At 60.4% G+C, this 54,545-nt stretch carries 60 protein-coding genes and 1 pseudogene (1 of these 61 running past the window's edge); 35 read left to right on the top strand and 26 right to left on the bottom strand.

The genetic code is table 11. The features are described 5' to 3' along the window. The 5 genes in view from ACM110_RS27840 to ACM110_RS27820 are tightly spaced (at most 26 nt apart) and all read left to right on the top strand, a layout consistent with a single transcriptional unit that may run on beyond the window. On the top strand, positions 1 to 123 hold the final stretch of the coding sequence (locus tag ACM110_RS27840) for a branched-chain amino acid ABC transporter permease (RefSeq protein WP_338586150.1). 759 nt of this gene lie to the left of the window's left edge; 123 of the gene's 882 nt are visible here — the last part of the coding sequence; its start codon lies off the left edge, out of view; its stop codon occupies positions 121 to 123. A gap of 4 nt (positions 124 to 127) precedes the next feature. After that, the gene (locus tag ACM110_RS27835) at positions 128 to 1,177 is read left to right on the top strand and encodes a branched-chain amino acid ABC transporter permease (RefSeq protein WP_416130290.1); all 1,050 of its coding nucleotides are present in this window, start codon (positions 128 to 130) and stop codon (positions 1,175 to 1,177) included. 26 nt (positions 1,178 to 1,203) lie between these two features. Then, positions 1,204 to 2,544, top strand: a complete 1,341-nt coding sequence (locus tag ACM110_RS27830; protein ID WP_416130289.1) for an ABC transporter substrate-binding protein — start codon at positions 1,204 to 1,206, stop codon at positions 2,542 to 2,544. Between the two features lie 3 nt (positions 2,545 to 2,547). Next, positions 2,548 to 3,315: an ABC transporter ATP-binding protein gene (locus ACM110_RS27825; protein ID WP_416130288.1), complete on the top strand. Its 768-nt coding sequence runs from the start codon at positions 2,548 to 2,550 to the stop codon at positions 3,313 to 3,315. A 14-nt stretch (positions 3,316 to 3,329) separates the two neighbouring features. Then, on the top strand, positions 3,330 to 4,769 hold the full coding sequence (locus tag ACM110_RS27820) for an FAD/NAD(P)-binding protein (RefSeq protein WP_416130287.1): 1,440 nt from the start codon (positions 3,330 to 3,332) through the stop codon (positions 4,767 to 4,769). Positions 4,770 to 4,956: 187 nt separating this feature from the next. On the opposite strand, the gene ACM110_RS27815 is transcribed toward ACM110_RS27820, so the two are convergent. The 4 genes from ACM110_RS27815 to ACM110_RS27800 form a co-directional block, all read right to left on the bottom strand. Beyond that, on the bottom strand, positions 4,957 to 5,181 hold the full coding sequence (locus tag ACM110_RS27815) for a hypothetical protein (RefSeq protein WP_416130286.1): 225 nt from the start codon (positions 5,179 to 5,181) through the stop codon (positions 4,957 to 4,959). Positions 5,182 to 5,287: 106 nt separating this feature from the next. Continuing rightward, positions 5,288 to 6,022, bottom strand: a complete 735-nt coding sequence (locus tag ACM110_RS27810; RefSeq protein ID WP_416130285.1) for a substrate-binding periplasmic protein — start codon at positions 6,020 to 6,022, stop codon at positions 5,288 to 5,290. Positions 6,023 to 6,281: 259 nt separating this feature from the next. Further along, a complete protein-coding gene (locus ACM110_RS27805; protein WP_416130284.1) occupies positions 6,282 to 6,659 on the bottom strand; it encodes a hypothetical protein in 378 nt (125 codons plus the stop codon). Positions 6,660 to 6,829: 170 nt separating this feature from the next. Continuing rightward, positions 6,830 to 7,570 (bottom strand): response regulator, encoded by a 741-nt coding sequence (locus tag ACM110_RS27800; RefSeq protein WP_416130283.1) that lies wholly within the window; start codon positions 7,568 to 7,570, stop codon positions 6,830 to 6,832. 182 nt (positions 7,571 to 7,752) lie between these two features. On the opposite strand from ACM110_RS27800, the gene ACM110_RS27795 reads away from it, so the two are divergent. Next, positions 7,753 to 9,750: a peptidase U32 family protein gene (locus ACM110_RS27795; RefSeq protein WP_416130282.1), complete on the top strand. Its 1,998-nt coding sequence runs from the start codon at positions 7,753 to 7,755 to the stop codon at positions 9,748 to 9,750. Between the two features lie 230 nt (positions 9,751 to 9,980). Beyond that, positions 9,981 to 10,853 carry a mechanosensitive ion channel family protein gene (locus ACM110_RS27790; RefSeq protein WP_338586160.1) on the top strand — a complete coding sequence of 291 codons (873 nt, stop codon included), beginning with the start codon at positions 9,981 to 9,983 and terminating at the stop codon, positions 10,851 to 10,853. A gap of 12 nt (positions 10,854 to 10,865) precedes the next feature. On the opposite strand, the gene ACM110_RS27785 is transcribed toward ACM110_RS27790, so the two are convergent. Beyond that, complete coding sequence (locus ACM110_RS27785) at positions 10,866 to 11,270, bottom strand: RidA family protein (RefSeq protein ID WP_416130281.1); 405 nt, start codon at positions 11,268 to 11,270, stop codon at positions 10,866 to 10,868. A 141-nt stretch (positions 11,271 to 11,411) separates the two neighbouring features. On the opposite strand from ACM110_RS27785, the gene ACM110_RS27780 reads away from it, so the two are divergent. After that, on the top strand, positions 11,412 to 12,338 hold the full coding sequence (locus ACM110_RS27780) for a LysR substrate-binding domain-containing protein (protein WP_416130280.1): 927 nt from the start codon (positions 11,412 to 11,414) through the stop codon (positions 12,336 to 12,338). Positions 12,339 to 12,428: 90 nt separating this feature from the next. Here ACM110_RS27780 and ACM110_RS27775 read toward each other — a convergent pair whose 3' ends face one another. Together ACM110_RS27775 and ACM110_RS27770 are read right to left on the bottom strand one after the other, a co-directional pair. Next, positions 12,429 to 12,905: a hemerythrin domain-containing protein gene (locus ACM110_RS27775; protein ID WP_416130279.1), complete on the bottom strand. Its 477-nt coding sequence runs from the start codon at positions 12,903 to 12,905 to the stop codon at positions 12,429 to 12,431. Positions 12,906 to 12,977: 72 nt separating this feature from the next. Next, a complete protein-coding gene (locus ACM110_RS27770) occupies positions 12,978 to 13,280 on the bottom strand; it encodes a hypothetical protein (RefSeq protein WP_416130278.1) in 303 nt (100 codons plus the stop codon). Positions 13,281 to 13,466: 186 nt separating this feature from the next. Between ACM110_RS27770 and ACM110_RS27765 the strand changes: the two genes are divergently transcribed. The 4 genes from ACM110_RS27765 to ACM110_RS27750 are packed head-to-tail and all read left to right on the top strand — an operon-like array spanning position 13,467 to position 17,223. Next, the gene (locus ACM110_RS27765; RefSeq protein ID WP_416130277.1) at positions 13,467 to 13,706 is read left to right on the top strand and encodes a hypothetical protein; all 240 of its coding nucleotides are present in this window, start codon (positions 13,467 to 13,469) and stop codon (positions 13,704 to 13,706) included. 13 nt (positions 13,707 to 13,719) lie between these two features. Further along, positions 13,720 to 15,099, top strand: a complete 1,380-nt coding sequence (locus ACM110_RS27760; protein ID WP_416130276.1) for an iron-containing redox enzyme family protein — start codon at positions 13,720 to 13,722, stop codon at positions 15,097 to 15,099. A 44-nt stretch (positions 15,100 to 15,143) separates the two neighbouring features. Next, positions 15,144 to 16,088 carry a methyltransferase gene (locus ACM110_RS27755; RefSeq protein WP_416130275.1) on the top strand — a complete coding sequence of 315 codons (945 nt, stop codon included), beginning with the start codon at positions 15,144 to 15,146 and terminating at the stop codon, positions 16,086 to 16,088. A gap of 13 nt (positions 16,089 to 16,101) precedes the next feature. Beyond that, positions 16,102 to 17,223: a carboxylate-amine ligase gene (locus tag ACM110_RS27750; RefSeq protein WP_416130274.1), complete on the top strand. Its 1,122-nt coding sequence runs from the start codon at positions 16,102 to 16,104 to the stop codon at positions 17,221 to 17,223. A 4-nt stretch (positions 17,224 to 17,227) separates the two neighbouring features. Here ACM110_RS27750 and ACM110_RS27745 read toward each other — a convergent pair whose 3' ends face one another. The 3 genes from ACM110_RS27745 to ACM110_RS27735 form a co-directional block, all read right to left on the bottom strand. Continuing rightward, complete coding sequence (locus ACM110_RS27745; protein WP_416130273.1) at positions 17,228 to 17,392, bottom strand: hypothetical protein; 165 nt, start codon at positions 17,390 to 17,392, stop codon at positions 17,228 to 17,230. An 85-nt stretch (positions 17,393 to 17,477) separates the two neighbouring features. Beyond that, entirely contained in the window at positions 17,478 to 18,068 is a 591-nt protein-coding gene (locus ACM110_RS27740; RefSeq protein ID WP_416130272.1) for a DUF2238 domain-containing protein, read from the bottom strand. Between the two features lie 62 nt (positions 18,069 to 18,130). Further along, positions 18,131 to 18,715, bottom strand: coding sequence for a hypothetical protein (locus ACM110_RS27735; RefSeq protein ID WP_416130271.1), 585 nt, complete (start codon positions 18,713 to 18,715; stop codon positions 18,131 to 18,133). A gap of 304 nt (positions 18,716 to 19,019) precedes the next feature. Here ACM110_RS27735 and ACM110_RS27730 point away from each other — a divergent pair, with 304 nt between their 5' ends. Together ACM110_RS27730 and ACM110_RS27725 are read left to right on the top strand one after the other, a co-directional pair. After that, the gene (locus ACM110_RS27730) at positions 19,020 to 19,436 is read left to right on the top strand and encodes an organic hydroperoxide resistance protein (protein ID WP_338581615.1); all 417 of its coding nucleotides are present in this window, start codon (positions 19,020 to 19,022) and stop codon (positions 19,434 to 19,436) included. Positions 19,437 to 20,153: 717 nt separating this feature from the next. Further along, positions 20,154 to 20,801: a hypothetical protein gene (locus ACM110_RS27725; protein WP_416130270.1), complete on the top strand. Its 648-nt coding sequence runs from the start codon at positions 20,154 to 20,156 to the stop codon at positions 20,799 to 20,801. A gap of 65 nt (positions 20,802 to 20,866) precedes the next feature. On the opposite strand, the gene ACM110_RS27720 is transcribed toward ACM110_RS27725, so the two are convergent. The 3 genes from ACM110_RS27720 to ACM110_RS27710 are packed head-to-tail and all read right to left on the bottom strand — an operon-like array spanning position 20,867 to position 23,641. Beyond that, entirely contained in the window at positions 20,867 to 21,466 is a 600-nt protein-coding gene (locus ACM110_RS27720) for a TIGR00730 family Rossman fold protein (RefSeq protein WP_416130269.1), read from the bottom strand. A 22-nt stretch (positions 21,467 to 21,488) separates the two neighbouring features. Continuing rightward, entirely contained in the window at positions 21,489 to 22,214 is a 726-nt protein-coding gene (locus ACM110_RS27715) for an FMN-dependent NADH-azoreductase (RefSeq protein ID WP_416130268.1), read from the bottom strand. Positions 22,215 to 22,222: 8 nt separating this feature from the next. Beyond that, entirely contained in the window at positions 22,223 to 23,641 is a 1,419-nt protein-coding gene (locus ACM110_RS27710; RefSeq protein WP_416130267.1) for a PLP-dependent aminotransferase family protein, read from the bottom strand. A 208-nt stretch (positions 23,642 to 23,849) separates the two neighbouring features. Here ACM110_RS27710 and ACM110_RS27705 point away from each other — a divergent pair, with 208 nt between their 5' ends. From ACM110_RS27705 to ACM110_RS27665, 9 genes and pseudogenes are all read left to right on the top strand, one after another. Beyond that, entirely contained in the window at positions 23,850 to 24,305 is a 456-nt protein-coding gene (locus ACM110_RS27705; RefSeq protein WP_416130266.1) for a carboxymuconolactone decarboxylase family protein, read from the top strand. 60 nt (positions 24,306 to 24,365) lie between these two features. After that, complete coding sequence (locus ACM110_RS27700) at positions 24,366 to 24,686, top strand: DMT family transporter (protein ID WP_416130265.1); 321 nt, start codon at positions 24,366 to 24,368, stop codon at positions 24,684 to 24,686. A 152-nt stretch (positions 24,687 to 24,838) separates the two neighbouring features. Beyond that, positions 24,839 to 25,750 carry a LysR substrate-binding domain-containing protein gene (locus tag ACM110_RS27695; protein ID WP_416130264.1) on the top strand — a complete coding sequence of 304 codons (912 nt, stop codon included), beginning with the start codon at positions 24,839 to 24,841 and terminating at the stop codon, positions 25,748 to 25,750. A gap of 244 nt (positions 25,751 to 25,994) precedes the next feature. Continuing rightward, on the top strand, positions 25,995 to 27,182 hold the full coding sequence (locus ACM110_RS27690) for an aromatic ring-hydroxylating oxygenase subunit alpha (RefSeq protein ID WP_416130263.1): 1,188 nt from the start codon (positions 25,995 to 25,997) through the stop codon (positions 27,180 to 27,182). A gap of 11 nt (positions 27,183 to 27,193) precedes the next feature. Continuing rightward, positions 27,194 to 28,639, top strand: coding sequence for an aldehyde dehydrogenase family protein (locus tag ACM110_RS27685; RefSeq protein WP_416130262.1), 1,446 nt, complete (start codon positions 27,194 to 27,196; stop codon positions 28,637 to 28,639). A gap of 5 nt (positions 28,640 to 28,644) precedes the next feature. Further along, positions 28,645 to 28,809 (top strand): annotated as a pseudogene (locus ACM110_RS27680) (rubredoxin); the annotation flags it as partial. After that, positions 28,798 to 30,042, top strand: a complete 1,245-nt coding sequence (locus ACM110_RS27675) for an FAD-dependent oxidoreductase (protein WP_416130311.1) — start codon at positions 28,798 to 28,800, stop codon at positions 30,040 to 30,042. The pseudogene ACM110_RS27680 and the gene ACM110_RS27675, both read left to right, overlap by 12 nt. A gap of 10 nt (positions 30,043 to 30,052) precedes the next feature. Next, complete coding sequence (locus ACM110_RS27670; RefSeq protein ID WP_416130261.1) at positions 30,053 to 31,381, top strand: NAD(P)/FAD-dependent oxidoreductase; 1,329 nt, start codon at positions 30,053 to 30,055, stop codon at positions 31,379 to 31,381. Continuing rightward, a complete protein-coding gene (locus tag ACM110_RS27665) occupies positions 31,378 to 31,749 on the top strand; it encodes an ethanolamine utilization protein EutQ (protein WP_416130260.1) in 372 nt (123 codons plus the stop codon). The genes ACM110_RS27670 and ACM110_RS27665 overlap by 4 nt, the downstream gene beginning before the upstream one ends. Here the strand turns inward: ACM110_RS27665 and ACM110_RS27660 are convergent. Continuing rightward, entirely contained in the window at positions 31,734 to 32,039 is a 306-nt protein-coding gene (locus ACM110_RS27660) for a hypothetical protein (protein WP_416130259.1), read from the bottom strand. The two genes, ACM110_RS27665 and ACM110_RS27660, sit on opposite strands and share 16 nt — an antisense overlap. Here ACM110_RS27660 and ACM110_RS27655 point away from each other — a divergent pair. Continuing rightward, positions 32,038 to 33,024, top strand: coding sequence for an MFS transporter (locus tag ACM110_RS27655; RefSeq protein WP_416130258.1), 987 nt, complete (start codon positions 32,038 to 32,040; stop codon positions 33,022 to 33,024). The genes ACM110_RS27660 and ACM110_RS27655 overlap by 2 nt on opposite strands. 74 nt (positions 33,025 to 33,098) lie before the next feature. On the opposite strand, the gene ACM110_RS27650 is transcribed toward ACM110_RS27655, so the two are convergent. Then, positions 33,099 to 33,410, bottom strand: a complete 312-nt coding sequence (locus ACM110_RS27650; RefSeq protein WP_416130313.1) for a hypothetical protein — start codon at positions 33,408 to 33,410, stop codon at positions 33,099 to 33,101. Here ACM110_RS27650 and ACM110_RS27645 point away from each other — a divergent pair. Both ACM110_RS27645 and ACM110_RS27640 read left to right on the top strand, forming a co-directional pair. After that, complete coding sequence (locus tag ACM110_RS27645; RefSeq protein ID WP_416130310.1) at positions 33,295 to 34,920, top strand: BCCT family transporter; 1,626 nt, start codon at positions 33,295 to 33,297, stop codon at positions 34,918 to 34,920. The two genes, ACM110_RS27650 and ACM110_RS27645, sit on opposite strands and share 116 nt — an antisense overlap. 465 nt (positions 34,921 to 35,385) lie before the next feature. Next, the gene (locus ACM110_RS27640) at positions 35,386 to 35,658 is read left to right on the top strand and encodes a DUF2790 domain-containing protein (RefSeq protein WP_191630508.1); all 273 of its coding nucleotides are present in this window, start codon (positions 35,386 to 35,388) and stop codon (positions 35,656 to 35,658) included. Between the two features lie 53 nt (positions 35,659 to 35,711). Here the strand turns inward: ACM110_RS27640 and ACM110_RS27635 are convergent, their stop codons facing one another. From ACM110_RS27635 to ACM110_RS27615, 5 genes are read right to left on the bottom strand one after another with little or no spacing between them, the layout of a single operon-like run. Continuing rightward, a complete protein-coding gene (locus ACM110_RS27635; RefSeq protein ID WP_416130257.1) occupies positions 35,712 to 36,659 on the bottom strand; it encodes a LysR family transcriptional regulator in 948 nt (315 codons plus the stop codon). A gap of 60 nt (positions 36,660 to 36,719) precedes the next feature. Continuing rightward, positions 36,720 to 37,670, bottom strand: a complete 951-nt coding sequence (locus ACM110_RS27630) for an aldo/keto reductase (RefSeq protein ID WP_338581596.1) — start codon at positions 37,668 to 37,670, stop codon at positions 36,720 to 36,722. 31 nt (positions 37,671 to 37,701) lie between these two features. Then, positions 37,702 to 39,156, bottom strand: coding sequence for an efflux transporter outer membrane subunit (locus tag ACM110_RS27625; RefSeq protein WP_416130256.1), 1,455 nt, complete (start codon positions 39,154 to 39,156; stop codon positions 37,702 to 37,704). Between the two features lie 19 nt (positions 39,157 to 39,175). Then, positions 39,176 to 40,675 (bottom strand): DHA2 family efflux MFS transporter permease subunit, encoded by a 1,500-nt coding sequence (locus tag ACM110_RS27620; RefSeq protein ID WP_416130255.1) that lies wholly within the window; start codon positions 40,673 to 40,675, stop codon positions 39,176 to 39,178. Then, positions 40,675 to 41,793: an HlyD family secretion protein gene (locus ACM110_RS27615; protein ID WP_416130254.1), complete on the bottom strand. Its 1,119-nt coding sequence runs from the start codon at positions 41,791 to 41,793 to the stop codon at positions 40,675 to 40,677. Before ACM110_RS27615 ends, ACM110_RS27620 begins: the two co-directional genes overlap by 1 nt. 251 nt (positions 41,794 to 42,044) lie before the next feature. Between ACM110_RS27615 and ACM110_RS27610 the strand changes: the two genes are divergently transcribed. Together ACM110_RS27610 and mug are read left to right on the top strand one after the other, a co-directional pair. Then, complete coding sequence (locus ACM110_RS27610; RefSeq protein WP_416130253.1) at positions 42,045 to 42,671, top strand: TetR/AcrR family transcriptional regulator; 627 nt, start codon at positions 42,045 to 42,047, stop codon at positions 42,669 to 42,671. Further along, on the top strand, positions 42,664 to 43,179 hold the full coding sequence (gene mug, locus ACM110_RS27605) for a G/U mismatch-specific DNA glycosylase (protein WP_416130252.1): 516 nt from the start codon (positions 42,664 to 42,666) through the stop codon (positions 43,177 to 43,179). Before ACM110_RS27610 ends, mug begins: the two co-directional genes overlap by 8 nt. On the opposite strand, the gene ACM110_RS27600 is transcribed toward mug, so the two are convergent. From ACM110_RS27600 to ACM110_RS27575, 6 genes are all read right to left on the bottom strand, one after another. Next, positions 43,173 to 43,694, bottom strand: a complete 522-nt coding sequence (locus ACM110_RS27600; protein ID WP_416130251.1) for a cytochrome C — start codon at positions 43,692 to 43,694, stop codon at positions 43,173 to 43,175. The genes mug and ACM110_RS27600 overlap by 7 nt on opposite strands. Before the next feature lie 151 nt (positions 43,695 to 43,845). Further along, positions 43,846 to 44,367 carry a methylamine dehydrogenase light chain gene (locus ACM110_RS27595; protein ID WP_027620621.1) on the bottom strand — a complete coding sequence of 174 codons (522 nt, stop codon included), beginning with the start codon at positions 44,365 to 44,367 and terminating at the stop codon, positions 43,846 to 43,848. Positions 44,368 to 44,385: 18 nt separating this feature from the next. Then, positions 44,386 to 45,006: a methylamine dehydrogenase accessory protein MauD gene (mauD, locus tag ACM110_RS27590; protein ID WP_416130250.1), complete on the bottom strand. Its 621-nt coding sequence runs from the start codon at positions 45,004 to 45,006 to the stop codon at positions 44,386 to 44,388. A gap of 5 nt (positions 45,007 to 45,011) precedes the next feature. Next, positions 45,012 to 45,551, bottom strand: coding sequence for a MauE/DoxX family redox-associated membrane protein (locus ACM110_RS27585; protein WP_416130249.1), 540 nt, complete (start codon positions 45,549 to 45,551; stop codon positions 45,012 to 45,014). 13 nt (positions 45,552 to 45,564) lie between these two features. Further along, the gene (locus ACM110_RS27580) at positions 45,565 to 46,713 is read right to left on the bottom strand and encodes an amine dehydrogenase large subunit (protein ID WP_416130248.1); all 1,149 of its coding nucleotides are present in this window, start codon (positions 46,711 to 46,713) and stop codon (positions 45,565 to 45,567) included. 225 nt (positions 46,714 to 46,938) lie between these two features. Then, positions 46,939 to 48,420, bottom strand: coding sequence for a sensor histidine kinase (locus tag ACM110_RS27575; RefSeq protein WP_416130247.1), 1,482 nt, complete (start codon positions 48,418 to 48,420; stop codon positions 46,939 to 46,941). A 323-nt stretch (positions 48,421 to 48,743) separates the two neighbouring features. Between ACM110_RS27575 and ACM110_RS27570 the strand changes: the two genes are divergently transcribed. Genes ACM110_RS27570 through ACM110_RS27540 form a run of 7 tightly spaced genes read left to right on the top strand, consistent with a single transcriptional unit; the run spans position 48,744 to position 54,475 of the window. Next, positions 48,744 to 49,907, top strand: coding sequence for an acyl-CoA dehydrogenase family protein (locus ACM110_RS27570; protein WP_416130246.1), 1,164 nt, complete (start codon positions 48,744 to 48,746; stop codon positions 49,905 to 49,907). A gap of 31 nt (positions 49,908 to 49,938) precedes the next feature. Further along, complete coding sequence (locus ACM110_RS27565) at positions 49,939 to 50,310, top strand: hypothetical protein (RefSeq protein ID WP_046040355.1); 372 nt, start codon at positions 49,939 to 49,941, stop codon at positions 50,308 to 50,310. 3 nt (positions 50,311 to 50,313) lie between these two features. Then, on the top strand, positions 50,314 to 50,799 hold the full coding sequence (locus ACM110_RS27560) for a nuclear transport factor 2 family protein (RefSeq protein ID WP_416130245.1): 486 nt from the start codon (positions 50,314 to 50,316) through the stop codon (positions 50,797 to 50,799). Further along, complete coding sequence (locus tag ACM110_RS27555; protein ID WP_416130244.1) at positions 50,796 to 51,920, top strand: amidase; 1,125 nt, start codon at positions 50,796 to 50,798, stop codon at positions 51,918 to 51,920. The genes ACM110_RS27560 and ACM110_RS27555 overlap by 4 nt, the downstream gene beginning before the upstream one ends. A gap of 23 nt (positions 51,921 to 51,943) precedes the next feature. Further along, positions 51,944 to 53,227, top strand: coding sequence for an aromatic ring-hydroxylating oxygenase subunit alpha (locus ACM110_RS27550; protein WP_416130243.1), 1,284 nt, complete (start codon positions 51,944 to 51,946; stop codon positions 53,225 to 53,227). Then, positions 53,224 to 53,724: an aromatic-ring-hydroxylating dioxygenase subunit beta gene (locus tag ACM110_RS27545; RefSeq protein ID WP_416130242.1), complete on the top strand. Its 501-nt coding sequence runs from the start codon at positions 53,224 to 53,226 to the stop codon at positions 53,722 to 53,724. The genes ACM110_RS27550 and ACM110_RS27545 overlap by 4 nt, the downstream gene beginning before the upstream one ends. 10 nt (positions 53,725 to 53,734) lie before the next feature. Beyond that, positions 53,735 to 54,475, top strand: a complete 741-nt coding sequence (locus ACM110_RS27540; RefSeq protein ID WP_338581575.1) for an SDR family NAD(P)-dependent oxidoreductase — start codon at positions 53,735 to 53,737, stop codon at positions 54,473 to 54,475. The last annotated feature ends 70 nt before the right edge of the window (positions 54,476 to 54,545 follow it).

The following is a 54,545-nucleotide window of genomic DNA, read 5'->3' as shown; positions in this document are numbered from 1 at the left end:
GTTTACATCGGCCCGCTGATTGGCGGCGGCATCACGCCGTGGTTCGCCTATGTCCTGGCCTTGGCCTTCCTGTACATCCGTCCCGCCGGCCTGTTCGGCGAGCGCGCCATCGAGCGAGTCTGAGCCCATGTCGATTTCCCTTGTTCGCGAAACCGCGCCGGCAGTGTTGCTCCAGCGTCGCGTGCCGTTCGGCCTGTTGGGCCTGCTGTTGATCGCTTTTGTCGTCGTGCCGCTGACCGGCAATGACTATTGGCTGAACGCCATTTTGATTCCATTCCTGGTGCTGTCCCTCGCCGGATTGGGCCTCAACCTGCTCACCGGCTACACCGGCCAGACGTCGGTGGGCGCGGCCGGGTTCATGGCGGTCGGTGCGTTTGCCACTTACGGTTTTTTGCTGCGCGTGCCCGAGTTGGGATTGCCGGTGGCGCTGCTCGGCGGAGGCTTGATCAGTGCGCTGGTGGGCTTCGTGTTCGGCCTGCCGAGCTCGCGGATCAAAGGCTTTTACCTGATGGTCACCACGCTGGCGGCGCAGTTCTTCCTTGAGTGGCTGTTCGTCAAGTTTCCCTGGTTCTACAACTACGGCTCGTCCGGGACCATTTCAGCGCCGAAACTGGCGCTGTTCGGCCATGACCTGAACACGCCGCTGGGCCGTTATCTGCTGACCCTGAGCACCGTGTTGCTGTTGACCTGGGTCGCGGTGAACCTGGTGAAAAGCCAGGTCGGGCGCAACTGGATGGCGATCCGCGACATGGACACCGCCGCCGCCGTCATCGGCATTCCAGTGGCACGCTACAAGCACCTGGCGTTTGCCGTCAGTTCGTTCTATCTGGGCATCGCCGGCGCCTTGTGGGCCTTCGCCTATCTGGGCACCGCCAGTGCCAGCAGCTTCGATATCAATCGATCGTTCCAGATCCTGTTCATCATCATTATCGGTGGCATGGGCAGCATCGCCGGCAACTTTGTCGGCGCGGCGTTCATCAGCCTGTTGCCGATCCTGCTCAGTCACGCCGGGCAAGCCTTGCTCGGTGGCGCGGTGGACGCCGGGCAGTTGCAGAACCTGCAAAAAATCATCTTCGGCGTGCTGATCATCCTGTTCCTGATCAAGGAACCTGAAGGCTTGATCCGCCTGCTGGGCAACTTTCGTGAGCGGCTGAGCCACTGGCCGCTGCGCTTCTGAATCCTCCAACTGATTAGAGAGACAACATGCGTGCATCCTTGAAACGTTCGCTGCTTGGCGCCGCGTTGGCGCTGGCAGTTTTCGGCAGTGCAGTACCGTTGGTCCAGGCATCGCCGGACCAGCAGTTTTTCCCGTTGGCCACTTACCGGGTCGGCGCCTATGCCTCCAGCGGTGTGCAGGTGTGGGCGGGAATGATCGACTACCTGAACTACATCAACGAAGTGGAGGGCGGGATCAACGGCGTGAAACTGGTCTGGCAGGAATGCGAGACCGAGTGGACGGCGGAGAAGGGCATCGAGTGCTATGAGCGCTTCAAGAACGGCCTGGATGGCGCGCCGGTCGCGGTCTATCAACCCAACGGCGCACCGGCGGCGTATGCCCTGAGCGAGCGCGCGGAAGTCGACAAGATCCCGCTGATCACCCTCGGTTACGGCCGCACCGAAGCCACCGACGGTACGGTGTTTCCGTACAACTTCCCGGTGATGCTGACCTTCTACAGCGAGGCGTCGAGCCTGATCAACTACATCGCCCAGCGCGAAGGCGGCTTCGACAAACTCAAGGGCAAGAAGATTGCCACGGTCTACCACGACTCGGCGTATGGCCGCGAAACCCTCGGCCCGCTGAAACTGTTGGCGGAGAAATACGGGTTCGAGAACATCCAGATTCCGGTGGCTGATCCGGGCAACGAGCAATCGGCGCAATGGCGGCAGATCCGCCAGGTCAACCCGGACTGGGTATTCCTGCGTACCTGGGGCGTGTCGACGCCGGTGGCGGTGAAGACCGCTGCACGTTTCGGCTTCCCGGTGGACCATATCGTCGGCGACATCTGGGCCAGTTCCAGCGAAGACGTCTTGCCCGCCGGTGCTGCCGCCAAGGGCTATCTGGCGCTGACGCCATACCCGGCCGGCACCGATTTCGAGATTCACCAACGCCTCAAGCAGTACATCCTCGACAAGGGCAAGAGTGACCTCAAGGACCTGAAGAATTTCGGCAGCGTCTACTACAACTCCGGATTGGTGAACGCGGCGGTCGCGGTGGAAGCGATCCGCACCGCCCAGGGCAAATTCGGCAAACGCCCGCTCAACGGCGAAGAGGGGCGCTGGGGGCTGGAGCATTTGAACATCGACGACGCGCGGCTCAAGGACATGGGCTACTTCGGCCTGATGCAAAACCTCAAGTTGTCTTGCAAGGACCATGAAGGCGGCGGTTCGGCGCGGGTCCAGCAGTGGGATGGCGCCAACTGGACGCTGATCAGCGACTGGATCGCCGCTGACCGCGCCTTGCTGCGACCGTTGATCGACGAAAAGTCTGCCGCCTTCGCCAAGGAAAAAGGCCTGACCCCACGCACCTGCACCGCAGAGGAATAAGCCATGAGCCACGCCGTCAGCGACATTGCTGCCAATGATTTGTTGCAGGTCAACGACATCGAGGTGATCTACGACGGTGCGATTCTGGCCGTGGCCGGGGTGTCGCTGACGGTGCCCAAGGGCGGCATCGTCGCGTTGCTCGGTGCCAACGGTGCCGGTAAAAGCACCACGCTCAAGGCGATTTCCGGGCTGGTGCGCGCCGAGCGGGCCGAGGTCAGTCGCGGCAACATCGAATTTCTGGGGCGCGATACCGCAGGCGTCGATCCGAGCCTGCGGGTGCGTCAGGGCATGGTGCATGTGCTGGAAGGGCGGCACGTGTTCGGGCAACTGACGGTGGAGGACAACCTGCGCAGCGGCGGGTTTGTCCGGGGCTTGAGCCGGCAGGACATGGCTCGCGATCTGGAGCGCATCTACGCCTGGTTTCCACGCCTGAAAACCAAGCGCAAGACCCAGGCCGGCCTGACATCCGGTGGCGAGCAGCAAATGGTTGCCATCGGCCGGGCCTTGATGACCCGTCCGACTTTAGTCCTGTTGGACGAACCTTCCATGGGCCTGGCGCCTATTATCGTCCAGGAGATTTTCGAGATCGTCGCCCAGCTCAATCGTGAGGCGCAGGTGAGCTTCCTGATTGCCGAACAAAACATTAATGTGGCGCTCAAGTACGCCGCCACGGCTTATGTGCTCGATACCGGCCGGGTGGTGTTGTCCGGCAGCGCCGATGAGTTGCTGGCCCGGGGCGATCTGCATGATTTCTATCTAGGCAAACATTGATCAGTGAGAACGGCATGAGTGAAACCCAAAGCGGACAGGCGACCGACGCCATCCGTCACGCGGACATCCTGATCGTCGGCGGCGGCCTCAGCGGCGCGATGCTGGCGGCGCAACTTCTGCGCCTGCCGGGCCGGCGCCACGTGCTGGTGATCGAACCGCGCGCCGAACTGGGTCGGGGCGAGGCCTACAGCGCCGTGGAGCTGGGTCATACGCTCAACGGCAACGCGGCGCGCATGAGCGTCGATCCGGACAACGCCGATGACCTGACTCAATGGCTGACCGAATACATTGCCGCGGGCGGCTGGCCGGAGTCGGATGAGCAGCATGTGCCGATCAGCGAACTGTTCCCGCCGAGGGGGATTTTCGGTTTGTACGTGCAACAGCGTCTGGCCGAGGCGCAGGCGGTGGGCGCGGTGCACGGTTCGACGGTCGAGCATGTGCGGGCCGAGGTGGTCGATTTGCAAAGCGATGCGCAATCGGTGCGGATGACCTTGAGCGATGGCCTGCGTTTGCATGGCGAATTTGCCGTGCTGGCCACCGGGATGTTCCCCGCCGCGCGCACGCCGCAGACCGAATCCAGTGGCTTGAACGCAGCGGCGCTTGATCCGTGGGATGTGGCCGCGATGCAGCAACTTGATCCGCAATCGACGGTTTTGATCATCGGCTCCGGGCTGACCATGGTCGATGCCGTGGTCTCGCTGGAACAGGCCGGGCATCGCGGACCGATCGAAGTGTTTTCCCGACATGGCTTGCTGCCCCATGTACGGCGGCAACCGCCGGCCTGGGTGGATTTCCTCGCTGAAGACCACGGCATTCGCACGCCTCGTGAACTGGTACGCGAACTTCGTCGGCATTGCCGCGACGCCATCGCCCAAGGCATTGACTGGCAGGCGCCGCTGGACACGGTGCGGGCGCATATCGGTCGCTTGTGGAATCAGGCCAGCGATGTGCAGCGTCGGCAGTTTGTGCGGCATATTCGGCCATGGTGGGAGAGCCATCACCACCGCTCGCCACCGTTGAGCGCCGAGTTGGTGGAGCGTTTGCACGGGGAAGGGCGGTTGCGCATTCAGGCTGCGTCGTTCAAGGGGCTTGAGCCTTCGGTGAGCGGCGAGGTCAGTATCCGCATTCGACGTCGCGGCGACGCACAAACCACCGTCGTCAGTGGTGCGGCGCTGATCAACTCCAGCGGCATCGAATACGACTGGCGCCGGGTGGCACGACCGCTGCCACAACAATTGCTGGCGCGTGGGCTGATCCGGCCGGGGCCGTTGGCGCTGGGGATCGCCGCCGAGGCGGACGGTGCGGTGCTGGATGCCGACGGTCGGACCGCAATCCGTTTGTTCGCCATGGGCCCGCCGTTGCGCGGGATGTGGTGGGAAAGTACGGCGGTGACGGATGTGGCCAGTCAGGCCAAGGCTTTGGCGGCGCGATTGGCAACACCTCGACCTTCGTAGCAGCTGCCGAGCCTGTGAGGCTGCGTCCGGCTGCGAAGCAGTCGTAGACCTGTCATCGAGTTGTCTGGTTTTACGACCGCTGCGCGCTCGAACGCAGCCTCGCAGGCTCGGCAGCTGCTACGGCGTCAAATGCAAGAAACCCCGCTTTTGGCGGGGTTTCTTGTTTCAAGCAGCCCAAGGCCGTTGATCAATAACGCTGATATTTGGAACCGAACTCAGGGCGGTTTTCCGCGACGTAGAGTTTTTCTTTCTGGCTGTCCTGACGGTCGATGCCGACGGTGTTGACGTTCAGGGTTGCCGGTTGGCTGGATTTGGCAGCGGCAACGATTGGCGTAGTGGCGTGCGGTGCGGCGATGGCGGAAGTTGCACCGAGAACCGAAAGGGCGAATCCAAGACCGATGATGCTTTTCATGATGTTGCTCCAGAGCGTGGTGAGAAGATGGGTCCACTGTAGTGCTGGAGCGCTTTGATGAAAAAACACCCTTGCGCATAGTCGTTATCGAGAATGGTGATGGTATTCAGCGGGGCGGACTGTCGCTGAGCCAGCGTTGTTTGATCTGGTCCAGACGCCCGTCGCGGGTCATCTCGTCCAGCGCCTGCTGCCAGCGCGCGACCTGGCGCTTATCGGTTTGCAGCGAGAAGGCGATGTAGCCGGCTTGCTGCATCAGCGGCATCTGGTAGAGCAACTGGCTGGGCGCCAACCCTTCTTCCCGGGCCATCGTGGCGATGGACAGGGTGTCGGCCACGACGAAGTCGGTTCGGCCCATGCGTGCCAGGCGCATCATCTGCTCGGACGAAGCGACGCCATACAGGTTGGTCAGGCCCTGCGTCTGCAAATAGCTGTAGACCAGCCATTTGCGCGGCACGACGATCCGCGCCAGGCTGCCGGCCTCCAGCAAACTGTGGACAGGTGGCCGACTGCTGTCGGCGGAGTACAGCGCGGTTTCCACATCCAGCAACGGCCCGACCCACTGGTACTGGGCATCGCGTTCGACGGTGCGCAATACGGTAAACACCCCGATGCCCGGTTCGGTGTTGGCCACGCGCAAGGCACGCAACAACGGCAGTTGCTGCAGGTCCACGTGGTCGCCGGTACGTTCGGCCAGCGCTTGCACCACATCCACGCCGAATCCCACCAGTTGGCCACCTTGCTCGAAATGCAGGGGAGGGTGGTTGTCGGTGAGCAGGGTCAGGTTGGCCGCGAGCGTATTCAGACTCAGGAAAAACAGCAGGCAACCGGCGAAGCGCTTCATGAATCGTCCTTGATGAAGTGAGGCGCCGATCTTAGTACGGGCATAGTGCCACTGTCCCGGACTATCTCCGGGGCTTTTGTGTCAGATATCGGGATTTATTGGGGTTGCGAAGTTTAGCGGAACAAGAGGCGGACGCAAAAAACTGTGGGAGCGGGCTTGCTCGCGAAGGCTGCACAGTCAGAATATTCGGTGACTGACACTGCGCTTTCGCGAGCAAGCCCGCTCCCACACTGGAACTGTGTTGTAAGGAAGATCGCGATCAGTAGCGCTGATATTTCGAACCGAACTCGGCGCGGTTTTCGGCGACAATTACACCGCCGCGCACTGCGTTACTCGGGATCGAGGCAACACGCTCACGCAGCTCCTGCAAACGATCGGCGCCGCCTTCAGCAACACGATTCTGGATCAGTCGATCGGAACCGCCTTCAGCGACGCGGTTCTCGATCAGGCGATCAGAGCCACCCTCGGCGACGCGATTTTGCTGCAAACGGTCCGAACCGCCTTCGGCCAGCAAGGCCTGGATCGGGCTTTGCGAGGCAACGCTCGCGGTGTTGGCCGATGCCAGGTTCGACAAGCCAAGACCACCCACCAGGGCGAGGCCGAGTGCCAGGGACGAAACTTTCGAGAAGTTGAACATGGGTAATTCTCCGTGCGCTTAAGTGTGAGTGGTCAGTAGCTGCTGCTATCTGGTGGTCACAGTTAAACGCCGGGGTGTATCGCTGATGTGTGCCTGCAACGCTCGAAATCGGCTTTTGCGTATCCAGCCGGGGTTTCTATACAAACAGATACAAAACCCCGGAAAAACCCTCAGGCCTGCGCGTCGAGCATTTCCACCGGATAGGAGAACACGTAGCCCTCGCTGCGCACGGTCTTGATGTAGGTCGACTCCCGCGAGTCGTCCTTGAGCCGTTGACGCAGGCGGCTGACCAGCAAGTCGATGGAACGGTCGAACAGATCGGCGTCGCGGCCTTGGGTCAGGTTGAGCAATTGGTCGCGGCTCAGTACCCGTTGCGGATGATCGAGAAACACCCGCAACAGTCGATATTCGGCGCCGCTGAGGGCTACCAGCGTGTCGTCTTCGTCCAGCAAGTGACGGGCGGTCGTGTCCAGGCGCCAGCGGCCGAAACCGAGCAGGCGGCCGGTTTCGGTGACCAGCAGGTTGGGCGGCAGCATCCGCGTGCGGCGCAGCACGGCGTTGATCCGCGCCAGCAGTTCGCGGGCGGCGAAGGGTTTGGTCAGGTAGTCGTCGGCGCCCATTTCCAGGCCGAGAATGCGGTCGGTTTCGTCGTTGCGTGCGGTGAGCATCAGGATCGGCGTGGCTTTGTGCTTGCCCGAGCGCAATTCGCGGCATAGCACCAGGCCGTCATCGCCGGGCAGCATGATGTCGAGCACGATCAGGTCGACCTGGTTGGTTTCGAGAAAATTGCGCATGTGCCGGCCGTCGGCGACCATGGTGGTGCGCAAGCCGTTCTTTTTCAGGTAGTTGCCCACCAGTTCGCGAATTTCGCGATCGTCATCGACGATCAGGATGTGATTGACGTGGTCCATGGCTCGATCCTTTTGTTATTCGCGTTTTGCACATTCTAGGGGCCGGCGAGGAATTTTGTTCGTTGGTTTTTTGCCGGGCCTGCCGGCTACCGCGCTGCCACCCGGCAGCGTATGGGTGCCGGTCAGGCCATTCGCCGCTACAATGCGCACCTCGACCGTGACAGCCTGACTAAAAAAATATTATGTACCTGCCCAAACATCACCTGGAATTGCTCAGCCCTGCCCGCGATGTCGCCATCGCCCGCGAGGCCATCCTGCATGGCGCCGACGCCGTGTACCTCGGCGGCCCGAGCTTCGGCGCCCGCCACAACGCCTGCAACGAAGTCAGCGATATCGCCCAATTGGTCGAGTTCGCCCATCGTTACCACGCGCGGGTGTTCACCACCATCAACACCATCCTGCACGACAACGAACTGGAGCCGGCGCGCAAGCTGATCCACGAACTGTACGATGCCGGTGTCGATGCGCTGATCGTCCAGGACCTGGGCGTGATGGAACTGGACATTCCACCGATCGAGCTGCACGCCAGCACCCAGACCGACATCCGCACCCTGGCGCGGGCGAAGTTCCTCGATCAGGCCGGTTTCTCGCAGCTGGTGTTGGCTCGCGAACTGAACCTGCAAGAAATTCGCGCCATCGCCGACGAAACCGACGCGGCGATCGAATTCTTCATCCATGGCGCGCTGTGCGTGGCGTTCTCCGGCCAGTGCAACATTTCCCACGCGCAGACCGGGCGCAGTGCGAACCGTGGCGACTGTTCCCAGGCCTGCCGTTTGCCGTACACCCTCAAGGATGAAAAAGGTGGCGTGATCGCCTACGAAAAACACCTGCTGTCGATGAAGGACAACAACCAGAGCGCCAACATCCGCGCCCTGGTGGAAGCCGGCGTGCGCTCGTTCAAGATCGAAGGCCGCTACAAGGACATGGGCTATGTGAAGAACATCACGGCCTACTACCGCCAGCGCCTCGATGAGGTGCTCGAAGACCGTCCGGACCTGGCCCGTGCGTCCAGCGGCCGCACCGCGCATTTCTTCGTGCCCGACCCGGACAAGACCTTCCACCGTGGCAGCACCGACTATTTCGTCAGCGAACGCAAGATCGACATCGGTGCGTTCGATTCGCCGACGTTCACCGGCCTGCCGGTCGGCGTGGTGGAGAAAGTCGGCAAGCGCGACTTGCTGGTGGTCACCCAAGAGCCGTTGTCGAACGGCGACGGCCTCAATGTGCTGGTCAAGCGCGACGTGGTGGGCTGGCGTACCAACATCGCCGAGCCCAAGGGTGAGTTCGAGGAAGACGGCGAGAAGCGTTATCGCTATCGCGTCGAACCCAACGAGATGCCGGAAGGGCTGCACAAACTGCGGCCCAACCATCCACTGAACCGCAACCTCGACCACAACTGGCAGCAGGCCTTGCAGAAGACCTCCGCCGAGCGTCGTATAGGTCTTTCCTGGGTGGTTCGTTTGCGCGAGGAACGCCTGGAGCTGACCGCCACCAGCGAGGAGGGCGTCAACGCCAGTGTCGCGCTGGAAGGACCGTTCGGTCTGGCCAACAAGCCGGAGCAGGCGCTGGAGCAACTGCGCGACCTGCTCGGTCAACTGGGCACCACCGAATACCACGCCACCGACACCCGGCTGGATGCGCCGCAGGCGTACTTCATTCCCAACTCGCAGCTCAAGGCCTTGCGCCGCGAAGTGATTGAAGCGCTGACTGCAGCCCGCCTGCTGGCTCACCCACGGGGTGGCCGCAAGGCCGAGACCAATCCGCCACCGGTGTATCCAGAGTCGCACCTGTCGTTCCTGGCCAACGTCTACAACCAGAAGGCCCGCGATTTCTATCACCGTCACGGGGTCAAGCTGATCGACGCGGCGTACGAGGCCCACGAGGAACCGGGCGAAGTGCCGGTGATGATCACCAAGCATTGCCTGCGCTTCTCTTTCAACCTGTGCCCGAAACAGGCCAAGGGCGTTACCGGCGTGCGTACCAAGGTTGCGCCCATGCAATTGATCCACGGCGATGAAGTGCTGACGCTGAAGTTCGACTGCAAGCCTTGTGAAATGCACATCATCGGCAAGATGAAAGGCCACATCCTTGGCCTGCCACAACCGGGCAGCGTGCAGCCGGTGGTCGGCTACATCAGCCCCGATGACCTGCTAAAAACCATTCCCCGCGGCCCGCACTGAGGCCACAAAGTCCGGTATTCGGGCACACCGCAAAACCTGTAGGAGCTGCCGCAGGCTGCGATCTTTTGAACTTGCTCTTTGTATAAAAGCAAGATCAAGAGATCGCAGCCTCGTTTCACTCGACAGCTCCTACAGGTAGTTCCCCCATATTCGGGTGGGGGCACCGGACTGGCAGCCCGCGAAGGCTGTGCTAGCGTCTTGAGGTCAATCCTCATTTGCGAGCTTCTGCCATGGACGAGACCATCGTTAATGTAACCACCGAGAAGTTCAACGCACTTATTGCAGTCGTGCAGGCCTACGGTGTCGCTTTTGCAGTCAAGATTCTGGGTGCCATTGCCTTCTGGATCATCGGTCGTTGGCTGATCGGCTTTGCCGTCGGTGTCGTGCAGAAGTCTCTGGGCAAGCAGAAAGTCGACCCCACCGTGCTGCGTTACGTCGGCTCGGTCATAACTGTCACGCTCAATATCATCCTGGTGATCGCCATCCTCGGTTACCTCGGCATGCAGACCACCACCTTCGCGGCGCTGCTCGCGGCGGTCGGCCTGGCCATCGGCATGGCCTGGTCGGGGCTGCTGGCCAATCTGGCGGCCGGTGCGTTCATTATCGTGCTGCGCCCGTTCAAGGTCGGTGACTTCATCTGTGCCGGCGGGGTGACGGGTACGGTCACCGAAATCGGCCTGTTCGCCACCGCAATCAACACCCCGGACAACGTGCTGACCCTGGTCGGCAACAACAAGATCTTCAGCGACAACATCCAGAATTTCACCCACAACCCGTTCCGCCGCGTCGAACTCAAGGCGCAACTGTCTGGCGCGACCGACTGGAAAGCGGCGGCGGCATTGCTCAAGGAAAAAATCGCCGCCATTCCCAACGTGCTCGAAACCCCTGCGGTAGACGTTGAGATTCTCGAGTTCAACCTGGTTGGCCCGGTGTTGGCGGTGCGTCCTTACTGCCATAACGAAAATTACTGGCAGGTGTATTTCGACACCAACCGCGTCATCAAGGATGCCCTTGGCGAGGCAGGGTTCCCGGCGCCAATGCCGGCGCAAACCGTGATCTTCCAGCAGGGCGCCGCGTTGCCCGGCGCGCTGGCGAAGGAGTGAGCGGAAATCGACTCAGCTTCCGGAGTTTTCCGGAAGCCTGGCGATCACCTTGATCTCGAACTCAAACCCATAGAGCCAGGTGACGCCGACGGCGGTAACCGTCGGAAACGGCGCCTGGCCCCAGAACTCTGACACGACCTTCCAGATTCTCTCGAATTTCGCTTCGGGATCGACGATGAACACGGTGACGTCCACCACATCGTCGAAGCTGCAACCGGCTGCGTCCAGAATCCCGTTCAGATTGCTGAACGCCCGCCGAACCTGAGCATCGAGTTCCGGCTCGGGCGAGCCGTCCTCGGTACTGCCCACTTGCCCCGACACAAACAAAAAGCCATTGGAACGGATCGCCGGCGAATAGCGATTACGCTCGTAGAGCGCCTGGCGGCCGGGTGGGAAAACAACATCACGCTGGGTCATAACTACCTCCATCAAGGGGCCTGACCGGCCCGCAATTAACGATGCAGCGACTTTAGAGGGCCGGGGCTTGCCCGATAAACGAGCAACTGCAACCATCACTGTTTGTAAAAACCAAATAATCCGCTAGCGATTGAGGCAGGTATGGACCGTTTCGATGCGATGCAGGCCTTCGCCCGAGTGGTGGAGGCGGGCAGCTTCACCAAGGCCGCCGAGACGCTGCACATGAGCAAGACCAGCGTCACCCAACTGGTGCAGCAACTGGAGGCGCGGTTGCGGGTGAAACTGCTAAACCGCACCACACGCAAGGTCAACGTCACCGCCGACGGCGCCGTCTACTACGAGCGCGTAGTGCGACTGTTGGCTGACCTGGACGATGCCGAGACCAGCCTGTCGAGTGCATCGACCGTGCCCAGGGGGCGACTGCGGGTTGATGTGCCCAGTCCGCTGGCGAGCATGGTTCTGATGCCGGCGTTGCCGGAGTTTCATGCGCGATACCCGGACATCCAGATCGACATGGGCGTTAGCGATCGCATCGTCGATCTGATCGATGAGAACGTCGATTGCGTGGTGCGCGGCGGCGAGTTGACCGATCAATCACTGATGGCCCGGCGAGTCGGTGATCTGCAGTTGGGCGTGTTTGCCGCGCCGAGCTATCTGCAACGTCTCGGCACGCCATTGCATCCACGGGAGCTGGAAGACTCCGAGCATCGCATCGTGGGTTTCCTGTGGGCGCGCACCGGCAAAGCCGTGCCTTATGCCATGCGTAACGCTGGCGAAAGTGTCGAGATCAAAGGACGCTATGTGCTGGCTGTGGACGATGGCAACGCCTACGTCGCCGCCGGCCTGGCCGGCATGGGCGTTCTCTGGTTGCCCGACTACATGTCCAGGCCTTATCTGGCGCGCGGTGAATTGGTGCCACTGTTTAAAGGCTGGAGCCTCGATCCAATGCCGTTGTTCGTGGCGTTCCCACCTAACCGGCATATCAGCCGCAAGGTGCGGGTATTCATCGATTGGGTGACCGAGCTGATGGCGCAGCATGCGCCTCTGATGGATCCGCGTGGTTCATGACTCGCCAACCGTAGGCTGAACCGAAAAACCCGCGAAGGATATCGCGGGTTTTCATTTTCAGGGGCCGTAAAGCCTGATCGACCTGCGTCATCAGGCAGCCATGTTCCCGCCACTCAGCTCTTTTTTCAAAGACGCTTTCATCGACTCCATTTGCTTGCCCAGTTCGTCCAGTTCTGCTTTGCCCAACAACTTCCTGGCCTGAGGAAACATCTCGGTTTCCTCCTCTTCAATGTGATGTTCAAGCAGCTCCTTGACCACTTTTGCGCGCCCGGAAAACTCGACACTGGCCGGGTCTGTCGTCTTCAAGTCAGGCAGTACCAGCGAGTCGACTGTGCGGTGTTCTTCCTTCGCCTCGTAGTACATTTTTTCCTGTTCCTTGCCGCCTGCTTTTTTGTAGGCGGGATAGAGGATTTCTTCTTCGAGCCGGGTGTGAATCATGATTTCCATTTCGAGCTTGCCCACCAATTCGGTGCGTTTTTTTACCGCGCGTTCAGTGGACTCATTCAATTGCGTCAGGATGCCTTTCACGCGTTCATGGTCGGCTTTCAGGATGTCGATGGCGTTCATTCTCTTGCCTCTACTGTCACGGGAAGTGTTGGGTTGGCTACTTCATTTCGCTGTTCAGCTGGTTACTCAACTTCAAGTGCCGCTTCCGCCTTTGCCTTCGCCACCACCTTTGGAACCACCAGCAGGAGCGGGGCCGTTGTCGGTGGTGCCGGAGTCAGCGCCTTGCGACATCGAGCCGGTTTTGCCATCGATCCCTTTCGTCGAAGTGCCGGCATCCGTACCCGTGCCAATGCCGTTCGATTCATCAGTCTGAGGTTGTGCGGTGCCGGGAGGAAGGGCTGAGCCCTCGGTGGTTTTTTCTGCCGCCAGTGCGCCTAACGAACCGGTGGACAACAGGCCGGCGAGGGTCAGCGCCAATAGTTTGTTGTTGATCATTTGAGTCTTCCTTGTCGAGTGGATGTACCCATTGGAAGAACCGGCGAAACGGAAAGTGCAGCGCAGCGGACGAACGGCGCGAAGGCTCTCGTACACCGCTCGTCATCTCGAAGGCACGCTCACAGGTTGGCTACTTCAAATGAATACGGCCCGGAAAACCCGGACCTTTTTGTTGTAGAGGTGGGTATGGCTAGCGATTCGACTTACCAGGACAAGCTGCAACGTCAGGACCAGACACAAGGTTCTGTGCCTTCCAAACCGGAGCCCGATGGACCGCTGACCGACCCCAACGATCCGGGCAAATACGATCCGCTGACACGCCCTGATCCGGATGCTTCCCAACGTCCGGAGGATTGGGACGATCCATCGGGCAGGGATGTTCCGGAGGCTGATGAGCAAACACCACTGTCCGACGACAGACGATAAAAGGAGCCTGCCCATGACGGTATTCAACACGTGTTCCGGGTCGGCTTCGTTGGTAGCCGGTGTCAGTAATGACGGCGGCTATCGCGAACTGTATGGCGAGCTGTACAGCAGCGGCAGCGAGGCCGCGCAACGTGCAGAAGCCTTCCTGCGCGAGCAACTGGCCGGTGCAGCCGAGCTCCCTTGCGACCTGCCCGACACGCCTGAGCAATTACCGTCATGGGCTGAAAAACATTGCGCCGATGTGGCGCGCGACTATGCAAGTTATCTCGCCGAGCGTCAGCACGGAGCAGGGCGCCGCTATTTTACGAACAAGGCCCACGCGCTGTATTTCCTGCAACGCGTGGCGCCGACCAAAGAGGTCGACGGCGCATGGCTTGAAGGTGTCCTTGAACACTGGCGCGACCATCGCTTCGATGGCCTGCTGACGACCTATCTGGAAGAGTTGGGCAAGGGTGATCCCCGGCAGAACCATGTGCGGATCTACCGCACGTTGCTGGCCGAACATGACTGTGACGATCAGCAAGGTCTGGATGATGAGCACTTTTTGCAGGGCGCTATTCAACTGGCGCTGGGACGTTGCGGCACTGACTTCATGCCGGAAGTGATCGGCTACAACCTTGGCTACGAACAACTGCCCTTGCACCTGTTGATCAGCGCCTATGAACTGCGTGAGCTGGGCATCGATCCTTATTACTTCACCCTGCACGTGACCATCGATAACGTCAGCAGCGGTCATGGGCGCAAGGCGGTTCAGTCGCTGCTTGAGTTGATGCCGCTGGATGAGGGCCGGGGGGAATTCTATCGCCGTGTTGCGTCCGGCTATCGCCTCAACGACCTGGGGCTCGGCTCGACAGCGGTGATTCAAGGCTTCGAACTGCAACGGGAAGTCATCGCGATGCTCGAACGCAAGCGCGTCTTCGGCCAGCACATGCATTCCGACTACTGCCGGCTGGAAGGGAAAACCGTCAATCAGTGGTTGTCGTCGCCGGGGCATGTCGCGGATTTTCTCGCGGCGATGGAACGCAAGGGCTGGATCAAGCGACATCGCTCGCCTGATGAAAGTCGATTCTGGCAGTTGATCGAGGGCAGTACGGCGGCGATGTTTGGTGTGTTCAGCGGTTACGAGAAACAGCTGATCCACGACTGGATCGCCGGTGACTGGCAAGCGCCGAAGCAGCGTCCGGCACTGCATCGCGATCACGACAGCGCAGGCGTCGATTCGAGTACGCCGGATGATCCGGAGCTCGAGTCGTTGCGGAACAGCCTCGACAATCAGGCACCGCACCAACAGCTTGAAGCGCTGAAGCCCTGGCTGTCGGCACAACGGCACCATCGCCCGGCCGGACTGTTTGCCACGCGCCGCTTTATCGAATTGCGTGCCCGTTTGCGCTGAATTCATTTGCACTGACCTCTTTGCACTGACTTAAGGAGCGCCCCATGTCAGTACAACAAATCGCCGATCGGGCCTTGCTGGATTTGGGCAAGCGTCTGCGCGCCGAGCACTATCGTTTTGTCACGCCAACCCCACTGACCCACCAGACATACCTTCAGCGCTTTGCCACACCGCTGGCAAAGGATTGGCGCGATGTGTTCGGTTGGTCGATGCCGTTCGACCACACGCTGTTTGCGGTTGATGAACTCGCGGTGCTGGAGCGGGCAGGCATTGTCGAAAGGGACGGCGCGATGTGGCGCAGCACGGTGCGTTGGTCGAGCCTTGAAGGCTTGCTGTTCGCGCACTCGGCGTACCCGACGACGCAAAGCGACTCCGTATTCTTCGGCCCTGACAGTTATCGCTTTGCGCAATTGATCGAAGCGCATCTGCAACAGCGCTTCGAACCGATACGGCGTGTGGTAGATATCGGTTGCGGTGCCGGGGTCGGGGCTTTGGTCGTGGCTCGCGCTCGGCATGACGCCCAGGTACTTGCGGTGGATATCAACCCGAAGGCACTGCGGCTGTCAGCGGTGAATGCCGAGCTGGCCGGTGCCAACAATGTATCGGTTTACCACAGCGATATCCTCGGCAGCGTCGAAGGCCAGTTCGATCTGATCATCGCCAATCCTCCTTATATGAACGATGGCCAACAGCGAGCCTACCGCCACGGTGGAGGTGCGTTAGGCGAAGCGTTATCGCTGCGCATCGTGCGCGAGTCGTTGCCGCGCCTGGACAGCGGCGGCAGCCTGGTGCTCTACACCGGTGTGGCGATGGTGGCGGGGCAGGACCCTTTTCTCGACGCCGTGCTGCCAATGCTGACCGGCGATGCCTTCGGCTGGACCTACCGCGAGCTGGACCCTGACGTGTTCGGCGAAGAGTTGCTCAAGCCCGGATATGAACGTGCCGAACGGATTGCAGTGGTGGCGCTCACCGTAACCCGGCGGCACTGACGGGGTGCCCATCATGAACATGGCACCCAGATTCGGCATTGAAGAGGAATACTTCCTGACGGACCTGACCACCCGGCAATTGCTCGCGCAACCGGACGCCGATCTGCTGCGCGATTGCCGCGAGGCTGTCGGCCCGGGTTTCGCGTATGAAATGTTCCAGGGCCAGATCGAAGTCGCTTCGCCGGTGTTCGCCACGACAGAGGAAGCCGCCGAATTTCTTGGCGGTGTTCGTTCGCGGTTGAACCACACGTTGGCATTGCACGATTCAGGTCTGCTTTGCGCCGGCACGCATCCACTGGCGCGCTGGCGTGATCAGCGCACCACAGCCTTGCCGCACTTTGAACAGCTGTTTGCCGAATACCAGACGGTGGCGCAACGCAGTGTCCTGTGTGGCCTGCACGTGCACGTGGAAATCCCGCCCGGCATCGACCGGATTGCCGTGATGAACGAAGTGGCACCCTGGCTGCCGCTGCTGCTTTTGCTCAGTTGTTCCTCGCCATTCTGGGAGGGTGCCGAGAGTGGATTCATGAGCTATCGCCAGGTCGTCTGCGACGGCTGGCCACGCATGGGCGTCCCCGAATACTTTGCAAACGAAGACGAATATCAGCGCTACCTGACGGTGTTGCGCGACGTCGGCGTGATTGAAAAGGACGGCAATGGTTGGTGGGGGCTGCGGCCGGCCAGTCGCTACCCGACTCTCGAATTACGCATGACCGATGCCTGTCCTCGTCTCGCCGACACGCTGCTGCTGGCCAGTCTGTTCCGGGTGATCACGGCCTTCGCCATTGCTTGCGACAAACCCGGTGTAGGCTACGACGCCACGACACGCTGGCTGCTGGCGGAAAACCGCTGGCAGGCCAAGCGTCATGGCCTTCAGGGGCGTTTTGTCACCGATGCCCGCGATGGCGTGATCAGCGCAGCGCAGTGGCTTGATCAGGCCCGCGCACTGCTGGCACCTACCGCGCAACGTATCGGCGAAGCCCGGGTGTTCGATCAGGCCGAGGCGCTGTTGCTCGGCGGCAACAGTGCCTGCCGTCAATTGGCTTGCCATTCCCGCGCGATGGCCAAAGGCGCGGACCCGCAGCAGTGTCTGTATCAAGTGGTGGATCATTTGCTGCAGGAAAGCCGTGGCTAGGGATTCAATTGCCGTCGGCGACCTTGCGCTCGATTTCGTCGATCTTGCGGGTCAATTCATCGGCTTCAGGCTCATCGTCCGAGGGCGAGGACGCGGGCAGGGTTTCATCCGCACGTTCGGCATTGCGGCGTTTTTCGCTATCGGCAGGCTTAACACGGTCGTTGTTCATGGTGCGTACCTCCAGTGTCTTCACATTGGAGAGCGCCACATGGGGCGAGTTCGAGATTTTTGCCGTTGTTCTGCTGATCGGTCGGTCAGCGGCCGAACCTCAAAATCACGCGCAATGCCAGGCAGATGAGTGCGCCGAGAAACGCCAGGGCCATGTCTTTCTGCGCGTCCCAGATATCCTTTTGGGTGGCCACAAAGGCCTCGGCCTGATCATCGCCCAGGTATTCGCCGCCGATCCATTCGACCAATTCGTACAGAGCCGAGGACGCGAGCACCAAACTCAACGCCAGGAACGCCAACCAGCCGCCGCGCAAGGGTGTCTGCCGACAGAGCATTTCCCGCAACGGGATCACCACGAGCAGGCCATAGCTGAAGTGCACCAGCCGATCATATTGGTTGCGCTTCCAGCCCAGCGCGTCGTTCAGCGAGTGATCGGTGAGGGCGCGAGCCCATTGCTCATAAGGCACCTTGGCATAAGTGAAGTGCGCGCCGAGTTCGTGGATACCGAGCAGCAGCAGGACCGCCAGATAAGCCTGCCAGGACAGGCGCCGATGTCGCAGGCCAGCCGTCAAACCGAGGATGACGATAATGGGCACCACATTTTCCAGCAGCCAGTCGACGGGATCCGTTGGTGCAATGCCGGACGCAATCACCGTCGCAACCGCCGCTGCCAGCATGACCGCCGCCTGTTTCGGCGAGGCCGCTGTTGCGAGAGTCTGTTCAGCGGCGGCCGGCCTGTTCAAAGCGTGGTGTAACCAAAGTAAAGGAAGGCCACGGCAGCGGCGAGGGTAAAAGCGCCCAAGGCTTTGGTTGTCGCACGGCTGGTGTGCAGGGAACCGGTCGAGCGCTGCAAATGCGTGCCTGAATACACGGTACGGGTAAAGAAGCCGTCCATGGTTGCCCGGTAGGTGAAGCGCAGCCCCAATAAGATGAACAGGACGATCAGGCCGATGGCTGACGCGCGCAGGATGACCGGGTCAATCAAGGGCGGGGGGAGTTCTTCGGCGCAGGCTGGGCTGTCGATTTCGGCGATGCTGATGCGACCCTGATTCATCGACGCCAGCGAGGAACTCTTGAGGTACGTCTCCTGTTGCTCCAGGTCCAGTGCCTGATACTTCCAGAGGGTTGCCGAACCTTCCCGGCAATAGGTAAAACCAGCAGGGTTGGCGGCGACGATAATACAGGCGTCGTTGATCCCGCTTTTTTTCAGGGTTTCCGTGGCTGACCGGGTGAAGTCCAGTTCAAGTACAGGAATAACTCCATTGGCAAAAGCCCCGGCCGAAACCATCAAGCTCCCCAGGAAGCACATGGTTGAAATATTCAAGGTTGAATGTCCTTGTTTTTATCGGCCTTTTTGTTTGAACCGGCGAGTACTTTGCCCGCCGTGGATTGAGCTTAGTTCGCCAAACGGGATCGTGATGCGCAAAAGTGCACAAGGCGAACTGCGTCACCTTTTGCACGACCGCTGTCGGCTGGCGCAGATCCATGGAAGCGCAAGACATGGCCTTTGTCGGATCAGGCAGCTTGTTGAGCTGCGCCGTCTATATTGAATGACTGGTATCCGGCCTGAAGGCCGCTTTCTGATTCACCTGAAATGGCATAAACCTCAATTCAATCAGGAGATCATCATGACCCAGCTCGACAAAGTTCTGTACACCGCCAAAACCCACACCACGGGTGGCCGGGACGGCGCATCCAAAAGCGATGACGGCATTCTCGATGTCAAACTGTCGTCCCCTGGCGCTGGCGGCGGAGGCACCAATCCGGAGCAATTGTTCGCCGCCGGCTGGTCTGCCTGTTTCATCGGCGCGATGGGCGTTGCGGCCAAGGAGATGAAGGTGGCGCTGCCCAAGGATGTGGCTGTCGATACCGAAGTCGATCTGGGCACCAATGAAGGTGGCTACCTTTTGCAGGCGCGGCTGAATGTGAGTCTGCCGGGACTGGATCGCGAAACCGCACAGAAGCTGGTCGACACCGGCCACAAGTACTGCCCGTACTCCAAAGCCACTCGCAACAATATCAACGTCACCTTGAAGTTGGTCTGAACTGAAATGAAAAGGTCTTGGCGAACGATTTCCCGGAAGCAGCGTCGCCAAGACCTGATACTTACAAAGATAACGACCAAGAGTGTCAGACGCTCTTTGGCTTAAACTTTCTCACTTGATATCTAATGATTAACTAAGAGTGCGCGCGAATTTTTCTCTTCTCGGGCTCTGTCCGGTCAAGCTCGAGCATGATGAATAGTCTGACTGTTTTAGTTGTGAGGGCATAAATGACATGTGATCGCTATTGATCATGTTTTTTTGCTTGTGCAGCAACTAGTGGATCCAATTGACAATACCGGAGGTCATGTAACTACAGCAGCTCAGTTGGACCGGGCCTTGACGAGGAAGTTAATGGCCAAATGTCGAGGTTGGCGGCTCTCCAGCCAGCGACCGCTTGTCGGTGGTCTGGCTAAAAAATGAACATTCCGTGGCTGCAGGCCTCAGATCCTGCAGCATGTCATCCTTGGCCTGCTGCTGTAATCGCAAAAAGAAGTGGAACCCGAACCTCAATTGCAGTGAATGCAAATGGGGATTTTTTACCTGAAATTCAAGAGGTGGTAACTAAGCTGTCATCAATTTCCTAATCGGACCAATAGGGCTTCAAATAATAAACCCTGGGTTTGATTTTCTTGTATGAGCAAGGTCGTTCGGGGCTGTTTTAATAAATACCCTGTTGATTGGCCGATCTGTACTGTCGAATAAGGTGGAGAGAATCCCGTGGCGATAAATACAATTATGAGCCTGATCGAACATAAAGAATTCATGGAGTTTTTACGGCTGGGTGTTGTTTACGTGCATTTGGTCGCCTGTTGCGTGGCGATTGGTTTAGTGTTGACCAGTGATATTGCAATGGTCAGGGATTTATTGAAACGCAAGGCATTCACTGCACATGATCATGCGCACATGGAAAGCCTGCAGCGGTCTGTGGTCCTGGCATTGATCTGTCTATGGGTGACAGGCACCGCCATCATCGGTATCGATTACCTGGGCAAAGGCACGGAATACTTCATGAATCCGAAGCTTCACGCCAAGGTGATCATTGTCGTGCTGCTGACCTACAACGGCGTTTTGCTGCATCACCTGGTATTGCCGGCCTTGCAGAAGGCTGGCTCCTTGCTCGAACTCGGTTTCAGTGCCCGCATGTTGGCTCTGTTTTGTGGCTCGCTGTCGGCGGTGTCCTGGATGTATGCCGCCATGCTCGGTGTTGGTCGACCACTGGCCTGGAAATACTCTCTCTCCGAACTGCTGATGGCGTACCCGGTACTGATCGTGTTGGGCTTCTTGACGATGCTGGCATTGACTCAGCGCGCCAAGCGCCAGAACAGCCTCATCGCACCGCAATGGGTAAACGCCGGCGCGCATTGATGCTGATGTAAAAAAAGGTCCTGGCGACAGATTTTGGGAGCAACATCGCCAGGACCTGAAAGCGTTCAAATCAGGGGAGGGGCGATCCATTTCGTCACGGTCGGTGCCTGCCACCGTTCTAGCGCATCGATCAGCGCTGCCGGATCGGTATCGAACACCAGCATCTCGCTGTGTTCAGTCTTCATGAAACCTTCACTCACCGCATGATTGAGCAGGCTGCGCACCGGCTCGAAAAAACCGCCGATGTTAAGGCACGCGACGCCTTTTTGGTGTTCGCCCAGCTGCGTCAGCGTCGCCACTTCAAACAATTCTTCAAAGGTTCCCAGGCCACCGGGCAGGGCAATGAACGCGTCCGCGCACTCGCTCATGCGGGTCTTGCGGGTGCGCATGTCGGGCGTCACTTCATGTCGGGTCAGTCCTGGGTGCAGGTGCCCGAGGTCGCACAACAGGCGAGTGATGATGCCAACCACTTCACCGCCCTCGGCGAGCACGGTGTCGGCCATCACGCCCATCAAGCCTTTGTCTGTGCCGCCATACACCAAACGCAAACCACGCCTGGCGATTTCCCGGCCCAAGGCGCGGGCGCCTTCGACATAGGCCGGGTTGAAGCCGTAGTTGGAGCCGGAAAACACGGCAATGCTGCGCAGGGGAGAAGCGGTAGTCATGGAATTGTTCCTGGGGTTCGATTCAGGCAGGCACTGCTGCAAGGCTGGAAAAATACAAGGCAGTTTCCCGCTCGGCTTTTGCCCGGATGGTATTCACAACATCCGGTTTTTGACCGGTGCCTTCCACCGAAAAAAACCTCACATCGAGCAAGCCGATACTCGCCAGCACGGCTTTCAGCCAGGGCCGCAAAAAGTCCGGTTGCTGGGCATTGACGCCGGTAAAGGTGCCGCCAGAAGCGACAGCGATAAACACCGGCCGGTCGCGCAGGGCGCCGACCTTGCCTTCAGAAGTGATACGAAAGGTCCGGTCGGCCTGGATCACATGGTCGAGCCAGGCCTTCAGCGCCGAGGGCACCATCAGGTTATGCATGGGCGTGGCGATCACCACGCAGTCGGCGCTTTCCAGTTCGCGAATCAATTGTTCGGATTGCAGCAGCGCGCCTGTGGCGATTGCCGGGTTGGACGGGTCGCGCCGTTTGCTCACGGCTTCGGCGTAGTCGGCGTCGATATGCGCAAGCCCCGTGACGCCGCGCTCGGTAATGATGAAGTCGCTGCCGGGGCGGCTGTCGATCAGGTGATTGATGAGGGATTGCGAGAGTCGATAACTCTCGGAGGATGTCCCTCGCGGGCTGCAGATCACGCGCAGTATTTTCATGGGCCCTTCGACATGTGTGGAGACAGGATCTGCATGATGTCGTCGCTTGGACCAGTGACAAAGAGCCAAGAATTGGTTGCGTGTGTGGGCCATGTGCTGGGTCAGAGCAGCGTCAGGATTTTTTGCCCAAGCCGTTCGGCACTGGCTTGCGAGTCGATGTTGGCGAAGCCGAGCATCAGCCCGCAATGGGTTACGGGACCGATGCAACACTCGCTCAAGGCTTCGGCGTAGATCCCAGCTTGCAGCAGACGCTCGACCAGCGCACGGTCTGATTGTGGCCGGGTCAATCGCAGGATCAGGTGCATGCCACCGGGTTGGGCATCGATGTGGATGTGTTCACCCAAGGCATTGCTCAGGCCTTTGACTGCCGCTACCCGGCGTTCGCCGTAGAGTTTGCGCATGCGTTGGATATGCCGGGCGAAATGGCCCTCGCTGACAAAGGTCGCAACGATGGCCTGGGTCAGTTCCGGGACACCGCCGAGGAAGGTCTGGGCGACTTGTTCGAAGCGTTCGACCTGCGCCGACGGCACCACCAGATACGCAATGCGGATGCCGGGAAACAGCACTTTGCTGAAGGTGCCGGCGTAAAGCACACGACCCTCGCGATCCAGACTCTTGAGCGCCGGCAGTGGACGGCTGACGTAGCGGTACTCGCCGTCGTAGTCGTCCTCGATGATCCACGCTTGCTCCCGACTCGCCCACTCCAACAGCTGCAAGCGTCGCGGCAACGACAGCGACATGCACAACGGGCTCTGATGGGCCGGCGTGACCACGGCGGCGCGCGCGCCGGATGAGTCGTTCACGGCTTGCGCGACTTGCATGCCGTCCTGGTCCACCGCAACGGGTTGCACGCCGATCTGCAAATATTCCAGCACCTGGCGGGTAGGGGAGTAACCGGGGTTCTCGACGAGCACGCGGTCGCCCGGTTGCAGCAAGGCGTGCACGATCAGCGTCAGGGTGTTTCGGTAGCCCGAAGTGACGAATACCTGCGAAGGCTGGCAACTGATGCCGCGCGCCACTTGCAGGTAGCTGGCAATCGCACTGCGCAGGGATTCCAGGCCATGCGCCGAGGGGTTGGCCATCTCCGCAACCCCCGTTGCACGCACGCAGCGAGCACCGATCTGCGCCCAGATTTTGCGCGGAAATTCGTCCAGCGCGGGCAAAGCCATCTGAAAGGGCAGGACCGGCGACTTTTGCCGGAGCGAGGCGCTGGAGGCTGGACTCAAGGCGCGCTCTTCTCGGCTGTGGATTGTCCCGATATTGAGCCCTGCCGCTACCACCGTGCCGGCCTGGCCGCGAGACTGAAGGTAACCTTCGGCGGTCAGCAACGAGTACGCGGTATCGACGGTTCCCCGCGCTAGCCCCAGCTCTTTTGCCAGCGCCCGGGCCGCGGGAATGCGTTCGCCCGGCGCGAGTACACCGTCGGTGATCGCACCGCGAAACCGCCAGTAGATCTGCCTGTAGATCGGTTCCGTGGAGCCGGGGTCGAGGGGTGAAAAGCTATTGACGGTTTTGCTCATGCTCTGGCTCTGAAGGCAACAGCGTCGCCGACTTAAACAATAATCCTACAAGTCTCATGACCTGCTTCAAAGGTCCATGAATCGCTTGTTCGACTGGGCCATGACGGCACAAACATGGCCCATGACACTAACCAAAACATGGCTCTTCAAGCATAGGCCAAGCTGCCCCACGATGCAGTCCTCCAAACAGCAAACCCGAGGATTCATCATGACTCAACGTATCAACTACTCCAGCGCTTCTCCTGAAGGTTATAAGGCCTTCGGCAATGTGTACGGCTATCTGCTCAAGAGCGGTTTGCCCACCGAGTTGATCGACCTGGTTTACCTGCGGGTCTCGCTCATCAATGGCTGTGCGTTTTGCATCGACATGCATTCTCGCGACCTGCTCAACCTCGGTGTCGCGACAGAAAAACTGGTGCTGGTGCCGGTGTGGCACGACGCCGGGAATGTCTTCACCCCGCGTGAACGCATTGCGCTGGCCTGGGCGGAAAGTGTCACTCGCGTAGCCGAAACTGGCGTTCCCGATGCCGTCTATGAGGCCGCTGCCGCTGAGTTCAGCGAAAAGGAACTGGCGGATCTCACTTACGCCATCAGCTTGATGAACGCTTTCAACCGACTTGGCGTGGCATTCCGCTCGAAACCGGCAGCCGCCGAAAAAGCCTGATCCCACTCTCTCTCGCCGGGCTTCGAGGCCCGGCGAGTCCTTTCAAAGGAGCAATGACATATGGCCTGGGCACTGCTGGGTATCGCTGGCATTCTGGAAATCGCTTTCGCCTTCTACATGAAGGGCTCCGAAGGTTTCACTCGACTGGTCCCCGGCGTCTTGACCGTGGTCACCGGCCTGTCGAGCGTCATTCTGCTGTCACTGTCGCTGCGCACGTTGCCGGTGGGCACGGCCTACGCGGTGTGGACCGGCATCGGCGCGGCGGGGACGGCGATTGTCGGCATGGCCTTGCTGGGCGACTCAACGTCGCTGCCGCGGATACTCTGTATCGTGGTGATCCTGGCAGGCGTGATTGGACTCAAGCTGGTCTCGGGAAATTGAGGCTGAACCTCAGCGTTCCTCTGGAAATCCATTGTGGGAGCGGGCTTGCTCCTACAGGTAATCCGTGTCGGTCCGGAACCCCGCTGTCCACCTCCTGCAACAGGGGCTAATATGCCGCGATAAAACCACAATAACGACGTGACCGGCCTTGTATGAAAATCCACCCATTACCGCCACTCAACAGTCTGGTCGCGTTTGAAGCGGCGGCACGTCATTTGAGTTTCACGCTGGCTGCGCAAGAGTTGAACGTGACGCAAGGTGCAATCAGTCGACAGGTTCGGCTGCTTGAAGATTATCTGGGCAAGGTGCTGTTCGAACGCACCACCCGCACGATTCATCTCAGCCCGGCGGCCAGTCAGTACTACGAAACGGTGCGTGCGTCGTTGATGCAAGTCGCGCAAGCCACTGGCGAGATTCGTCATTGGCAGGGCGCCGAGCAGGTGACGGTCGCCACCAGTACCGCGATGGCTTCGCTGTGGCTGTTGCCGAAAGTGACCGAGTTTCAACGGGAGAACGAAGAGATCGACCTGCGGATCATCGCCCATGATCAGGTCAAGGATTTCTCCCGCCTCGATTGCGACCTGGCGTTGTATTACTGCAAGACACCGCCCCGCGACATGCAGGTCACGCCGTTGTTTTCCGAAGAGGTTTATCCGGTTTGCAGCCCCGCTTACCTTGCCAAGTATCCAGCCTTGAACAAGCCCGAGGACCTGGCAGCCTGCACCTGGCTGTTTCTCGATGACCCGCAACGCGACTGGATTGGCTGGTCGGAGTGGTTCCAGAGCCAGGGCCTGAAGAATGTCGAGCCAAAACGCCGGATCAATATCAACAGCTACTCGATGCTGATCCAGTCGGCCATCAGCGGGCAGGGTATTGCGCTGGCCTGGTCCAATCTTGTCGATGACCACCTGCAGAGCGGCGCGCTGATCCGTCCGCTCGATACCGTGTTGAGAACCGATGCGCAGTTTTGTTTGCTTGAGCCGTTGTTCCGTGGCGGCATGCGCCAGAGCGTCAAACGCTTTCGCAGCTGGTTGATGAATCAACTTCCGACACCGCCCCTGTAGGAGCTGTCGAGTGCAACGAGGCTGCGATCTTTTGTTTTGTTAAAAAGCAAAATCAAAAGATCGCAGCCTGCGGCAGCTCCTACAGGGGAACCACGGTGCTGTCATATTCATGATCAAAAGTCATTAATCCCTCCCGAAATATCGTTTGTCGAGACACTCCCTGTTTTCCCAAACTTGCCGCCAGCGGACCCGGGCCAATGTGCCCGCCGATCATCCAAACCGTGCCCAGCAGGGGAAAACAATAATGACCACCCTCCAACAAATTCCAGTGCATCACCTTGAAACCGTCCTCAATCCGATCCATGAAGCCACCGGCCTGAGCAACGAGTTCTACACCGAGCAACGTTACTTCGAACTCGAACGCGATCAGGTCATGGGTAAAACCTGGGCCTGCGTCGGCTTCGCCAGCGATCTGGGCAAGGCCGGCTCGGTCAAGCCAATCGATTTCATGGGCCTGCCGTTGCTGTTGATGCGCAACCGCGAAGGCCTGGTGCAAGTGTTCCATAACGTCTGCAGCCACCGCGGCATGAAACTGGTGGAAGAGGCCGGCGAAGTGCAGGGCGTGATTCGCTGCCCGTACCACTCCTGGACCTACGACCTCAACGGTGGCTTGCGTGGCACGCCTCACGTTGGCGGCATCGATCAACACAAAGACGACCGCTTCGCCTGTGAAAAGCATGGCTTGAAAGCCATCCGCAGCGCGATCTGGATGGACATGGTGTTCATCAACCTGTCCGGCGATGCGCAGCCGCTCGAAGACATGCTGGCGCCATTGACCAAACGCTGGACCCAGTTCCTCGGTGACGACGGCATGAGCCTGATGCGCCGTCGTCCGGGCCATGACGCGACCACGCTGGACATCAACTGCAACTGGAAACTGGCCGTCGAGAACTACTGCGAGGCCTACCACTTGCCGTGGGTACACCCAAGCCTGAATTCGTACTCGCGTCTGGAAGATCACTACAACATCATTTTTGACGAACACTTCGCCGGTCAGGGCAGCTACGCCTACAACCTGTCGGACGTCGCCGGTACGCACCTGCCGAAATTCCCGGGCTGGCCGCTGGACCGCTTGCGCAACGCCGAATACGTCGCGTTTTTCCCGAACGTTCTGCTTGGCATCCAGGCTGACCATGCCTTCGCCATGCAACTGGAGCCGGTTGCACCGGGCCGTACCATCGAGCACCTGCGCCTGTTCTATGTCGGTGATGAAGCCGCGAGCAGCGAAGAATTCAGCGCTTGCCGCGATGCGATTCTGGAGTCCTGGAAAGTGGTGTTCGCCGAAGACATCAGCTCCGTGGAAGGCATGCAGAAGGGTCGTCATTCCCCAGGCTACAAGGGCGGCGCGTTCTCGCCGGAAATGGACATCCCGACGCACTTCTTCCACCAGTGGGCTGCACGTCAGTTGCTCGCCATCACGCCGTCTGCCTGAGGAGAGGTCCCATGTATCCGATAGCCTCTCACTGGCTCAACTACATCGACGGGCAATGGAGCGACAGCGTCCAGCGCCTGACGGTGAACAACCCCGGCACCGCCGAACCGCTGGCGACCATCGCCCAGGCCACCGTGGCCGATGCCGAGCGTGCATTGCTGGCGGCGCGTCGCTGCGCCGACAGCGGCGAGTTGACCCGCGTGCGCCCGGCGCAGCGAGTCACCTGGTTGCTGCGCATCGCCGAAGAAATCCGTGCGGTGGCGGACGAAGGCGCCTGGGTGCTATGCCAGGAAAACGGCAAGCGCCTGAGCGATGCCAAGGACGAGTTCATCGAGGCGGCGCGCTACTTCGAGTATTACGCCGGCATGGCGGACAAGATCGAGGGCACCTCGATTCCGCTGGGCAACGGTTACATGGACTTCACCCTGTACGACCCGATGGGCGTTTCGGCCCAGATCGTGCCGTGGAATTTCCCGGTGTCGATCTGCGCCCGTTCGCTGGCACCGGCACTGGCAGCCGGCAACGCGGTGTTGATCAAATCCCCCGAGCTGTCCCCGCTGGGCATGTGCGTTCTGATCCGCGCCATCGCCAAGGCTGGCTTGCCCGATGGCGCGGTCAACCTGATTTGTGGCCGTGGTCGCGAAGTCGGTGCGTATCTGGTCAGCCACCGTGCTGTCGATCAGATCGTGTTCACCGGCTCCGTACCGACGGGTCAGTCGATTTTGCGCGATGCCGCGCAGCATGCGATTCCGAGTGTGATGGAGTTGGGTGGCAAGTCGGCGGCAATTGCTTTTGCCGATGCTGATCGTGAGCAACTGCTGGCCAGCGTTCAGTCGGGGATTTTCTTCAATGCCGGCCAGGTCTGTTCGGCGATGTCGCGGCTGCTGGTGCAGCGCGAGATTTATGAAGAAGTGGTCGAGGCCGTCGTGGCCATGGCCGAAGGGCTGAGTGTTGGACTGGGTCAGGACAATGCCGACCTCACGCCGGTCGTCAGCGCCGGGCAACTGACGGGCATCGAAGCCTTGTGCCGACGAGCCATCGAAGACGGCGCCGTGGCGGTTACCGGCGGTGAAGCCTTCGCTGATCGTGCCGGGCACTTCATGCGTCCGACGGTGTTCCGCGACGTCACCCCAGAGATGTGCATCGCCCAGGAAGAGGTGTTCGGCCCGGTGCTGGCGATCATGCCATTCGACACCGAAGAACAAGCCATTGCCATCGCCAACGGCACCGAATTTGGCCTCGTCGCCGGGGTGTTCACCCAGGACATCAGCCGCGCCATGCGTTGCACACGTCAGTTGAAATCCGGCCAGGTGTTCGTCAACGAATGGTACGCCGGTGGCATCGAAACGCCGTTTGGCGGTGTCGGGTTGTCGGGCTTCGGTCGGGAAAAGGGTCAGGAAGCCTTGTACAGCTACGTGCGCACCAAAAACGTAGCGATCCGGATTGCTGGGGAGTGAACACCATGTTCAAGACTTGGCTTTGCATCGTTTGCGGCCTGATTTACGACGAGGCGCTGGGTTGGCCCGAGGATGGCATCCTCGCCGGCACGCGCTGGGAAGATGTTCCCGAAGACTGGATCTGCCCGGAATGCCACGTCGGCAAGGCTGATTTCGAAATGCTCGATATCAGTGAATACACGCAGGCGGTGACAGCCGTCAGCACGCCTCCGGTAGCGGTCGCTGCGCCTGTCATTGCTACGGCACCGCGCCAGCCGATTGTCATCATCGGCAGTGGTTATGCCGGTTACGGCCTGGCCCAGGCGTTGCGCAAGGCAGACCCGAAGGTCGAGATCCGTGTGCTGACGCAAGAGTCCGGTCACCTGTATTCGAAACCCGCGCTGTCGATCGGACTGTCCCAGGGCAAAAGCGCCGAGGCATTGTCCGGCGAATCACCGCTGGCGATCGAGCAGCGCTTGAACATCCGCGTGTATCCGCACTGCAAAGTGCTGGGCATCGACAGTTCGGCGCGGCGCTTGCGTACCAGTTTCGGCGAAATGGACTATGGCCAGTTGGTGCTTGCCAGCGGTGCACAGCCGATTCGCTTGCCGATTCAGGGCGACACTTCAGCGCTGATCAGCGTCAATAACCTGCAGGATTATCACGGGTTCCGTGAGCGTCTGACCGGTGTGCGGCGCGTCGCGATCCTGGGGGATGGCCTGATTGGTTGCGAATTTGCCAATGACCTGGCCCACAACGGTTTCAGCGTCGATGTCATCGGTCTGGGTCGTTGGCCGATGGAGCGACTGTTGCCTGCCGAGGCGGGGCAGGTGCTGCAAAACGCTCTGAGTGAATTGGGGGTGACGTGGCATCTGCAAAATACGCTGGAGGCCATCGACTCCACCGCTCAGGGTTATCGCTTGAAACTCGCCAATGGCCAGACCATCGAGGCCGATCTGGTGTTGTCTGCCGTGGGTCTGCGTCCCGACCTGAGCCTGGCAGAGAGCGCTGGCGTAGTGGTTGGGCGGGGCATTCAGGTGAACGCTCAGTTGCAAACCTCTGTACCGGGCATCTACGCCTTGGGTGACTGCATCGAGGTCAATGGACAACTGTTGCCGTATCTGGCGCCGATCAATCAAGGCATTCAGGCGTTGAGCAAGACATTGCTCGGACAACCCACGGCTGTCGATTACCCGTTGATGCCGGTGACGGTGAAGACGCCAGCGGTGCCGCTGTGTCTGTTGGCACCCGCTAGCGCCGGCGAAGGTGAATGGCGCTGCACGCCGACCGACGATGGCTTGAGTGCCGGGTTCTACGACACCACGGGCCAGCTCAATGGTTTTGTCCTGCTTGGTCGTCAAGCGCAAACGCAACGCAGCGCATTGCTGCAGTCCTGTCAGCATTCCCAGCAGGCGGTTGCCTGAGGCTCGAATCATGAAAAACACCATCAACCTGCCATTTGATGACTCGAGCTGCGGCTGGTACGCAGCGCTGCCTGAGCAACCGTCCTGCCAACGCTTGTCCGGTGAGCAACGCGCCGACTACGCCGTGATTGGCGCGGGTTTCGCCGGCCTCGCCGCTGCCCGCCGTCTGGCCGAGCATCATCCGCAGGCCCGTATCCTGCTGGTGGATGCGCAACGGGTCGCCCATGGCGCCTCGGGGCGCAACTCCGGTTTTGTGATCGACCTGCCGCACAAATTTGCCCTGGAGCATCCGGACCCTGCGCACAAACAGCGTTTGCTGTCGCTCAACCGTTCCGCGATTTCGCAGCTGCAAGGGCTGGTGCAAAACCATGGCATTGATTGCCAATGGTCCCATGCCGGCAAGTATCAAGGCGCCGTCGGTGCACGTGGCGAGGCTTACCTCGATCATTTCGAGCGACTCATGAGCGACCTCGGCGAGCCATTCCGCCGGGCCGATTCCGCTGAGCTGGCCAAGGTGTTGGGCACCGACCATTACAGCGGCGCCATCTACACCCCCGGCTGCTACCTGATGCAACCGGCAGCGCTGGTCACCGGCCTGGCTCGCACATTGCCGAGCAACGTCGAATTGCTGGAAGAATCCCCCATCCAGCGTCTGGAGCGCGACGGACGTGGCGGCTGGATTTTGCACGGCACGGCAGGGCTGATCCGCACGCCGCAATTGCTGTTGGGCACCAGCATCTTCACCCAGGAATTCGGTTATCTGCGCAATCGCCTGTTGCCGGTGATGACCTTCGCCAGTTGGACCCGCCCGTTGACCGATGCCGAACTGGCCACCTATGGCGGCCAACTGGATTGGGGGCTGACCCCGGCGGACCACGCCGGCACCACCGTGCGCATGACTCAGGATCGTCGGTTGATCATCCGCAACACCTACAAGCACGTACCCAAATACGGGCGCAGCACCAGCGACGGCATGCGTTCGAAAGTGCGTGATTCACACCGCAAGGCATTCCTGGCGCGCTTCCCGCAACTGGCCGACGTGCCTTTCAGCCATACGTGGGGTGGCGTCTATGCGATCTCGCGCAACTTCACCAATTTCTTTGGCGAGCTGGAACCGGGCGTGCATGCCTCGGCGTGCGACAACGGCGTCGGTGCAGCCTGGGGCACCATTTCCGGGACGATGCTTGCCGATCTCACCGTCGGTGCCGATTCGGCGCAGCTGAACGATATTCGCGCCGTGACCGGCATGCCGTCGCTCAATCCGCCGGAACCCTTCCTCGGCCTCGGTGTTCGTTCGCGCATTCATCTGGCGGCCTGGAACAGCCGGAGCGAGCTATGAGCCCTGCGGACAAAGGCAAAAGCCGCGTGTTGCGTATCGACCATCAGGACCTCGACTTTACCTTCCGTGGCGGCCCGCCCGGCGCCGCGTATGTGGCGCGAGCCATCAGCAACGAAATCTCGCCGAACATCGGTGTGGGTTTCGCGCGCTGGGAAGGTGCACAAGTCGCCTGGACGGTGCTCTACGACGAAGTGATTTTCGTGATCGAGGGTTGCTTCGAACTGCAGGTCGGCGACGAGCTTTTCCAGGTCACGCCTGGCCAGTTGCTGTGGATTCCCGAAGGCACCGAGCTGGTGTATGGCGGGCATGCGTTGTTCGGGTATGTGGTTCACCCCGGCAACTGGAAGCAACTTCACGGCTTGGCTTGACGCGCAATTATCGGGGGATCGGAACGGTGATAAAACTCACAAAAACCTTCGGCGCCCTCTATCTGGCCAGCTTGTTGATGCAGTTGGGATCGACCTTGCTGATGACCTATCTGGCGCTGCGTCTCAATGCGATGGGGTCGACCGAAACGGCAGGCGGTGCGTTGATGGCCGCCAATGCGTTGGGAATGGTGCTGGGTGGCTGGGTCGGGCGCAGCCTGATCGCGCAGGTCGGGCACATTCGGACCTATGCGGCTTGCGCCGGAACGATTGCGGCGGCGGTGTTGGCGCATGAGTTCAGCACCTCATTGCCGTTCTGGCTGGTGCTGCGTGGGCTTGGTCGGGCTGGCCATGATGTGCCAGTTGATGGTGCTGGAAAGCTGGCTCAACGATCAGGCTCGCACCGAACAGCGCGGCAGTGTGCTGGCGTTGTACATGGTCGCCAGTTACGTGGGCATGATGCTCGGTCAACTGGCCTTGAGTCTCGACGAGGGGCTGGGCATCCGTGCACTGCTGGGTGTGGCGATGGTGTTTGCGCTGTGTTCGGTGCCGGTGGCACTCACCCGCAGCGCACATCCGACGGCGGTGCCTTCGGCCTCGATTGATCTGCGGTTGTTCCTGCGGCGCATTCCTCAGTCGTTGGTGACGATTCTGGTGTCCGGCATGATCAACGGCAGCTTCTACGGATTGGCGTCGATCTATGCGAGCAAGCAGGGCTTGGGAACGGCGCAGGTTGGTCAGTTCATGGCGTTGACCATCGGTGCCGGGCTGTTGGCGCAGTTGCCGCTGGGCTGGCTTTCGGACCGATTGCCCCGTGCGAGCCTGATTCGCGCAGTGGCGGTGTTGCTGGTGCTCATCAGCCTGCCGCTGGGCTTCGATCAAGCGCCTTCGTTCATGACCTTGCTGTGGTTCGGCGCGGGCATCGGCTTTTTGCAGTTCTGCCTGTATCCGCTGGGCGTGGCGTTGGCCAACGACAACATGGAGCCACAGTTGCGGGTTTCGCTGTCGGGCATGCTGTTGATCACCTTCGGTGTCGGCGCCTGTTTCGGTCCGCTGATCGCGGGTGTGTTGATGGAGCACTTCGGCACTTCGAGCTTCTACTTTTTCTATGCGGGCAGTGCAGCGTTGCTTGCGCTGTGCGTGGGCCAGGCGAAAGTCACCGGCAAGCACCTGCAAAAGGATGCGCCACTGCAACACCCATCGACACCCAACGGGATCGCCAGCTCCAGTCTGGCGTCGGTCGTCGAGCCTGTCAGTGAGTGCGTGGACGGACGTTGAGCGAAGGAGGGCGGAGCGGATTTATTGATGCGTTTTTCTCATGAGTCGGTGACTAAAAATGGTTTGAACGATGGTCAGGTTTCAATCATCTTGGCGATGCTGCCAAAACCGAGATAGACCGGAATTAAACTGCAGATAAACAGCGCGCTGACATCAGTTGATATCAGGCGATAAGCATCTTGCGGAATACTCTCTAAAACCCTTAAACAAAAACAAAAGGGGAAAACAATGCGTGCGCAATCAGGCATGTTAAAAGGCTTGAACCCGAATGTGACTGTCGCTTCGATATTAGCGGTGATCTCATTTGTTCTATTTTGTGCATTTAAAGATGAGCAGGCAGCCAAGGCTTTTAAAATGGCTTCGGTGTTTATCCTGCATAACTTCAAGTGGTATTACCTCGCCCTGATCAGTGGCGTACTCGGCCTGCTGCTTTATATCTCCGTCAGCCGTTTCGGCAATCTCAAGCTGGGCACCGAACATGACCGGCCCGAGTTCAGCTTCGCCTCGTGGATTGCCATGCTGTTCAGCGCCGGGATGGGCATTGGCCTGATTTTCTGGTCGGTGGCAGAGCCCATGCTGCACTACGCCGACAACCCGTTCTCCAAGGGCCTGACGGACGAGTCTGCAACCCTGGCGATGCGCATCACGCTGTTCCACTGGGGCCTGCACCCGTGGGCGATTTTCTCCATGATTGGTCTGAGCCTGGCGTATTTTGCCTACCGTACAGGTTTGCCGCTGGCCCTTCGTTCGTTGCTGTACCCGCTGATTGGCGACCGCATCTACGGCTGGATCGGTCATGTTGTCGACATTATGGGCGTGGTTATCACGGCGTTCGGTGTTTCGCAATCTTTGGGGTTGGGTGTCGTTCAAATCAATACCGGGTTGCATCAGGTATTTGGTATCCCGGTGAGTGTTGGGTTGCAGTTATCCATCATTCTGTTTGTGAGTATTGTTGCCTGCATTTCGCTACTTGCCGGGTTGTCCAAGGGCATGAAGCGTATCTCCACGCTTAATATGTATTTGTCATTCATTTTGATGCTGGCGGTACTTGCGATTGGACCGACCCGCTACATTCTGAACCTGATGTTTGAGTCCACTGGCGACTATGTACAAAACATCGTCGGCCTGAGCTTCTGGATGGACACGCAAAAAGACAGCGAATGGCAAAACTGGTGGACAGCGTTCTATTGGCCTTGGTGGATGACCTGGGGTCCCTTCGTCGGTCTGTTCATTGCGCGGATCTCCAAAGGCCGGACCATCCGTGAACTGGTAATCGGCGCGTTGGTGGTGCCGACCATGGTGACCATTCTGTGGATGTCGGTGTTCGGTGGTGCGGCGTTGAAAAACGAGCAGCAGGATCGTCAGGCTTACCAAGCGTCTGTCGCCAGCCAGATCGTGACTCAGGAACAGCCGAAGTTCGAAGGCGGCACGGTGCTGCTCGCCACCAAGAAAGAAACCACGGCGGCCATGTTCACGCTGCTTCAGTCGCTGGATGGACCTTCGATTGGCGCCGCGCTGTCGATATTGGTGTGCGTGTTGCTGGGTGTGCATTTTGTCACCACGGCGGATGCCGGAACCCAGGTGTTGTGCACCTTGTGTGCGCTGGGCAGCACCAATCCGCCGAACTGGATCCGGTTGCTGTGGTGTCTTCTGGAAGGTGCGATTGCCGCAGGTCTGCTGTTGGCGGGTGGGCTGAAGGCGATTCAGATGGCGAGTATTGCTGCCGGTTTGCCGATTGCGATGTTGCTGCTGGTGATGTCGTACACCTTGATTCACAGCTTGCGCAAGGAAATGCCGAGCGTGCCGGCGTGGACGCCAGCGGTGGATGGTTTGCCGGACATTGAGCGTCGTGAGTCGGTGGGGCGAATGGGTTCGTTGGCTGCTGCGCAGGCTTAATGATCTGGTGTACATATCCGTTTCTGCGGTAACGGCGGCTGAAGGTTCCGCCCTTACGGCGGGTCACTTTGGGGCCCCAAAGTAACCAAAGGGCTTGGCCCCTGACGTACGGCCCTTCGCTTAGGCTCAGGGTTCCCTCGCTCCGGTCCTGCTCCGTGGGCCCGCCGCCATCGGCCATCCATGGCCGGGGGCGGCTAACCCGGCATCCTTGCCGGGTTGCCCACTGCGCAGAACCTCCACTCGGCCTTCCGACGGGGCAGATCAAAATCAAAAACCAAGGCGAGGCGGCCTGATAGCCGACCTGACCTCCGATGAACGCATTCCCCCTCATTTCGTTAACAGTGTTTGTCCGGCGCTGCGCTGTTTGGCGCCGGGGTAAACACCTAGCATCGTCTCTACGGAATGAGCCCACGCCATGGGTTCACAACGTACAAGCAAACCCACTTGAACGAGACGGTGAACCTCATGAACATCTCAAAAATCGCGATTTTCCTGGCACTCAGTTGTATCGGTGCGCAGGCCTTTGCCGAAGAAAGCCACGCCAAAGTGTCGAGAGACCAGACACCGGTTGAGACTTACACCTACGGTTCGAAACTGGACGTGAAAAAGGTCATCTCCGTGACCGATGTTCCACCAGAGTGCGGTCCGGTATCGGCGCAAATGACCTATGAAGACTCCCAAGGTCAACGGCATGTCTTGCAGTATCAAGTCATGGGCACCGGATGCTCGAACGGTTGAGTGCCGTGGTGACGGTGGAGGGTCGACACTCCATCCGGGCAGGGCGGGTACATTCAGTTGTTTTTGGCGTGTTTTGACGAACGCGCAATTTTGTCATCGGTCGCCAGCAACCCGGGCAGGTAGTCCTTCAGGAACTCCACCCAGGTTTTTATTTTTGCATCGACGAATTTTCGTGAAGGGTAGATCGCAAACAGGTTCAACTCTTCAAAATGGTACTCCGGCAGCACCCGCACCAGGGTGCCGGCCTTGAGCCCGGCCACGGCAGACGCAATGGGCTGAATGCCGATCCCCATGCCACGGGTGATGGCGACGGTCATCGCATCGGCGGTGTTGACGTGAAACGGTGACACCGGGGTGCTGACAGTCTCCACGCCTTCGGGCCCTTCGAACACCCAGTGTTCAACCGGCATGACCGTGTTGACGATCCTCAAACAATCATGCGCAGCCAGCGAACCCGGTGTGTCGGGCATTCCGTGTTTCTTCAGGTACGCCGGCGAGGCGCAGAGGATACTGTAGGTGATGCCTAGCCGCTGCGCGACAAACCCCGAGTCGGGCAAGTCCCGAGCCAGCACGATCGACATGTCATAGCCTTCCTCAAGCAAATCCGGCAGCCGATTGGTCAAGGTCAGGTCAAACAGGACCGAGGGATGTGTCTCGCGGTATTGGGCGATGGCGTCGATCACGTAATGGTTGCCGATGGCCGACATCGCATGAATCTTCAAGCGGCCCACAGGGGTGATCTGTGCGGTGCCTGCTTCCTCCTCGGCTTCACGCAGTTCCTCCAGAATTCTCTCGCAGCGTTGCAGATAACGTGTGCCGGCCTCGGTCAACGCCAGGCGGCGGGTCGTACGGTTGATCAGGCGGGTTTGCAGACGGGCTTCCAGACTGGAAACCGCTTTGGAAACGTTGGTCGTGGTGGTGTCCAGCAACTGGGCCGCTGCGGTAAAGCTGCCGCTTTGGGCGACAGCCATGAAGCAGCGCATGGTCTGGAAAACATCCATCGGTTTCACCTCAAAGTATCGCCAAAAAAAGGGACGGTCGGTGCCGTCCCTTGTCGTGCATTACTGTTTGCGCGGGATGAATCCCGGCACACCCGTCTCGACCACCGAATTGAAGCGTATCCGCGTTGTGATCTCTTCGCGAATTTCCAGCATGGCCCGGTGCGGCAAGGTAGCGATATCGAAGTTTTCGCGGATACGGCTTGGTGTTGCCGAAGTAGTCAGGAACGCTACACCCCGTTGCACAGCCCAGGCCAGTAATACTTGGGCCGGAGTGCGCTGCAAATGCCGGGCGATCCCGGTAATCACTTCGTCTTCCAGCACGTTCGGCTCCATGCCATGGCCGAGCGGGGCGAAGGCGAGGACCACGATGCCATGCTCCTTGCAGAACTCCAGCAGTTCCCATTCCGGCAAGTACGGGTGGGATTCGACTTGCACCACGGCGGGTTTGATCCGCGCCTCGGCCACGATCTCTTTCAGCGCTTCCAGGGTGATATCGGACAAGCCGATTGCGCCGCAACGACCCTCATCCACCAGTTGCTCAAGCGCGCGCCAGGTGTCGATCAGCTTCACGTCACCGTCGTAGAGGATATGCCCGAAAGCGTCCCGCGGGTCTTGATCGTCGCCCGCCTTGAAGGCGAAAGGCGTGTGGATCAGGTAGCAATCGATGTAGTCCACCTGGAGCCGACGGCAACTGGCTTCGAACGCCGGCAACACGCGCTCGGGACGGTGGTTGGTGTTCCACAGTTTGGTGGTGATGAACAAGTCTTCGCGCCGCGCCTTACCCGCGTCCATGAATGCTTTGAAGGCAACGCCAACACTTTCTTCGTTGCGATACCGCTCGGCGCAATCGAAATGGCGGAACCCGGTTTCCAGTGCGTGGGTGATCGCCTCGGTGGTGACGCTCAGGTCCTTGAACAGAGTGCCGAAGCCGACGGCGGGCATTTTCCCCGTACCGTGATTCAGCGCAAATTTTGTATCGCGAAGTTCATCGTGAAAGGCTTCGTAGGACATGTCATTACTCCAAATATCGAGGCCGCAGCCTCTACTGATACGAACGATGTGGGGCTTCGCGGCTGGCAACCCGTTGCTCGAAGACGCCAATGGAATTGCCGCCGAGGGCGACAAACAGCTGCACGGTGTCGAGGTACTGCGCGGTCTTCACGCGGATATGGCCCAGCAACGACTGCTGATAGGCTCGCTCGGCTTCCAGCACCTGGAGGATGCTGTTCTCGCCTTGGGCATAGGCTTGCTGGTTCAACCGCAGGCTGGTTTCGGCCGCTTGCAGGGCGTCTTCCTGGGCACGGAATTCTTCCGCGTCGTGGTTGATCGCTTGCAGCGTGTCCGCGACCTGGCCGAACGAGCTGATGACGGTCTGCTGATAGCCGGCGAGCGTCGCGTTGTAGCCTTCGACGGCTGCCTGCTGCTCAGCCTTGAGGGTTCCGCCGTTGAAGATCGGTGCCGTCAGGCCCGCAGCAAAACCCCAGAGCGCGGCACCGCCATTGCCTGAAGCGGCCTGGGCCAGCGACGCCGACAGCGTCACTCGCGGATAGAGATTGGCGGTCGCCACGCCAACGGCGGCGCTGGCGATGTGCAGCTCGGCTTCGGCCTGGCGCACGTCTGGCCGGTCGTGGGCCATTTCCGAGGGCAGGCTGACCGGCACGTTCGACGGCAAGGCGAATTCGTCGAGCTGGAAGTCCGGCGCGATCCAGTCCGCCGGGCCTTTGCCGGTCAGGATCGACAGCGCATGACGGGCCGCATCACGTTGCTGGGCCAATGGCGGCAGCAGCGTGCGGTCCTGGGCAAGCCGCGTCTCGGCCAGCGACACATCAATCTGCGTGGTCGTGCCGTTGATCAGCGCCGCGCGTACCAATTCGAGGTTCTTGGTGTCGTTGGCCAGCAGTTTCTCCACGGCCAGGATTTGCGCATTCGCCGAGGCGATCAACAACGACTGGCTGGCAACCTCGCCGGTCAGGGTCAGGTACGCCGCTTCATAGCGATGCTTTTGCAGATCGGTGAACGCTTGTTGTTGTTCGACCAGTCGTTTATTGCCACCGAACACATCCAGGTCGAAGCCGACCCGTGGCCCGATCGCATAGAAGTTGGAGATCGAAGGTTCCTTGGCGTTGTGCACCCGTTGACGACCCGCCGTTGCGCCGAAGTCGACCTGCGGGTACAACGCGCCTTGCGCCGCCGCTACGGATTGCGACGCCTGGCGAATGGTTGCATCGGCAGCGACCAGTTCAAGGTTGCCGTCGATGGCCCGGCTTACCACCTGATCAAGCTTGGGCGAGCGGAAGGCGGACCACCATTGCCCACTGACTTTCTGGCCAAGCGCGATGCGCTGCTGGCCGCCGAGATGTTGTTCGGCCTGTTGATCGTAATGCTGCGACGGGCTCGCCTCAGGTGTTTTGAAGTCAGGGCCGACGGTGCAGGCCGAGAGAAAAACCAGCGCCGACAATGCCGTGAGTTTCGGTTGGAACAGATGACTGGATTTCATTGGGCACACTCCACGAAAACTAGTTGGCCGCAGCAGGTTTGCGAAGAAAGAGAATCAGCGGGCTGACCACCAGCATCGCCACCATCAGGATCTTGAACTGGTCGACAACGGCGATGAACGCAGCCTGGTGGGTGATCAGGTGGTCGAGCCCTTCAAGTGTCGGCAGCGGCAGCGATGCGGTGCCGAAATGCGCGGCGGCGCTATAGGGCGTCACGTTGTTGCCAAGCGCCAGATGCATCGCCTGCGTATTGTTGAAGAAGAAAATCTGCACGATTGCCACGCCAATGGTGCTTCCGTAAACACGGGAAAGATTGAACAAACCGGTGCCTTCCGGACGCAGCGCAGGGTCGAGTGTGCTGAACGCAACCTTGGTCAGCGACGGCATCAACATGCCGATGCCGATTCCCTGGATCGCGCCGGTCACCGCAACCGGCGACCAGTCCATCAACGGCGAATAGCCGAGCATTAACCAGTTGGCATAAATCACCGCGCCGGCGCCTGCCGCCACGAACCAACGACGGTCGAAACGCTCAGGCACGCGCCCCATCAGCAGGAACGCGCCCACCAGCCCGATACCGCGCGGGATGGTCAGGGCACCGGTGGTGTCAGGCGGGTAGCCGAGGATTTCATCGAGCATCGGCGACGTCAGGGCCATGGTCGACAGCAGCACGAAACCGACGGCGAAAAAGATGATCGTCGACAGCACGAAATTGCGATCGCGGAACAGGCTCTTGTTGAGGAAATGCGCCTGTTTGGTCAACACATGCACCAGGAACAGGTACAAACCCAGTCCACTGGCCAGCGCCTCGATCCAGATTTCCGGCGAGTCGAACCAGTCCATGCGTTCACCACGGTCGAGCAGCATTTGCAGGCTGATCAACGCCAGCGTGAAGGTGCCAAAACCAAAGAAGTCGAACGCTGGCGCCTTCGCGGCTTTCTTCTCGGTGAGCAACAGCGCTACGACCAGGAAGATGTACGCCGACAACGGCAGGCTGACGTAGAAGATCGGACGCCAATCGAAATGTTCGGCGATCCAGCCACCGATGCTCGGGCCGCTGACGATGCCCACGAGCACGATGGCGGTCCAGGTCGCGCCGAACTTCATGCGTTTCTCGGGCGCCAATGTCTCCATGGCAATCGCCATCGACAGGGGCGCCAGCACGCCACTGGCCAAGCCTTGAATGATGCGTGCGCCGATGAATTCCAGCGGCGTGCTGGAAACAGTGGCCAGCAGCAAGCCGAGCACGAAGAACGCCAGCGCGGCTTGATACACAAGCTTCAAGCCAAAGCGCCCGGCAAGCCACTGGGCAATCGGCATGGTGATGGCACTTGCCGCCAGGTACGCGGTGAAAATCCAGCCTGCCTGGTCGTCGGTCATCGAAAGGCTGCCTTGAATCAGCCGCAATACCGCATTGGGCAACGGCAGGTTCGCCGACTGCATGTAAGTCGCGAGCAGAACGGCCAACCTGAGCGAGCGCGCACTGCTTGCATTCGGGGTTGTATCTGCATGGGCGTTCATTAGAAGTTACCTGCCGTCAGCAACGATTTGAGCGGATGCCACCATGGCGTGCTGTAACCGGTGTCGACCTTGACCGTGGCGCTGGTGCCCGAAAACAGCGGCAGGGCAGGGTCGGCGTCATCCAGTTCGAGGCGAACCGGTACCCGCTGAACCACCTTGACCCAGTTGCCGGTGGCGTTTTCCGGTGGCAGCAGGGCGAAGTCCGACCCGGCGCCGGGGCTCATGCTGGTGACGTGGGCCTTGAACACGCGATCCGGGTAGGTGTCGATGCGGATGGTCGCTTCCTGCCCGGGGCGCATGTGCGTGACCTGGGTTTCGCGGAAGTTGGCCTCGATCCAGATTTCGTGGTCGGAAATCAGAGCAAACGCAGGCGCGCCGTTGTTGAGGTAGTTGCCCACCTGCAAGTCATCCACCTTGGCGACGATGCCATCGGCCGGCGCATAAACCGTGGCGTACGAAAGATACAACTGCGCTTCGTCCAGATGAGCCTTGGCTTCACGAACGCTCGGATGACTGTCGGCTTCGATGTTTGGGTTGCCGTTCAAAGCCACGACGGTGCTGGCGATCTGTTGCTCGATGGACGCAATGCGCTGCCGTGACACCTTGAGGTCGGTTTCCGAGCGTTCAAAAAGGGAGCGGGAAACGAATTCGGTCGCCACCAGCGCTTTCTTGCGGGCAAATTCCTTCTGGTCGAAACCCGCCGACTCTTTCGCCGATTGCAGTTCCGCCTGTTGCTGGCGATAGCTGGCCTTGAGGCCGTCAATGCGCAACCGCGCGACGCTCAGTTGCGCTTCGGCACGATTGATTGCGATCTGCAATGGCTTGGGATCGATGCGAAACAGCACCTGGCCCTTGGTGACCTTCTGATTGTCTTCAACGGCGATTTCTACAACCTGACCGGAAATCCGCGCGTTGATCGAAGCTTTGGCCACTCGGGCGTAGGCGTTATCGGTGGTGACGAAAGGTACGCCGGCAACGTAATGGGCGTAGCCAACGGCGGCGAAGAGGGCGGGCAAGCCCACCATCAGCCATGGCCGCAGTTTTTCCTTCAAGGGTTTCTTGATGGGTGATTGGGCCGCGAAGGCCTGGGAAGCCGGGATATCGATTTGGGTAGTCATGATCGAAAGCACCTTTAACCGGGGAATTCGGGCCTGGAGCTATCGCCTGGCGCCGATGTGAATAAATGCTGTTTGAAAGCAAACCCGCAGGCGGTTGGGAGGATCGCTCCGCCGCCTCTGTTTCGTCGCTGCAACACCCGGTTCGAGCTTCGCGTGAACAAACATGGATCAAGGAATTTGTGGTTCCTTATTTTTGTGCGATGGTGTAAAAATATCCCCGCATTCACCTTCCTGCAAGGATTTTATACGACATGGCACAAAATAAACTGACAGAGGGTAAAGGCCGCGGCCGGCCCCGCGCGTATGACCCGCAGACAGCGCTGCAACAAGCGCTCGGTGTTTTCTGGAGCACCGGCTATTCCGGCGCGTCCCTGGACAGCATCGCCACGGCGGCGGGAATGAACCGCCCGAGCCTCTATGCGGCGTTCGGCGACAAGCATTCCCTGTACATCAAGGCGCTGGAGCAGTACTGGGAAGTGGCCTCCGCCGAAATGCAGGCGGCGCTGACAGACACCGGCCTGACGTTGCGTGAGGCGCTGTTGCGTTTTTATGAGGGGCAGTTGTCGATCTACTTCTCTGGCGAAGGCCAACCACGCGGCTGTTTCGCGATCGGCACGGCGACCACCGAAGCAGTTGAGGACGCGGAAATTCGCGCGGTGCTTTCGGACCGGCTCAGCCGCCTCGACGCCGACCTGGAAGCGCGCCTGCGAACGGCTATCGAATCCGGCGAACTGAAAGGCGATGTCGACGCGGCGTCCCTGGCGGTACTGGCGTCATCGTTGCTGCACAGCATCTCGATCCGCGCGCGGGCGGGCAAGTCCCGCAGCGAATTGACCGACCTTGCCCGTAATGCAGTGAGTGTGATCTGCGGTGAGTGAAGGGCTTGAAGACATTCTGGCCGAACGGCTGGCGGTGGTGTTTTGCGGGATCAATCCCGGCATGACCGCCGCCGCCCAGGGGCACCATTTCGCCGGTCGGGGCAATCGCTTCTGGCGCACGCTGCATTTGGCCGGATTTACCCCGGAGCAAGTGCGCCCGGAAAACGATCGGACGATTCTTCAGTATCAGTGCGGTTTGACTGCGGTGGTCGACAGACCGACGGCGCGGGCGGATCAGTTGTCGCTGCATGAGTTCACCGCAGCGGCAGCGGCTTTCGAACAGAAGATCACCCGTCATGCGCCACGCTATGTGGCGTTTCTCGGCAAGGCGGCGTATTCGGCGCTATCCGGTCAGCGCAACGTGGAGTGGGGGCTTCAGGACAGGACTTTCGGCAATGCTGCCGTGTGGATCTTGCCCAACCCCAGTGGGCGAAATCTCGCGTTCAGCCTTGATCAACTGGTGGATGCGTATCGTCAATTGAGGCTGGTCGCGACTGAGTCTCAGTAATTCATACCATCATCAATCGCGATGCCTTGTGCACGCATGGCCTTGATCAGTTCGCCGCGGGTGCCGGGCAGGTTGAGCATGGTTTTGGCGCGCAACGTCGCGACTTCTTCAGCGCTGTAGGGCTGATAGTCTGCCGGCATGCTCTTGCCGGCCATGCCGTCTTCACGCATCAGCCAGTTGAGCAAGTCCGCCAGTTGCGCGTTGTTCAACGCCGACTGCGACATGCCCGGCACGCGCACCAGGAATTCGCGGCCTCCGGGGACTTTCAGGAAGTTGCCGACAAAACCTTTCATCCGTGGAGTGTCGTTGGCAGCGGAGCCGGTGCCGTCACCCAGATGGCAACCGGCGCATTGCAATTGGTAGTTCACACCGACGCTGTAGTTGGCCTCGGCGATGGGCTTTTGGAGTTCTTCGTTGCCCGGCGCATGGCGCTGCGTCGGGTCGGGGATGGCCCGGGCATGGACGAGCGGGGTGGTCATGAGGCAGGCCAGGCCGAAGATGAGCAACTTACGCATGACAAACCCTTCTTGTTTGTTGTGCCCTGAAAAGATCGCAGCCTGCGGCAGCTCCTACAGGAGTACGCGGTCAATGTAGGAGCTGCCGCAGGCTGCGATCTTGTAAAAAAAAAACCGCCGATTGCCCAGGCAACCGGCGGTAAAGCGCGTGTCAGACCGCGACGCCGCGGATGATCGAAACGGTACAGTGGTAGATGTGCGATTTGGCGGCCAGGCACCAGTTCACATCGTTGTTGTTGAACGGGCGGTAGGCCGGTTCTTCACTGTCGTTGCGGGTGCAGGCGCACTGGGCGCAGCTTTGCTTACCGCAGCAGTCGTTGTACGAAATGATGTAGTCCTTGCCGTCGGCCGGGTTGCGGCAGGTGCCGATCCAGGTCACTTGCGAGGCTTCGGTGCCCGGTGGGCAGGACGTCACCGAACCACCGCAGCAGCTGCACAGAAAGCCGTCGATGGAGCAGTAGCGCCAGTAGTCGCAGCTGTTCGGATCACCGGGGTCGCCGGCCTTCGGGTCAGTCGCGGCCAGTGCCTTGCTGGTGCGATCCAGTGGCAGCAGCAGGGGCAGGGCGGCACCGGCCACCATCAGCGAGCCCATGCGCGACAGCAGTTTGCGGCGCGAAGTAGTGTCGGCAACACGGCGCGTCGAGCGCTCGAACAACAGATCCAGCAGTTTCATAAACGTCTCCCTGCCTTATCAGTGGCTATGGCCGTGGCTGTGGTCATGATCGTGAGGCTGAGCATTGAGGTACTGCTGCAGCGTGGCGTGCTTCAAGTGCTCGACTTCGAACAGGCTGTCCAGATGCTCGCGGGAATTGACCAGGCCTTTGGCGCGCAGGGTGCCGGACTTGTCGATCAACGCCGCGTACGGCAGTTTGCCGATCTGGTAGGTCATGCCCACTTCCGGGCCGACCACGTAGGTCGCATCTTCCAGTTTGTGCTCGCGGATCAGCGCTTGCTGGGCGTCCATGTCGCCGTCGCTGACGAACACTACATCCAGAGATCCGGCCTGTTCCTTGGCGATGGATTTGATCGCCGGCAGCAAGGACTTGCAGATCGGGCAGGTCGGCGAGAGGAAGAACAACAGTTGCGATTTTTCACCGGCATAGCCGAAGTTCACCGGGCGACCGTTACGGTCGGCGGCGGTGATTTGCGGTGCGGCTTCGTTGACGGCCACGCCTTTGTCGACCATCAGCGCACCAGCCGGAGCCAGACGGCCGTGCAGCACACCAATCTGACGAACCAGGCCCATGACGACAAACGCCACGGCCACCAGCAGCACCCAGAGCAGAACGTTGGAAACTATCAAGCCTTCCATTTTGATTACCTACCAATCAATTTGAGCAGAAGAGGGGAGTTCGCCATCAGGCCAGCGGCCGCGGCGTAGATGAGCAGCGCGACAGCGGCGGAAGCCACGGTGACGAAGCCATCGAACACAGTCATGTCACGCACCACCGGCGCCACGCTGGCCAGCAGCGCCACCGCCACCAGCACGCTGTTGCGCAGCAGCAGGACCGGGCGCAGCGGTTGCGCCTGATCGGGACCGGCACAGCCGCAGTCGATGTCACGACGACCGCGCCACAGGTTGATGCCGATGGCGGCGGCGTACAGCGCCAACAGGCTGGCCGCACTCAACGCTGCCCAGCCCCGGCTGAGCGGAACCAGCAGCGCGAAAGCAATGGCCAGTTCCAGCAGCGGAATCAACCGCGCGCTCGGGCGCACCAGCGCAGCGGGCAGCAGTTGATAGTCCGCCACTTGCTTGGCGAAGCGCGCCGGGGCCCGCACCTTGTGCGTTGCGGCACTGGCCAGCAGCGCCGAAATGGCGAGTGCGCTGGCAATGATGAAGATCGGATCTGATTGCATGGCCGAACCTCGTTTAGTAGCTCATGACCTGAGTCGCGGTTTTGGCGACCTTGGCCATGCTGCCGGTGTGCTTGTTGGTCTTGAGGTCGAAGATCTGCAAGCCACCTTCGACGTCGGCGCCGAGCAACAGCGGCTTGTCGTCACCGGTAGCCTGCATGCTCCACACCGGTGCCGGAGCTTCCAGGGTGGCGATTTTCTTCATGGTCTTGAGGTCGTAGGCCCAGATGAAAGTGCTCGGGTCTTCCCACTTCATCGGTTCGTGAGCGTCGTGCATCAGCACGTACAAGCGGTTCAGCTTCGGCGCGACGGCCATCAGCTGCCAACCGCCCGGTGCCCAACCGGCCTTCTTCTCCTCGTCGGTGGTCAGCGACCAGCTCGGCAGGATTTTCGGCGTTTCGCCGGAGAAGTCCACGGCGCGTACGGTGCCGGTGGTCGTGGTGAAGTAGTAGGTGTCGCCGACGTTGACCGCACGCTCAACCAGTTTCTCGGCGTTCGGGTCGAAGAACGGCGTGCGGTTGCGCGCAGTTTCCTGGCCCTGATCGTTGAGCGTTACCACTTGCAGGCTGCCATCGCCGCACAGCGAGGCGAAGCGACGTTTGCCGACCGGGTAGTTGAGCACGCAGCCGGGGATCGCGATTTCGGTGGCGACGGCTTTGGTCTGGGTATCCACGACGGTGACCGAGGTCGACGGAGTGAAGTTGTAGACGTAGACGAAGCGGTCATCGCCGCTGGTCTTCAGGCCGTAGCGCTGGGTCAGCGACTCGGCGCGCTTGTTCGGGATCAGCACTTCCCAGGCTGGCGACAGGGTCGAGGTGTCCCAGGCGGTCAGCACGTCGGTGCGGGTGCCGCGAGTGCCACGCGAATACCAGATGTCGGCGCTATAGAGCAGCTTGCCGTCATGGCTCAGGGCCGAAGGCGCAGCAAAACCGGTCGGCACCATGCCCAGCACACGCTTCTGGTCGGGGTCGACCACGGTGACACGGCCGGCGACGAAGCTTTCGAACTCGACATCGACGACAAACGCGCGATGCGGTTCAGCGGGGAATGCCAAGGTGGTCTGGCCGATGGTGTCGGCGGGCAAATCCGCACGGGCACTGTTCAAACCGAGTACAAGCAGGCTCAGGCCTAGCGCTGACTGTACGGAGATCCTGTTTGTTCGCATAAGGGGAACTTCCTGAATTGTTGGTAACGCGGATCGCGGGTGAGTGGGCAGATTCTGACCATCGAATAGTGCCTCGCCCGGCAAATCGGGGAATTGCGCTGCCTGCCAAGTGTTTGTGTATCTGTGCCAGTGATGGCCAAAGATCAAAAGATCGCAGCCTGCGGCAGCTCCTACAGGGTTTGTATTTCTCCTGTAGGAGCTGCCGCAGGCTGCGATCTTTTGCTTTTAGAGGGAGGAAGCGAGAGGAAGGGAGAAGCTGAAAACAGCGCCACAGGGCTCCAGGTTTTGCGCCCAGATATCGCCACGGTGACGGCCGATTATGTTCTTGCACAGCGCCAGGCCGATGCCGTTGCCGCTGACCTTGGACGAGAAGAACCCGTCGAACAGCTTTTCCTGCGCCTGGGCCTGAATCCCGCGGCCACGGTCTTCGATGCGCACCAGCGCAACGCCGTCGCCAGCGCTGGCATGAATGCGCAGCAAGCGCCGTTCAATGGGCAGGTCGGCCATTTCCTCAATGGCGTTGAACGCCAGATTGAGGATCACCTGGCCGATCAGCACCTTCTCGCAGCTCACCCGCAGCGGCTCGGGCGAGGTGACGACTTCCACGCGGACCAGACTCGGATCGGCGCGCAAACTGATGAAATAGCGGGTTTCGCGCAGCAGCTCGTTAAGGTCGACCAGCTCTTCGGACTGCTCAAGCTTGACCACGTAATCGCGCACGCTCTTGATGATCACCGAGGCATGCTCGATTTGCCGCACGGCGTTCTGCAAGCCCCAGGCGACGCCTTCATCGGTGTCGCCCGCGTTGTTCAGGCGAATCACCGTGCCTTCAATGAAGTTGCGGGTCGCGGCCAAGGGTTGGCTCAGTTCATGGGCGATGGCCACGGCCATTTCCCCCATGGCGTTGTAGCGCGCCAGATATTCGAGTTTCTGCTCGCTGACCCGTCGCGCCTCTTCGGCCAGCACCTGTTCGGTCACGTCGCGGAACAGCAGCAGGTGGCCGACCAGATCGTCTTCAATCTCGATGTAGCGGCAGGTTGCATCATGCCAGCGCCATTCGCCGTCCAGTCGCTGGACTTTGTAGTGAACGCTGAACGGCGCATGTTCCGGTGTTTCGTTGGCGAGCTGTTGCAACAGGCGCTGGTGTGAAACGTTGTCGCACCAGGCGAGAAAATTTTTGCCGATCAGCTTGTGGCCCTCGCTGTTGAGCAAGTGCGCACCCGAGTCGCTGATAAAACGAACATCACCCTCCGGCCCTAGCACCGCCACGCCTTCGGCCAAGTCCTGCATGAAAGCCTTGAGCCGACTTTCGAAACGCTTGAGGTCGCGCTTGACCTTGTCTTCTTTAGAGATGTCGCGGAACTGCACCATCAGCACATCGCGACCGTCCAGGTGCACCAGCGTCGCCACCGCCTCGGAAAGAATCTCCACCCCTTGCTTTGAGCGATAGCACCACTCGATGGCGCGTTGGCCCGTGCGCGCGGCGCCTTCCAGCCAGCGCAACCCCACCGAGCGCCGGTATTTCGGGGCGTCGCGGGTCATGTCCGGGGCTTTCAGTGGCGTCAGTTCTTCCAGGGTAAAGCCCAGCGCCGCCAATGCTGCGGCGTTGGCCCAGAGAATCTCCTTGGTGTGCGCATCGTGAAGAATGATGCACAGCGGCATGGCTTCGATCAGCGCATAAAAGTCATTCGGTTTCGGCAAGTACATCGCGCAGCCCTTGGTGGCAGTGGGTTCCGACCGGTGGAGCCGGAAGTATGGCGTTTTATACCCGCTCGCGCATGGGGATGCGCTCAGAGGTAAGGGGTGTCGGCCTAGGGGTTTTCTTTAGTCGGGGGGCTGCACGCACCAATAGTTGCGCCGGGGTGCGGTTTTTACACTGGACCGCAATGCAAGGGTGACCACGCAGATCCCTGTAGGAGCAAGGCTTGCCCGCGATGGCGATCTCAAGGGCGCTATCGCGGGCAAGCCTTGCTCCTACAGACAGCGGTGATGTGAGGCCCCACTAACAATAATCAAAACGGAGAATGCCCATGCTGCGTTCAGCGGTTGCGCAACAAGACGCTCTGATCGGCGTTGACGAGAATGTCGTCGACAGCCAGGCCTTTGCGCAGGTACTGGATGAAGTGCGCCAGCGTCGTGAGGAATTCGACGCGGTCTCTCATGTGCCACGGGACATGATCGAGCGTTTCAAACAGGTGGGCATCTACCGCGCCGCCACGCCGAAATGCTTCGGCGGCGATGCGCTGGCGCCAGCGCTGTTCCTGCAAATGATCGAACGCATCTCCGAAGCCGACGGCTCTGCCGGTTGGGTGGCCAGTTTCGGCAGCGCCGGCGTTTACCTGGCCGCTTTGCCGAAGGAAACCCTCGCTGAACTCTACGCCGATAGCCCCGACCTGGTGTTCGCAGGCGGTCTGTTTCCATTGCAACCGGCCGAAGCCGTGGATGGTGGCTATCAAGTCAACGGCACCTGGAAATTCGCCAGCGGCTGCAAGGGCGCGGACCTGTTGGGCGTGGGCATCGGTGCCGCTGGCGGCAAGCCGCGCACCGCGGTATTCCGCCCGGAGCAGGTCGACATCATCGAGAACTGGGATGTGGTCGGCCTCAAAGGCACCGGCAGCCATGACTTGCGAGTGACCGATAAGCGCGTCGACGAGCGCTGGACGTTTATCAGGGGTGGGGCTGCAACCATAGACGAACCGCTGTTCCGCTACCCATCGATTGCTTATGCCGCGCAAGTGCTGGCGGTGGTCAACCTCGGCCTGGCCCGTGCGGCTCTCGACGAAATCAGCCGCATGGCGGGCGGCAGCGGCATCACCGGCGCGCCGAAATTGTCCGACCGCGCTTACGTGCGCATCGAGATCGCCAAGGCTGAAGCCAAACTCGCCGCCGCGCGCGGGTTTTTCTACAACGCCACCGAACAGGTATGGAACTCGATCCTCGCGGGCAACCCGGTGACCCCTGAGCAAACCAGCCTGCTGCGCCTGTCGGCGATCCATGTTTCCCAGGCCGGTGCCGAGGTGGTGCAAAGCGCCTACAGCCTCGCCGGCACCACCGCCATTTACCTGCGCCATCCGCTGCAACGCTACCTGCGCGACTCGATGGTGGTGACCCAGCACGCCTTCCTCAGCGAAGGCCTGTACGACGGCGCCGGCTCGGTGTTCCTCGGCGTGCCGCCGTTCCCTGGCTACATCTGAATTCTCATCACTTTTTCAAAGGATCAACAGCATGTCCCAAGCTACCCAGGAACCGTTGCGCGTCGTCTTCTGCATCGGCATCACCCAGAATTTTTTCGACCTGCCCACCGGCGAAGGCCTGAGCGTGTGGAAAGGCTTCAGCCAGATGATGGGCGATCTCGGCGCCATGCCCGGCATCACCGTGCTCGGTGCGATGGATGACGACCGCTTGATGGTCGGGCCGTCGACCACCTCGCCGTGGACCGTGTACATCATGGCCGACGTCGACTGCCACCAGTCGGTGATCGATGCCTGCAACCTGTTCCGCACCACGCCGGTTGGCCAGTACAGCCTGTGGCGCTACGCCAAGATCGAAGCGCGCATCGGTCGTCCGCTGACCATTCCTGATGCGGCCAAGGTGTAAGCCATGAACGAGGCCTTGCTGCAGCGTCTGGCGACGCTCGAAGGGGAAAGCGCAGTGCGCCGCCTGATGGCGCGCTACATGGACCTGTGCGATGTGCCGCGGGCGCTCACCCATGTCAGCGAATTGGCTGAGCTGTTCTGCGCAGACGCGATCTGGGAAGGCGTTGGCAGCCAGACCGCGCAAACCTTTGGCCAGCATCGTGGGCGTGAAGCGGTGGCGGCGTTTGTCGGTGGTTACTTGCCACCGTCCGACCACTTCAAGTTGAACCTGCATTACCTCACCAGCGAGTCGATCGTGGTAGACGGCAGCGGGGCGCAAGGGCAGTGGATCATGCAGCAGATTTCCACCTACGCCGATGGCCGCAACGAGCTGTTCGGCACGCGGCTGAACATCGATTTTCGTTGTGTCGACGGCACCTGGCTGATCGCGCATTTCCGTACACAGCGCCTGTTCAGCTCTCATTTATCAAAGCAGGAGCTGAACGCATGAGCACCTTCATCAGCGAATTTCTCCTCGGCGGCAACGGCAAGCGCGTTGCCATCAAAGATTCAATCGACATCGCCGGCCATCCGACCCGTTCGGGCAGCCGCGCCTTCGCCGATGCACCGGCGGCAACCAAAAACGCCGAAGTGGTCGACGCAATCCTCGACGCTGGCTGGCAGATCGTCGGCAAGACCAACCTGCATGAACTGGCGTTTGGTGTTACCGGAATCAACGACTGGACCGGCACACCGATCAACCCGCAAGCGCCGGATCGCGTGCCCGGCGGCTCGTCCAGCGGTTCGGCTTCGGCGGTCGCGGCCGGTTTGGCCGATATCGCCATCGGCACCGACACCGGTGGTTCGGTGCGGGTGCCGGCGGCGTGCTGCGGCGTTGCCGGACTCAAGCCGACTTACGGTCGCGTCAGCCGTGTCGGCGCGCATCCGCTGGAATCGAGCCTCGATTGCGTCGGGCCGTTCGCCAAATCCATGGACGACCTGATTGCCGCGATGCAGGTGATTTGCCCAGGCTTTGCCGTGCAAGGCTTGCCGGGCGCCGGTGCAAAAGTCGCCTTCCTTGACGTGAACTGCGACCCGCACCTGCAAGCCTGCCTGGGTGCCGCCGCCGACCGTGCCGGATGGCGCCGCGGCAATTTGCACCTGAGCGAATTCGAAGCGGCGTTCGCGGCCGGCCTGACCGTGATCAATTTCGAAAACTGGGCGGCCTTCGGTCACCTGACCGGCAAAGGCCTGATCGGCGCCGATGTCGAGACACGTTTGCTGGCGGCGAGCCGCACCAGCCGCGAAGAACTGGCCCAGGCCGAAGCCGTGCGCACACGCTTCACGCAACAGGTGGACGCCGCGCTGGAAGACTTCGCGGTGTTGCTGCTGCCGACACTGCCGACCTTGCCGCCGACTCTCAGCGAAGCCCGCGCCGGCAGCAAAGCCGTGGCCGGCATGACCCCGCTGGTACGCCCCTTCAACCTCAGCGGCCATCCGGCGTTGACGGTGCCGGTGGAACTCGATTGCGGCGGGCTGAAAGTCGGCCTGCAAATCGTTGGTCGCAAAGGTCAGGACGAATTGGTCTGCGCCTTTGGTGCGCAGCTGCAAGCCTCTACCACTCAATCATAAAAAGAAGCCATGAGGAGAACCGCATGAGCACTCATGAATATCGGCTGATCGCGACGTCGAAAAGCCCCGAAGACCTGGTCCAGCACGACCGCGTCGACGTCTCGCTGTACAACGACCCGGCGCTGTTCGAAGCCGAACTGGACAAGATTTTCTACCGCACCTGGGTGTGGGTTGCCCACGAAAGCGAAGTGCGCAACAGCGGCGACTTCAAGACCGCCATGATCGGCCGGCGGCCGGTGATCGTCGTGCGCGACAAGAAGAACAACATCAACGTGCTGGAAAACCGTTGCCGCCACCGTGGTGCGACCGTGTGCGAGAAGCACAAGGGCAACGCCACCGGTTTCACTTGCCCGTACCACAGCTGGTCCTATGGCCTGGACGGCAAGCTGCGTGCGTTGCCGTATCCGGATGGCTACGAAGGCATCTTGGAGAAATCCGAACTGCCGCTGACCAGCCTGCGCGTCGAAAGCTACGCCGGCATGGTGTTCGCCAGCTACAACGACGAAATCGAACCACTGGAAGACTTCCTCGGCGGCGCGAAACACTGGATGGACCTGTTCATGAAACAGGGCGCCGGCTACCCGATCAAGACCCAGGGCGAACACAAGTTCAGCTTCAAGGGCAACTGGAAGATCCAGTTGGAAAACACCACCGATGGTTACCACTTCCCGATCGTGCACAAGTCGTTCATGTCGTCGGTGGATGAAGAAACCTCGGAAATGCTCTCGTTCATGACCGATGAGCAAGCCGTGACCCACTCGCTGGGCAACGGCCACAGCGTGATGGTGATGGTGCCGGAGCACGTCGACCTGGATCACGACGACGGCACGGAGAAATTGCAGGAGCGCTTCGCTCACGTTACTGAAGAGCTGTCCAAAACCATGCCGGCCGATCAGGTCCGTCGCATCGTGCGCTCGCTGCACGGCGCCGGTTTCAACCTGAACCTGTTCCCGAACGTGGCGATGTCGATGTCGTTCTTCCGCGTGCTGCGCCCGGTGTCGGTCACCGAAACCGAGATCCGCCACGTCGCCCTGGGCATGGACGGCGGCCCGGAAATCGCCAACCGCGAACGCATGCGCATCCACGAACACTTCCAGGGCCCGTTCGGTTTCGGCAGCCCTGACGATGCCGAAGCCTGGGACCGCGTACAGCGCGGTTCGTATGCCGGCGTCGACGCGCCGATCCTGGTCAACCGCGGCCTGAACCGCGAAATCATCGCTGAAAACGGCGACAAGGTCAGCCACGCCACCGACGAAGGCGGCATGCGCGGTGCCTACGACATGTGGAAAAGGATGATGAGCCAATGAGCAATCAAGACACCCTGAACGGTTTTTCCGGCCCGTTGGCCCAGGCCATCGAATTCATCTGGCGCGAAGCCGAACTGCTCGACCACAAGAACTACGCCGAATGGGCGACCCTGTGGAGCGACAGCGGCAAGTACATCGTGCCGATCGATCCGGACACCGAAGATTTCGAAGCGACGCTGAACTACGCCTACGATGACGCGCACATGCGCGCCTTGCGCATCGAGCGCCTGAGCGCCGGCTTCTCGCCGTCGGCGGTGGACGCAGCGAAAACCATTCGCACGGTCTCGCGTTTCCGCCTGGTGGAAGCGGCCGGTGACATCGTTGAAGTGAATTCCGCGCAGTTGCTGTACGCCTACAAACGCGGCGTGCACACGCCATTCGTCGCCGACCTCAATCACCGTATTCGCTTCACCGACGGCGTGCCGACCCTGGAGCGCAAAGTGGTGCGGCTGATCAACTCCACCGACAGCCTGAGTGCGCTCGGCTTCCTTTTGTGAGGGCAACATCATGAGTCGAGTAGCCCTCGTAACGGGTGCCTCGCGCGGGCTGGGCGAGTGCATCGCCCGCCGTCTGCACGCGGCGGGTTATCGCGTTGCTCTGGCCGATGTGCGCCTCGATGGCGTGCAGCAACTGGCCGCGGAACTGGATGGCAGCGGCGCCACGGCGGTCGCCCTTGAACTGGATGTGCGCAACAAAGCCGACTTCCAGCGTGCCCGTGACCTGCTCGCCGAGCGCTGGGGCGGCACCGACATTCTGGTGAACAACGCCGGCGTGTCGAAAGTCGCGGCGCTGATGGACATCACGCCGGAAGAGTTCGACGAGTCGATGGCGATCAACCTGCGCGGCACGTTTGTCGCTTGCCAGGTGTTCGGCGCGCACTTTGCCGAGCGCGGCTTCGGGCGCATCGTCAACATCGCGTCCCTGGCCGGGCAGAACGGCGGCACCGCGACCGGCGCGCATTACGCGGCGGCCAAGGGTGGCGTGGCGACACTGACCAAGGTTTTCGCCCGTGAACTGGCGCCTCAGGGCGTGACGGTCAACAGCATCTCACCCGGTCCGCTGGACTTGCCGGTGGTACGCGAAACCGTGGCCCCGGAACGTCTGGAACAGATCCTCAAGATGATCCCGGCCGGCACCCTCGGAGACCCAGCGTTCATCGCCGACAGCGTGTTGCTGCTGATCGCCGATAACGCGACCTCCGTGACGGGCGCGTGCCTGGACGTCAACGGCGGCTTGTTCATGCGCTGATTCAAGGCCGGAAAATGACCCTGTAGGAGCTGCCGCCGGCTGCGATCTTTTGATCTTCAGCTCTTGTAGT

Source organism: Pseudomonas sp. NFX98, assembly GCF_047784845.1.
Lineage (GTDB): Bacteria > Pseudomonadota > Gammaproteobacteria > Pseudomonadales > Pseudomonadaceae > Aquipseudomonas.
The sequence above is the reverse complement of the archived record's forward strand: the minus strand, read 5'-3'. Positions and strand labels throughout refer to the sequence as shown.

Bases quoted from the DNA above. Each gene is read 5' to 3' on its own strand.
- ACM110_RS27770 (WP_416130278.1), bottom strand. From the start codon at position 13,280: ATGATCAACAACAAACTATTGGCGCTGACCCTCGCCGGCCTGTTGTCC.
- ACM110_RS27775 (WP_416130279.1), bottom strand. From the start codon at position 12,905: ATGAACGCCATCGACATCCTGAAAGCCGACCATGAACGCGTGAAAGGC.
- ACM110_RS27685 (WP_416130262.1), top strand. From the start codon at position 27,194: ATGTATCCGATAGCCTCTCACTGGCTCAACTACATCGACGGGCAATGG.
- ACM110_RS27755 (WP_416130275.1), top strand. From the start codon at position 15,144: ATGTCAGTACAACAAATCGCCGATCGGGCCTTGCTGGATTTGGGCAAG.
- ACM110_RS27715 (WP_416130268.1), bottom strand. From the start codon at position 22,214: ATGGCCCACACACGCAACCAATTCTTGGCTCTTTGTCACTGGTCCAAG.
- ACM110_RS27625 (WP_416130256.1), bottom strand. From the start codon at position 39,156: ATGAAATCCAGTCATCTGTTCCAACCGAAACTCACGGCATTGTCGGCG.
- ACM110_RS27600 (WP_416130251.1), bottom strand. From the start codon at position 43,694: ATGCGTAAGTTGCTCATCTTCGGCCTGGCCTGCCTCATGACCACCCCG.
- ACM110_RS27610 (WP_416130253.1), top strand. From the start codon at position 42,045: ATGGCACAAAATAAACTGACAGAGGGTAAAGGCCGCGGCCGGCCCCGC.
- ACM110_RS27835 (WP_416130290.1), top strand. From the start codon at position 128: ATGTCGATTTCCCTTGTTCGCGAAACCGCGCCGGCAGTGTTGCTCCAG.
- ACM110_RS27740 (WP_416130272.1), bottom strand. From the start codon at position 18,068: ATGCTGGCAGCGGCGGTTGCGACGGTGATTGCGTCCGGCATTGCACCA.
- ACM110_RS27670 (WP_416130261.1), top strand. From the start codon at position 30,053: ATGAAAAACACCATCAACCTGCCATTTGATGACTCGAGCTGCGGCTGG.
- ACM110_RS27705 (WP_416130266.1), top strand. From the start codon at position 23,850: ATGACTCAACGTATCAACTACTCCAGCGCTTCTCCTGAAGGTTATAAG.
- ACM110_RS27620 (WP_416130255.1), bottom strand. From the start codon at position 40,675: ATGAACGCCCATGCAGATACAACCCCGAATGCAAGCAGTGCGCGCTCG.
- ACM110_RS27805 (WP_416130284.1), bottom strand. From the start codon at position 6,659: ATGTTCAACTTCTCGAAAGTTTCGTCCCTGGCACTCGGCCTCGCCCTG.
- ACM110_RS27700 (WP_416130265.1), top strand. From the start codon at position 24,366: ATGGCCTGGGCACTGCTGGGTATCGCTGGCATTCTGGAAATCGCTTTC.
- ACM110_RS27640 (WP_191630508.1), top strand. From the start codon at position 35,386: ATGAACATCTCAAAAATCGCGATTTTCCTGGCACTCAGTTGTATCGGT.
- ACM110_RS27560 (WP_416130245.1), top strand. From the start codon at position 50,314: ATGAACGAGGCCTTGCTGCAGCGTCTGGCGACGCTCGAAGGGGAAAGC.
- mauD (WP_416130250.1), bottom strand. From the start codon at position 45,006: ATGGAAGGCTTGATAGTTTCCAACGTTCTGCTCTGGGTGCTGCTGGTG.
- ACM110_RS27630 (WP_338581596.1), bottom strand. From the start codon at position 37,670: ATGTCCTACGAAGCCTTTCACGATGAACTTCGCGATACAAAATTTGCG.
- ACM110_RS27785 (WP_416130281.1), bottom strand. From the start codon at position 11,270: ATGACCCAGCGTGATGTTGTTTTCCCACCCGGCCGCCAGGCGCTCTAC.
- ACM110_RS27580 (WP_416130248.1), bottom strand. From the start codon at position 46,713: ATGCGAACAAACAGGATCTCCGTACAGTCAGCGCTAGGCCTGAGCCTG.
- ACM110_RS27550 (WP_416130243.1), top strand. From the start codon at position 51,944: ATGAGCACTCATGAATATCGGCTGATCGCGACGTCGAAAAGCCCCGAA.
- ACM110_RS27710 (WP_416130267.1), bottom strand. From the start codon at position 23,641: ATGAGCAAAACCGTCAATAGCTTTTCACCCCTCGACCCCGGCTCCACG.
- ACM110_RS27635 (WP_416130257.1), bottom strand. From the start codon at position 36,659: ATGGATGTTTTCCAGACCATGCGCTGCTTCATGGCTGTCGCCCAAAGC.
- ACM110_RS27565 (WP_046040355.1), top strand. From the start codon at position 49,939: ATGTCCCAAGCTACCCAGGAACCGTTGCGCGTCGTCTTCTGCATCGGC.
- ACM110_RS27720 (WP_416130269.1), bottom strand. From the start codon at position 21,466: ATGACTACCGCTTCTCCCCTGCGCAGCATTGCCGTGTTTTCCGGCTCC.
- ACM110_RS27545 (WP_416130242.1), top strand. From the start codon at position 53,224: ATGAGCAATCAAGACACCCTGAACGGTTTTTCCGGCCCGTTGGCCCAG.
- ACM110_RS27765 (WP_416130277.1), top strand. From the start codon at position 13,467: ATGGCTAGCGATTCGACTTACCAGGACAAGCTGCAACGTCAGGACCAG.
- ACM110_RS27825 (WP_416130288.1), top strand. From the start codon at position 2,548: ATGAGCCACGCCGTCAGCGACATTGCTGCCAATGATTTGTTGCAGGTC.
- ACM110_RS27555 (WP_416130244.1), top strand. From the start codon at position 50,796: ATGAGCACCTTCATCAGCGAATTTCTCCTCGGCGGCAACGGCAAGCGC.
- ACM110_RS27690 (WP_416130263.1), top strand. From the start codon at position 25,995: ATGACCACCCTCCAACAAATTCCAGTGCATCACCTTGAAACCGTCCTC.
- ACM110_RS27675 (WP_416130311.1), top strand. From the start codon at position 28,798: ATGCTCGATATCAGTGAATACACGCAGGCGGTGACAGCCGTCAGCACG.
- ACM110_RS27820 (WP_416130287.1), top strand. From the start codon at position 3,330: ATGAGTGAAACCCAAAGCGGACAGGCGACCGACGCCATCCGTCACGCG.
- ACM110_RS27730 (WP_338581615.1), top strand. From the start codon at position 19,020: ATGACCCAGCTCGACAAAGTTCTGTACACCGCCAAAACCCACACCACG.
- ACM110_RS27655 (WP_416130258.1), top strand. From the start codon at position 32,038: ATGAGTTCAGCACCTCATTGCCGTTCTGGCTGGTGCTGCGTGGGCTTG.
- ACM110_RS27540 (WP_338581575.1), top strand. From the start codon at position 53,735: ATGAGTCGAGTAGCCCTCGTAACGGGTGCCTCGCGCGGGCTGGGCGAG.
- ACM110_RS27750 (WP_416130274.1), top strand. From the start codon at position 16,102: ATGAACATGGCACCCAGATTCGGCATTGAAGAGGAATACTTCCTGACG.
- ACM110_RS27660 (WP_416130259.1), bottom strand. From the start codon at position 32,039: ATGCGCCAACACCGCCGCCGCAATCGTTCCGGCGCAAGCCGCATAGGT.
- ACM110_RS27595 (WP_027620621.1), bottom strand. From the start codon at position 44,367: ATGAAACTGCTGGATCTGTTGTTCGAGCGCTCGACGCGCCGTGTTGCC.
- ACM110_RS27790 (WP_338586160.1), top strand. From the start codon at position 9,981: ATGGACGAGACCATCGTTAATGTAACCACCGAGAAGTTCAACGCACTT.
- ACM110_RS27760 (WP_416130276.1), top strand. From the start codon at position 13,720: ATGACGGTATTCAACACGTGTTCCGGGTCGGCTTCGTTGGTAGCCGGT.
- ACM110_RS27570 (WP_416130246.1), top strand. From the start codon at position 48,744: ATGCTGCGTTCAGCGGTTGCGCAACAAGACGCTCTGATCGGCGTTGAC.
- ACM110_RS27815 (WP_416130286.1), bottom strand. From the start codon at position 5,181: ATGAAAAGCATCATCGGTCTTGGATTCGCCCTTTCGGTTCTCGGTGCA.
- ACM110_RS27665 (WP_416130260.1), top strand. From the start codon at position 31,378: ATGAGCCCTGCGGACAAAGGCAAAAGCCGCGTGTTGCGTATCGACCAT.
- ACM110_RS27575 (WP_416130247.1), bottom strand. From the start codon at position 48,420: ATGTACTTGCCGAAACCGAATGACTTTTATGCGCTGATCGAAGCCATG.
- ACM110_RS27800 (WP_416130283.1), bottom strand. From the start codon at position 7,570: ATGGACCACGTCAATCACATCCTGATCGTCGATGACGATCGCGAAATT.
- ACM110_RS27810 (WP_416130285.1), bottom strand. From the start codon at position 6,022: ATGAAGCGCTTCGCCGGTTGCCTGCTGTTTTTCCTGAGTCTGAATACG.
- ACM110_RS27745 (WP_416130273.1), bottom strand. From the start codon at position 17,392: ATGAACAACGACCGTGTTAAGCCTGCCGATAGCGAAAAACGCCGCAAT.
- ACM110_RS27795 (WP_416130282.1), top strand. From the start codon at position 7,753: ATGTACCTGCCCAAACATCACCTGGAATTGCTCAGCCCTGCCCGCGAT.
- ACM110_RS27695 (WP_416130264.1), top strand. From the start codon at position 24,839: ATGAAAATCCACCCATTACCGCCACTCAACAGTCTGGTCGCGTTTGAA.
- ACM110_RS27615 (WP_416130254.1), bottom strand. From the start codon at position 41,793: ATGACTACCCAAATCGATATCCCGGCTTCCCAGGCCTTCGCGGCCCAA.
- ACM110_RS27830 (WP_416130289.1), top strand. From the start codon at position 1,204: ATGCGTGCATCCTTGAAACGTTCGCTGCTTGGCGCCGCGTTGGCGCTG.
- ACM110_RS27585 (WP_416130249.1), bottom strand. From the start codon at position 45,551: ATGCAATCAGATCCGATCTTCATCATTGCCAGCGCACTCGCCATTTCG.
- ACM110_RS27780 (WP_416130280.1), top strand. From the start codon at position 11,412: ATGGACCGTTTCGATGCGATGCAGGCCTTCGCCCGAGTGGTGGAGGCG.